46 protein-coding genes (2 of these 46 cut by a window edge) are annotated in these 57671 nt (G+C 64.9%); 16 read left to right on the forward strand and 30 right to left on the reverse strand.

Going from position 1 to position 57671, the window contains the following annotated elements; all coding sequences use genetic code 11:
• From FIU83_RS08700 to FIU83_RS08800, 21 genes are all read right to left on the reverse strand, one after another.
• On the reverse strand, positions 1-543 hold the start of the coding sequence (locus FIU83_RS08700; RefSeq protein WP_152483689.1) for a glycosyltransferase. The gene continues 1743 nt to the left of window position 1, outside the view; the window shows 543 of its 2286 coding nt (coding positions 1-543); it begins with the start codon at positions 541-543; its stop codon lies off the left edge, out of view.
• A gap of 137 nt (positions 544-680) precedes the next feature.
• Positions 681-2990, reverse strand: coding sequence for a glycosyltransferase family 2 protein (locus tag FIU83_RS08705; RefSeq protein WP_152483690.1), 2310 nt, complete (start codon positions 2988-2990; stop codon positions 681-683).
• Positions 2987-6082, reverse strand: a complete 3096-nt coding sequence (locus FIU83_RS08710) for a glycosyltransferase (RefSeq protein ID WP_253939412.1) — start codon at positions 6080-6082, stop codon at positions 2987-2989. The genes FIU83_RS08705 and FIU83_RS08710 overlap by 4 nt, the downstream gene beginning before the upstream one ends.
• A 114-nt stretch (positions 6083-6196) precedes the next feature.
• The gene (glmM, locus tag FIU83_RS08715) at positions 6197-7573 is read right to left on the reverse strand and encodes a phosphoglucosamine mutase (protein ID WP_152483691.1); all 1377 of its coding nucleotides are present in this window, start codon (positions 7571-7573) and stop codon (positions 6197-6199) included.
• A 4-nt stretch (positions 7574-7577) separates the two neighbouring features.
• On the reverse strand, positions 7578-9479 hold the full coding sequence (glmS, locus tag FIU83_RS08720) for a glutamine--fructose-6-phosphate transaminase (isomerizing) (RefSeq protein ID WP_152483692.1): 1902 nt from the start codon (positions 9477-9479) through the stop codon (positions 7578-7580).
• 404 nt (positions 9480-9883) lie between these two features.
• A complete protein-coding gene (locus tag FIU83_RS08725) occupies positions 9884-11809 on the reverse strand; it encodes a heparinase II/III family protein (protein ID WP_152483693.1) in 1926 nt (641 codons plus the stop codon).
• Positions 11806-13779 (reverse strand): glycosyltransferase, encoded by a 1974-nt coding sequence (locus FIU83_RS08730; protein WP_216645018.1) that lies wholly within the window; start codon positions 13777-13779, stop codon positions 11806-11808. Before FIU83_RS08730 ends, FIU83_RS08725 begins: the two co-directional genes overlap by 4 nt.
• A 6-nt stretch (positions 13780-13785) precedes the next feature.
• On the reverse strand, positions 13786-18429 hold the full coding sequence (locus FIU83_RS08735; protein WP_152483694.1) for a glycosyltransferase: 4644 nt from the start codon (positions 18427-18429) through the stop codon (positions 13786-13788).
• Between the two features lie 107 nt (positions 18430-18536).
• The gene (wecC, locus tag FIU83_RS08740; RefSeq protein ID WP_152483695.1) at positions 18537-19817 is read right to left on the reverse strand and encodes a UDP-N-acetyl-D-mannosamine dehydrogenase; all 1281 of its coding nucleotides are present in this window, start codon (positions 19815-19817) and stop codon (positions 18537-18539) included.
• A gap of 108 nt (positions 19818-19925) precedes the next feature.
• Positions 19926-21056, reverse strand: coding sequence for a non-hydrolyzing UDP-N-acetylglucosamine 2-epimerase (gene wecB / locus FIU83_RS08745; RefSeq protein WP_216645019.1), 1131 nt, complete (start codon positions 21054-21056; stop codon positions 19926-19928).
• Positions 21057-21144: 88 nt separating this feature from the next.
• Positions 21145-21630 carry a hypothetical protein gene (locus FIU83_RS08750; protein WP_152483697.1) on the reverse strand — a complete coding sequence of 162 codons (486 nt, stop codon included), beginning with the start codon at positions 21628-21630 and terminating at the stop codon, positions 21145-21147.
• Complete coding sequence (locus tag FIU83_RS08755; protein WP_152483698.1) at positions 21620-23413, reverse strand: class I SAM-dependent methyltransferase; 1794 nt, start codon at positions 23411-23413, stop codon at positions 21620-21622. Before FIU83_RS08755 ends, FIU83_RS08750 begins: the two co-directional genes overlap by 11 nt.
• Positions 23414-23430: 17 nt before the next feature.
• Entirely contained in the window at positions 23431-23991 is a 561-nt protein-coding gene (gene rfbC, locus FIU83_RS08760) for a dTDP-4-dehydrorhamnose 3,5-epimerase (protein ID WP_152483699.1), read from the reverse strand.
• On the reverse strand, positions 23988-24878 hold the full coding sequence (gene rfbA, locus FIU83_RS08765) for a glucose-1-phosphate thymidylyltransferase RfbA (protein WP_152483700.1): 891 nt from the start codon (positions 24876-24878) through the stop codon (positions 23988-23990). The genes rfbC and rfbA overlap by 4 nt, the downstream gene beginning before the upstream one ends.
• A 61-nt stretch (positions 24879-24939) precedes the next feature.
• The gene (gene rfbD / locus FIU83_RS08770) at positions 24940-25833 is read right to left on the reverse strand and encodes a dTDP-4-dehydrorhamnose reductase (RefSeq protein ID WP_152483701.1); all 894 of its coding nucleotides are present in this window, start codon (positions 25831-25833) and stop codon (positions 24940-24942) included.
• Positions 25830-26960, reverse strand: coding sequence for a dTDP-glucose 4,6-dehydratase (gene rfbB, locus FIU83_RS08775; protein ID WP_152483702.1), 1131 nt, complete (start codon positions 26958-26960; stop codon positions 25830-25832). Before rfbB ends, rfbD begins: the two co-directional genes overlap by 4 nt.
• A gap of 1 nt (position 26961) precedes the next feature.
• A complete protein-coding gene (locus FIU83_RS08780; RefSeq protein WP_152483703.1) occupies positions 26962-28044 on the reverse strand; it encodes a chain-length determining protein in 1083 nt (360 codons plus the stop codon).
• Between the two features lie 79 nt (positions 28045-28123).
• Positions 28124-28786, reverse strand: coding sequence for an ABC transporter ATP-binding protein (locus tag FIU83_RS08785; protein WP_152483704.1), 663 nt, complete (start codon positions 28784-28786; stop codon positions 28124-28126).
• Positions 28787-28804: 18 nt separating this feature from the next.
• Positions 28805-29614: an ABC transporter permease gene (locus FIU83_RS08790; protein WP_152483705.1), complete on the reverse strand. Its 810-nt coding sequence runs from the start codon at positions 29612-29614 to the stop codon at positions 28805-28807.
• Positions 29614-31338, reverse strand: a complete 1725-nt coding sequence (locus FIU83_RS08795; RefSeq protein ID WP_152483706.1) for a polysaccharide biosynthesis/export family protein — start codon at positions 31336-31338, stop codon at positions 29614-29616. The genes FIU83_RS08790 and FIU83_RS08795 overlap by 1 nt, the downstream gene beginning before the upstream one ends.
• A gap of 2 nt (positions 31339-31340) precedes the next feature.
• Positions 31341-31619: a DVU3141 family protein gene (locus tag FIU83_RS08800; protein WP_253939414.1), complete on the reverse strand. Its 279-nt coding sequence runs from the start codon at positions 31617-31619 to the stop codon at positions 31341-31343.
• An 810-nt stretch (positions 31620-32429) separates the two neighbouring features.
• Between FIU83_RS08800 and FIU83_RS08805 the strand changes: the two genes are divergently transcribed.
• The 3 genes from FIU83_RS08805 (at position 32430) to FIU83_RS08815 (ending at position 34724) form a co-directional block, all read left to right on the forward strand.
• Positions 32430-33779, forward strand: coding sequence for a type II toxin-antitoxin system HipA family toxin (locus tag FIU83_RS08805; protein WP_152483708.1), 1350 nt, complete (start codon positions 32430-32432; stop codon positions 33777-33779).
• Positions 33776-34105 carry a helix-turn-helix transcriptional regulator gene (locus FIU83_RS08810; protein WP_152483709.1) on the forward strand — a complete coding sequence of 110 codons (330 nt, stop codon included), beginning with the start codon at positions 33776-33778 and terminating at the stop codon, positions 34103-34105. The genes FIU83_RS08805 and FIU83_RS08810 overlap by 4 nt, the downstream gene beginning before the upstream one ends.
• 211 nt (positions 34106-34316) lie before the next feature.
• On the forward strand, positions 34317-34724 hold the full coding sequence (locus tag FIU83_RS08815; RefSeq protein ID WP_152483710.1) for a DCC1-like thiol-disulfide oxidoreductase family protein: 408 nt from the start codon (positions 34317-34319) through the stop codon (positions 34722-34724).
• 25 nt (positions 34725-34749) lie between these two features.
• Here FIU83_RS08815 and FIU83_RS08820 read toward each other — a convergent pair whose 3' ends face one another.
• Positions 34750-35415, reverse strand: coding sequence for an SDR family oxidoreductase (locus tag FIU83_RS08820; protein ID WP_152483711.1), 666 nt, complete (start codon positions 35413-35415; stop codon positions 34750-34752).
• Between the two features lie 222 nt (positions 35416-35637).
• Between FIU83_RS08820 and ftsH the strand changes: the two genes are divergently transcribed.
• Entirely contained in the window at positions 35638-37461 is a 1824-nt protein-coding gene (gene ftsH / locus FIU83_RS08825; protein ID WP_152483712.1) for an ATP-dependent zinc metalloprotease FtsH, read from the forward strand.
• Positions 37462-37679: 218 nt separating this feature from the next.
• Complete coding sequence (gene nhaD, locus FIU83_RS08830) at positions 37680-39164, forward strand: sodium:proton antiporter NhaD (protein WP_172976059.1); 1485 nt, start codon at positions 37680-37682, stop codon at positions 39162-39164.
• 48 nt (positions 39165-39212) lie between these two features.
• Here nhaD and FIU83_RS08835 read toward each other — a convergent pair whose 3' ends face one another.
• The 3 genes from FIU83_RS08835 to FIU83_RS08845 all read right to left on the reverse strand — a co-directional run bounded on the left by FIU83_RS08835 (position 39213) and on the right by FIU83_RS08845 (position 44041).
• Entirely contained in the window at positions 39213-39443 is a 231-nt protein-coding gene (locus FIU83_RS08835) for a hypothetical protein (RefSeq protein ID WP_152483713.1), read from the reverse strand.
• A 165-nt stretch (positions 39444-39608) separates the two neighbouring features.
• Complete coding sequence (locus tag FIU83_RS08840) at positions 39609-42743, reverse strand: efflux RND transporter permease subunit (protein ID WP_152483714.1); 3135 nt, start codon at positions 42741-42743, stop codon at positions 39609-39611.
• Positions 42740-44041 carry an efflux RND transporter periplasmic adaptor subunit gene (locus FIU83_RS08845; RefSeq protein ID WP_152483715.1) on the reverse strand — a complete coding sequence of 434 codons (1302 nt, stop codon included), beginning with the start codon at positions 44039-44041 and terminating at the stop codon, positions 42740-42742. The genes FIU83_RS08840 and FIU83_RS08845 overlap by 4 nt, the downstream gene beginning before the upstream one ends.
• 173 nt (positions 44042-44214) lie before the next feature.
• Between FIU83_RS08845 and FIU83_RS08850 the strand changes: the two genes are divergently transcribed.
• Positions 44215-45486 carry an ATP-binding protein gene (locus tag FIU83_RS08850; RefSeq protein WP_152483716.1) on the forward strand — a complete coding sequence of 424 codons (1272 nt, stop codon included), beginning with the start codon at positions 44215-44217 and terminating at the stop codon, positions 45484-45486.
• A gap of 34 nt (positions 45487-45520) precedes the next feature.
• Positions 45521-46060, forward strand: a complete 540-nt coding sequence (locus FIU83_RS08855; protein WP_152483717.1) for a response regulator transcription factor — start codon at positions 45521-45523, stop codon at positions 46058-46060.
• A gap of 153 nt (positions 46061-46213) precedes the next feature.
• Here the strand turns inward: FIU83_RS08855 and FIU83_RS08860 are convergent, their stop codons facing one another.
• Positions 46214-46984 carry a 3-hydroxybutyrate dehydrogenase gene (locus FIU83_RS08860; protein ID WP_152483718.1) on the reverse strand — a complete coding sequence of 257 codons (771 nt, stop codon included), beginning with the start codon at positions 46982-46984 and terminating at the stop codon, positions 46214-46216.
• A 149-nt stretch (positions 46985-47133) separates the two neighbouring features.
• The gene (gene hybE, locus FIU83_RS08865; protein ID WP_172976060.1) at positions 47134-47670 is read right to left on the reverse strand and encodes a [NiFe]-hydrogenase assembly chaperone HybE; all 537 of its coding nucleotides are present in this window, start codon (positions 47668-47670) and stop codon (positions 47134-47136) included.
• A gap of 104 nt (positions 47671-47774) precedes the next feature.
• On the opposite strand from hybE, the gene FIU83_RS08870 reads away from it, so the two are divergent.
• From FIU83_RS08870 to FIU83_RS08880, 3 genes are all read left to right on the forward strand, one after another.
• Positions 47775-48593, forward strand: a complete 819-nt coding sequence (locus FIU83_RS08870; protein WP_152483720.1) for an inositol monophosphatase family protein — start codon at positions 47775-47777, stop codon at positions 48591-48593.
• A 156-nt stretch (positions 48594-48749) separates the two neighbouring features.
• A complete protein-coding gene (locus FIU83_RS08875) occupies positions 48750-49019 on the forward strand; it encodes a GrxA family glutaredoxin (protein WP_152483721.1) in 270 nt (89 codons plus the stop codon).
• A 189-nt stretch (positions 49020-49208) separates the two neighbouring features.
• Positions 49209-49976 carry a DUF1338 family protein gene (locus FIU83_RS08880; RefSeq protein WP_152483722.1) on the forward strand — a complete coding sequence of 256 codons (768 nt, stop codon included), beginning with the start codon at positions 49209-49211 and terminating at the stop codon, positions 49974-49976.
• Positions 49977-50170: 194 nt separating this feature from the next.
• Here FIU83_RS08880 and FIU83_RS08885 read toward each other — a convergent pair whose 3' ends face one another.
• Together FIU83_RS08885 and FIU83_RS08890 are read right to left on the reverse strand one after the other, a co-directional pair.
• Positions 50171-50833, reverse strand: a complete 663-nt coding sequence (locus FIU83_RS08885; RefSeq protein ID WP_152483723.1) for a CoA transferase subunit B — start codon at positions 50831-50833, stop codon at positions 50171-50173.
• A 71-nt stretch (positions 50834-50904) separates the two neighbouring features.
• Positions 50905-51606: a CoA transferase subunit A gene (locus FIU83_RS08890; protein WP_152483724.1), complete on the reverse strand. Its 702-nt coding sequence runs from the start codon at positions 51604-51606 to the stop codon at positions 50905-50907.
• A gap of 171 nt (positions 51607-51777) precedes the next feature.
• Between FIU83_RS08890 and FIU83_RS08895 the strand changes: the two genes are divergently transcribed.
• The 6 genes from FIU83_RS08895 to FIU83_RS08920 all read left to right on the forward strand — a co-directional run bounded on the left by FIU83_RS08895 (position 51778) and on the right by FIU83_RS08920 (position 56999).
• Positions 51778-52683: a LysR family transcriptional regulator gene (locus tag FIU83_RS08895; protein WP_152483725.1), complete on the forward strand. Its 906-nt coding sequence runs from the start codon at positions 51778-51780 to the stop codon at positions 52681-52683.
• Positions 52684-52755: 72 nt separating this feature from the next.
• Positions 52756-53628: an acyltransferase gene (locus FIU83_RS08900; protein WP_152483726.1), complete on the forward strand. Its 873-nt coding sequence runs from the start codon at positions 52756-52758 to the stop codon at positions 53626-53628.
• On the forward strand, positions 53574-54491 hold the full coding sequence (locus FIU83_RS08905) for a M23 family metallopeptidase (RefSeq protein WP_152483727.1): 918 nt from the start codon (positions 53574-53576) through the stop codon (positions 54489-54491). Before FIU83_RS08900 ends, FIU83_RS08905 begins: the two co-directional genes overlap by 55 nt.
• A 128-nt stretch (positions 54492-54619) precedes the next feature.
• A complete protein-coding gene (locus FIU83_RS08910; RefSeq protein ID WP_152483728.1) occupies positions 54620-55780 on the forward strand; it encodes a glycosyltransferase family 1 protein in 1161 nt (386 codons plus the stop codon).
• Positions 55752-56294, forward strand: coding sequence for a phosphatase PAP2 family protein (locus FIU83_RS08915; RefSeq protein ID WP_152483729.1), 543 nt, complete (start codon positions 55752-55754; stop codon positions 56292-56294). Before FIU83_RS08910 ends, FIU83_RS08915 begins: the two co-directional genes overlap by 29 nt.
• Positions 56295-56363: 69 nt before the next feature.
• Complete coding sequence (locus tag FIU83_RS08920) at positions 56364-56999, forward strand: alpha-ketoglutarate-dependent dioxygenase AlkB (protein ID WP_152485308.1); 636 nt, start codon at positions 56364-56366, stop codon at positions 56997-56999.
• 140 nt (positions 57000-57139) lie between these two features.
• Here the strand turns inward: FIU83_RS08920 and gcvT are convergent, their stop codons facing one another.
• Positions 57140-57671: the final stretch of a glycine cleavage system aminomethyltransferase GcvT gene (gcvT, locus tag FIU83_RS08925; protein ID WP_152483730.1), read on the reverse strand. 578 nt of this gene lie beyond the right edge of the window; only the last 532 of its 1110 coding nucleotides appear in the window; its start codon lies beyond the right edge, outside the window; it ends in the stop codon at positions 57140-57142.

The following is a 57671-nucleotide window of genomic DNA, read 5'->3' on the forward strand; positions in this document are numbered from 1 at the left end:
GTCGTCCATCGCCTGGGCACACCAGCCACGCCTCGCCTCCCGCGCCCGAGCGGCCAACTCGCGGCGTGCCTCGCGCTTCGAGAGCCCCCGATAACGCTGGTGTGCCGTCACCAGGCGCTGCAGCAGGCGGTCCCGAGCAAACCAGGGCGTCAGCCACACGCAGCGCAGGTGGGTCAGCCGGATGCGCCCCCGGGCATTCATCGGGCAGAAGGTGATGCGTCGCGTGCCGACAGGCACGCGCACCAACCGCTTGGTGATCTTGCCCGCCCGCAGCGGCATCTCGACCGTGGTGACCCCGTGGCGGGTCTCGAACGACAGGCTCGCCGCCACGCCGGTTACCGAACGTTCCCCGGCCAGCTCGATCATGTTCCAGCCGGGCAGCGGCCGCGGTCCCTTCCAGACAAACGCCGCCTCGCTGCCCGTGACCAGCCATTCGCCGTCTTCGCAAGGCTCGAGCTGCTGATCTGGCACCAGCGAAATCGGGTGACGGCGGTGCAACTGCCAGGGTGAAGCGGAAAGGCTCAGACTGGATTTCTGGGACATGAAGACTCGATACGGGCATGCATTCAAGAGGCAATCGATGGCTCGACGTCGAGCCATCGATCGAGTGAAAGGTGCGGCAGTCTAGCAGCTCTTGGGCGTCTCCCAGTGAGAAGATTCACGGCAAAACCCGACCCTGTTCAGGCCTTACGGCGGGCCGCCAGACGCTCCGACGCCAGGCACTGCCAGCGTGCCAGACCCCAGGCCTCCAGATCCGACTCGGCCGCCTCGATGGCACGTTCTTCCACGCGCGCGAATTCTTGCTCATCGAGTCTTGCGACCTTGTCGCAAATCATTCTCGAGAGCGACTGGTCGAGGGCCGGCACTTGAACCAGGAAGCGGGCGTTGGTCTGCACTACCAGATAGTCGGGTCGGGTCGCCGCCACCACCTCGGGGTCGAGGTTGCCTGCGCTGTGAATGAAGATCACTCGCCGGAACAAGCGGCTCAGGAAGTGGAACATCGAATTGGTCGAGGAGGAGCCGAAAACCAGGCAGGTCCCCTCCATGAGCGCCTCAGGATAAGCGATCACCAGCAGCCGGCCGAAGTTGGGCAGGCCGTTGTCGTAGACTCGGTGCCGAACGAAGCTGAACGATTTCAGCATCGCCACCTCGCAGGTCTGGCGGGGCGAAAGCTTGTTGCCCAGGTCGCCGCCCATGGCACGGGTGGCATAGCGATCGTCGGCGAAGGTCTTCACGACCGCATCCCGAGCAAGCCCCAGCGAGACCGCCAGCTCTACGGTGGCGGTCATCGCGCCCCGCTGTGTCCAGTGGGTGTCGGTGCGGATGAAGGCGTCGTCGCCCAGCGCCTCAAGGGCCGACACCGGATGCACGATGCCCAGCGCCTCCGGCAGCGCCAGCAGCTGATCGACCGGCTGGCCGGCCTCCTGCTTCACGGGATGATAGCGCGCGCCCATCACCGTCTCCTTGGCCGGCGCCACCAGCATTGTCCAGGGGCTACCGACCTCGGCGGCCAATCGCGCCAACCCACTCAGGTAGGTCTGCCAGCCGGCCAGTCCGCGCTCGGTGAGTCTCACGCGCCCCCGGTACTGATCGACGCTGGCGTTGGTGTCGTTGTCCAGGAACAGCCAGCCCGCCCGACCCTCCACTACCTTCAAGGGGCCCGCGTCGTCGGCCTCCACCGGCCGGCACCTCACGTCCTGCAGCGGCCAGCGCCGATCGTCCAGCACCAGCTCAAGATGGAAGTGCGCAAGCCGCGCCGGCACCGTGAAGCGAAAGCCGCAGCTGCGCTGCGGGTGCACCTCGGGGGCCTCGCCGAGCACCGCCTCGATCACGTCCGGCCGCTCGATCTCCAGGGGGTGGCACAGCTCGTGTTCGGGCAGCCAGCGTGCTACCACCCGCACCCGCGGCGCCGCCTCGGCCAGCTCATCGGGCAGCAGCACCCAGCCCTGCACCACGCGCCCGGAAGGCAGGCACCAGGGCGCGCGCTGCTCCGAGGGATAGTCGAGAGCCCAGCGGAACGGGGGAGCGTCCTGGGTCGAGCCCATCGTGTCGCGCACCCGACGCCCCAGGCGTCGCACGAGCTCCAAGGGCCACTCGATGGCCGCCTCGCCCCATACCTGTCCCGACTCGGCGGCCGGTGGGGCCGCCATGGCCTCCTTGAGGCGCGGGGCCAGCGAGGCCGCCCGCTCGCAGCGCTCCTCGTTGCGATCATGGCGCTCGAAGTACGAACGCCCCTTGACGTAGCCCGACTGGGCGGCGCTGCCCCGCTTGGATTTGCCGGCCAGGAACTCCTCCACCGACTTGACGAGATAGTGATTGACCCGCGCGCCCTCCCACACCACCTCCTCGCTCAGGCCGGGCCGCTCGCGCCCCTCGCGATCGGTGCGCAACCGCAGGGGCTCGCCTCGGGCATCGACGTGTCGCCCGCGGCTGAGCCGCACGTGGTGCGGGTTGTCGAAGCCGGACACACATTGCGGGCGCACCAGGCTCTTGTAGTGGCGATTGGGGCCGAAGGCCTGAGAGCCACGGCGTGTGAAGCGCTCGACGACCAGCCCCGGCTCGCGAAACACCTCGCCGGCAGAGCCGAAGCAGGCCCAGTTCAGCACCACGGCGCCGACGCTTTCGTCGGCGAAGCGCCGCTCGAGCCAGGGCAGCAGCGACGGCACGCGCTGCGTGTCCGCCGATGCCGGCGTGGCCTCATCCATGGGCAGCAGGAACTCGTCGGCATCGATGAACGCCAGCACCTCGATCTGCGGCGGGCAGGCCGAAAGCAGGCGCTCGTAGGCCGCCAGCTGGGGCGGTGTCTTCCCTACCGTGGGGACATCGAGCAGGGTGACATCGCCGCGCGCGGCGAGCAGCTCACGGGTGCCGTCGCTGCTGCCGTTATCGGCGATCAGAAAATGACAGGCCCCCACCAGTCGATGATAGGCCAGCCATTCGGGCAGGCTGTCTGCCTCGTTCTTGACGATCGCGGCCACGGCAAGCTTCACGCCGGTCTCCTTTCTGTGATTGCAGGATCTGAAAAATCCGGCAGCGCCGCATAGGCCTCATACAGGGCCGCCGCCATGGCGGCCTCACCGAAGCGCTCTTGCGCTCGACAGCGCCCCGCCTCGCCCATTCGTTCCCGCCGGGAGTCGTCCCGCGCCAGCTCGGCCACGCGCCGTGCGGCGCCCTCGGTATCACCCAGCGCGACCAGGTGCCCGGTGATGCCTTCCTCCACCAGTTCCGGCAGCGCGCCCCAGGCATAGCCGACCACCGGCCGCGCCGCGGCCATCGCCTCCAGCGCGGTGCGTCCGAAGGACTCCTGGAAGCGCGACAGGCTGACCACGATATCCAGCTCGGCCAGCGCCTCGGCCGGCGCAACGACATAGCCGCCGTAGACCAGGCATTCTGGCGCCAGGCCCCGGGCCTGTCGTGCCAGCAGCGACTCCAGGGCGGTCGTTCGCGGCCCGTAGAGGACCACCTTCAACTCGGGTGCCAGCCGGGCCAGGTGGTGTGCCATGGCCTCGAGGTCCTCGAGCCCCTTCTTTGGCAGATTGCTGCTCAGCATGCCCACCGCGAGCGACGGCGCCTCCCGCGTCGGAAGCGCGAGCAGTGGCCCCATCTCGACCGTGTTGGGCACCACCCGCACCGGCGGCGCCGGAGTCGTCGACGCATCGTGCCGCGGCGCCTCGCAGGCGACGGCGGTGGCTCGGGAGTTGGCGATCACCAGGTCCGCCCCCTCCCGCACCCGCCGCAGCAGGGTGTCGGCATCGGCATCAAGGGTTCGGCAGAGCGCGGCATCGTGGGCGGGCAGCTCGCGCACATGGACCACGGCGGGCACCCCCGCCTGCCGAGCCGCGACCAGCGGTTCCTCCAGCACCAGGGTGTTGGCGTGCACCCCCTCGATCCCGAAGCGCCGGATCAGTCCGCGGAAGTGGCGCAGGGTGGCGGGCTCGAGCGACCGCCCCCGCTGCCACCAGCCATAGGGCAGCACCGCCACCGCCCGAGCGTGGGCGCGCAGCGCCTCCACGTAGGGCCCGTTGACGGCCGAAGGCAGGCAGACGACCACGTTCCAACCCAGCCGGCGCATCGCCTTGAGCACGTCGAGCAGGCTGCGCTCGGCACCGTACAGGGCGCGGCCGGCCTGATGCCCACACAGCAGCACGCTTCGCGCGCCCGACTGGTAATCGGCAGCACCGGGCAGGATCGGCCAGGGGGCACGCCCCTCGCGCCGACCGCGGGTCAGGAAGTGGTGCAGCGGCTCCTGGTCCTGCTCGACGACGTCGGGATAGGCGTAGCGATAGCCGGACGCGCTGAAGCGGGGGCCGGGATCGCGCCCCTCGGCGCTGCCGGCCTGCCAGTAGTGGACCAGCGGCTCGATGATTGCCTCCTGGAGGTCGAGATGAGTACGCAGGTACCAGCCGGCATCGAAGAGGCCCGAGGCCTGCAGCGCGTCCAGCGGATGCGCAGAACGCACCGGGAGCGCCTGGCGGCAGATGGCCGCCGGGGCGGCGAAGGGCCGCCAAGGAGCACGATGGGGCAAACGCAAGTCCGCCGGAACCTCGGCCTCCGCGTGCCAGCGCCGGGCCGCGTCCATGTAGGCCTGGCGCACCCCGACGAACTGGGTGACCAGGTGGGTCGCCCCGCGCTGGCTGAGCGAGCCGCCGTCCGCCCGGCCGAAGGCCAGCGGCACCCCGGGCAGGGTATCGACCACCGACGCCTCGCCGAAGGCCGCGATCAGCCGCTCGTGGTACTCGCTGTCGGCATTGACGGCGACCTCGTCCCAGCCGCCGAGCACGTCGACCGCCGACCGGCGCACCATCAGCGAGGAGATATTGCGATAGACCCAGCCTTCCTCCTCCACCCGCCAGCGATGAAAGCGCAGCCCCGGGGTGGCCCGCACCCAGTGCGACAGGCTGGCCACGGCCGCGGGCGCGGCCTCGAGAATCGCGACCTGCCGGGCGAGCTTCTCGGGATGCGACCAGTCGTCACTGTCGTGGGTGGTGATCAACGCCCCGCTCGCCGCCATGAGCCCCGTATTGCGGGCCGCATAGGCGCCACCGTTGACGGCGTGGCGCAACAGGCGCAGCCGCACGTGGTCGGGACACTCCGCCTCGAGCGCCTGCAGCACCCGCCAGGTGTCGTCGCGGCTGGCATCGTCCACTACCAGCAGCTCCAGCGAGCGCCAGGTCTGGGCGAACAAGCTGCGCAGCGCCGTGGCGACGCTGCCGGCCGCGTTGTAGACCGGTACGATCACGCTGACCAGGGGGGGAGAGTGAGGGGTGAGTCGTGAGGGGGGAGGAGTCAGGGGCGAGCACTGGGGCGTATCGGGCGCCAGGTTATCGAGAGTCAGTGGCTGACCAGGCACCCGACGCGAGACCGTCGCGAGCCCCTCTGCCTGCCAGATCCGATTGATCCAGCTTAGTCGCTTGGCCTCGTCGTCCAGGGCGTTGGCGTGGGCCAGGCAAGTATCCGCGCGCGTCGGAAAGCGACGGTCCATCTCGGCCAGCACCCGGGGCAGGCGCGTGGCCCTCTCGCTGTTCGCGTTCGGGCCGGCTCCTGCGGCGAGCGAAGGCGAACACAGCGCCTCCACTGCCAGCAGCGCCGGCCCGATGTGCGCAGGGTGGGCAATCAGCCCCCCCTCGGGCAGCAAGCAGGCCCGCACCCGCGACCACTCGCCCTGCCAGGCCCACCAGCGCGCCAGGGCCCAGGCCGCGTGCTGGCGCTCCTCATCGTTCGCGGTGTCGTCCCCTCGCAGCGCCTCGAGCCTCGGCACCATCACCGCATGCGCACCGCGCCACAGATGGTGCTCCCAGGCCAACGCCCGGTTGCGCCGGGGCAGCCGGCCTTCGTGCCGGCCATGGCGCAGGAAGTGCACCAGCGGATTCAGCCCGGCCTCGGCCACGTCAGGGTAGTGGGCAAGGTACCACGCCCCGTCGAAGCCGGGGCCGGGGGCCAGTCCGGCGGCCGCCCCGCGGGTGAGGTAGTGCGTCACCGGATCGCAGGAGGCGTCCTGGCACTCTTGAAGGGCCGGCTGGCGCCGGTACCAGTCGGCATCGAACCAGTCGCTTTCCCGAAGCAACCGGCACTGATCGGACAAGGCACCTGGCGCTCGCTCCCGTGCCGGCAGACGCGTGACCACCCCACGCCACCACCGCTTGATCGGTGACCTACGCATTGTCATCGCAGCACACCATCCGCTTGATACGGGCGGTCATGCCTCATCCACGAAGACCTCGGCCAGCGCTTCCGCCTCGATGACCGCAGCAATCCGGCTCGCATTCTCCTCGGCCAGCCCGGCCTCCACCGCTTCCACCATGACGCGAATCAGCGGCTCGGTGCCCGACTTGCGCAGCAGCACACGGCCGTTCTCGCCAAGCGCCGCTTCCGCGGCGGTGACGGCGGCCCGAACGGGCTCGGCGGCAAGCAGCCGATCGGCCTGGCCGCGCTGCAAACGCACATTGATCAGCGTCTGAGGCAGCTTCTCCATCCCCTGTTTGATGAGGTGAAGGGACTGGCCTTTCTCCCGCATCACCTTCAGCACCTGCAACGAGGCGACGATGGCATCACCCGTGGCCGCCTGGTCCAGCAGCAGGATGTGCCCCGACCCTTCCCCGCCTATCCGCCAGCCGGTTTCGCGAAGCTGCTCCATGACATGGCGATCCCCCACCTTGGCGCGACACAACGGAATGCCATGCTGCTTCAGCGCCAGTTCCAGGCCGAGGTTGGCCATCTGGGTACCGACCACGCCGCCGGTGTAGCCTGACGCCTTGGCAGCAACCGCCAGGAGAAAGAGAATCTCGTCACCGTCGACGACCGCCCCGGTATGGTCCACCAGCATGACCCGATCCGCATCGCCATCCAACGCGATACCGAGATCCGCCTGCTCTGCCTCGACCGAGGCCACCAGGCTGGCCATGGCGGTCGCCCCGCAGCCATCGTTGATGTTCGTGCCGCTGGGCCGGTCGTTGATGCTTACCACCTCGGCACCCAGTTCGGCATACACCGCGCGCGCCACCTTATAGGCGGCACCGTTGGCGCTGTCGACCACCACTTTCAAGCCCGACAGGCTAAGCGAACCGGGCAGCGCCGCCTTGCAATACTCGATATAGCGGCCGCTGGCATCATCGATGCGCCGCGCCTTGCCCAGCAGGTGGGAAGGCTCATACGTCATGCCGCCGTCCAGCGCCTGCTCCAGCAGGCGCTCGATCTCCTGCTCCTGGGCGTCGCTGAGCTTGCTGCCATCTTTCGAGAAAAACTTGATGCCGTTGTCGTCATAGGGGTTGTGTGATGCGCTGATCACCACCCCCGCATCGGCACGAAAGGTGGCCGTCAAGTAGGCGACGGCGGGCGTGGGCAGCGGCCCGACCAGCGCCACGTTGATACCGGCGGCCGACAACCCCGATTCCAGCGCGGATTCCAGCATGTAACCGCTGGCTCGGGTGTCCTTCCCGATCAGCACCTCGCGGGCGCCCGAGGCCCCCAGCACCTTGCCGGCGGCCCACCCCAGTTTCATGGCGAATTCCGCCGTCATGGGGTGTTCCCCCACGCGCCCTCGAATGCCGTCGGTACCGAAATACTTGCGTGTCATCGTCTTACTCCACGGTTACGCTCTTGGCCAGGTTGCGCGGCTTGTCGACATCGGTGCCCTTCACCAGGGCCACGTGATAGGCCAGCAGCTGCTGGGCGACCACGTGCAGGATCGGCGAGAGCAGCCCCCCGACCTCGACGCCCTCCCGCTCGGGCAGGCGCAGGATATGCACGCCCTCGCTCTCTGCCATGTGGGAGCAACCGTCGGCGAACACGTAGAGCTCGCCGCCCCGGGCGCTGACCTCCTGCATGTTGGCCTTGAGCTTGTCGAGCAGCTCGTCGTTGGGCGCCACCACGACCACCGGCATCTCGCCGTCGACCAGTGCCAGGGGGCCGTGCTTGAGCTCCCCGGCCGGATAGGCCTCGGCGTGGATGTAGGAGATCTCCTTGAGCTTGAGGGCGCCCTCCAGGGCGATGGGGAAGTGATGACCGCGGCCCAGGAAAAGCGCATGGCGCTTGTCGGCGAAGCGCTGGGCCCAGTCGCGAATCTGCGGCTCCAGCTCCAGCACCTGCTCCACCGCCGTCGGCAGGTGGCGAAGCTCGGAGAGATAGGCCTGCTCGCACGCCTCATCGAACCTGGCACTATATCCCTGACGCTTGGCCAGCAGCAGGGTCAGCAGGAACAGCGCCGAGAGCTGGGTGGTGAAGGCCTTGGTGGAGGCCACGCCGATCTCCGGGCCGGCCCGGGTGATGAAGCGCAGCGCGGTCTCGCGCACGATGGTCGACTCCGGCACGTTGCAGATCGCCAGGGTATGACGATGGCCCAGCGCCTTGGCGTGCTGCAGGGCGGCCAGAGTGTCGGCGGTCTCGCCGGACTGGGAGATCACCACCACCAGCTGATCGGGATTGGCCACCGAGGTGCGGTAGCGGTACTCGCTGGCCAGCTCGACGTTGCAGGGCACGCCGGCCACGGCCTCGATCCAGTAGCGGGCCGTCATCCCGGCGTAGCTGGAGGTGCCGCAGGCCAGGATCAGCACCGCGTTGACCCGCTCGAGGATGCCTTCCGCATCGGCACCGAGGATACCGGGCGACAGGCGGCTCGCCCCCCCGATCATCTCCAGGGTATTGCCCAGGGCCTGGGGCTGCTCGAAGATCTCCTTCTGCATGAAGTGGCGATAGTCGCCCAGCTCCACGGCGCCGGCATCGAGCTGGGAGATCACCTCCTCACGGGTCACCGGACGCCCTTCTCCATCGACCAGCTCGATGGCCTCGGCGGTCAGGCGTCCCACGTCGCCATTCTCGAGGTAGATCATGCGCCGCGTGACCGAGAGCAGCGCCGAGGCATCCGAGGCCGCATAGTGGCCCTCTTCGCCCACGCCCAGCATCAGCGGCGAGCCCTCGCGGGCGACCACCAGACACGGCTCCTGGTCGCTGCCGGGTTCCGCCTCGCGAATCACCGCCAGCGCATAGGCCCCGACCAGGTGCGTCACCGCCAGGCGCACCGCCGCGAACAGGTCCGGCGCCGGCGCCTGGGCGAAGGCGTTGCCTCCCGCCAGGCAGGCCTGCACCAGGTGCGCGATGGTCTCGGTGTCGGTATCCGAGGTGAAGACGTAGCCGAGCGCTTCCAGCTCGCGACGCAGCGGCTCATGGTTCTCGATGATGCCGTTGTGCACCACCGCGAGCCCCTCGGACACGTGCGGGTGCGCATTGCGCTCCGCCGGTACCCCGTGGGTGGCCCAGCGCGTGTGGGCGATACCCACCCGGCCGCTCAGGCCCAGCTCCGCCACGCGGGACTCGAGCTCCGACACCCGGCCCTTGGCGCGGGCACGCTGCAGGCCGCCCTCCCCCTCAGGAGCCAGCAGTGCCAGGCCGGCAGAGTCGTAGCCGCGGTATTCCAGTGTCTTGAGGCCTTCCAACAGGAAGGAGGTACATTCCATTGCGCCAATGGCGCCGACGATTCCGCACATTACCAACCCCTATTCCTTTAATGAGATAGAAATGACGAAGCCCCTCTTAGCACCGCCAACCAATGTATATTTTCAAAACAAAAAAAGAAAAATTGAGAAAAGATTAACTAACGCTGAGATCTCCCCAATAAACTTAACGATTTAAATAAAATCAATGCAAATTAAAGCTGCACACGACCACCACCGCTGAAAACCGCGGACCCTTTACCATACCAATCAGTTCCATGAGCCTTTATTAAACATTATTCACTCGCCACTAACCCAGAAAAAGGCACGACATCTGGCACGCTGGACACAGTCACAAACTCAGCTGAGAAAAGACAGAAACCATCCAAAGCCTTCTACCCCTACAGCAAAAGGCCTTTCTCGAAAAACTTGAAAAAGATGATCAGAAAGACCAATTTTTAACAAAACCCTATCAGCGGTCTTATTATTTCTGATGACTTCCTTAAGCCAGGGGCTCTTTTATCCCTCACAAATCCGCGAACCTTAATATCTTCGCTTAGATCCTCAGCATCCATGGTAATAGCAAAGACCCTAGAATCTTGATACCACTCAACTATCTTTCTCTCTCCGCCAACATAAACGTAAAACGCATACTCAGAAAATAATTCATCAAACTCTGGCGAAGCATCAAGAAAAACCCTTAACCTTCTACCTACTAAAGAAGAAGATATACTTAGAAAATCGTTTAGGTGCTTAAAACTTCCAGAGCTCCTCTCTCCATCTGCAAAATCGACGTTAGTGTCAACACTCAGAGTACCACAGGGGTACATTAAAAGCAGCTGGTCGACATAAGTTTTTTCTTGATATTTTTTGCTAACAAAAGACTTTTCTTCGCTCTTAGTAATTATAATGCTATTTATTGGGCAGGGAGAAAACCTCATCGTGGCAATAACAGAAAGATCACTCTCCAAGTGAATATTAAACTCGCCATCATTGACTTTATTAAAAAAAACATCACTACCTATTATGAACCTAACCTCAGTTTCAGACCTTCCTCTATTTACCACTTTATCTGTAATGCTGAACCCTACCCCAGGATTAAGTGCTACAGTCCTAATATGATGAAAAGGTCCTGGCTTATCTTCAGTCCCGGAGAAAATAAAACCATCCGAGTTCAATTGCAAACTATCCAGGCGGACGCTGCCTAATGGGATGTGATTTGGCTTCAAGGGTAAATCATGCATACCCACCGTATTATGTGAAACATCGGAGATAACCCAGACCTTGTCTTCATTATAGTTAAATGTGAACTTTCCAGGATCCGAAAAAAGCTCTACCGCATCATAGAAGCATACAAACGATAGTCCATCTGAATGGCGGTGTGTGTTTTTCTTTGGACCGCCTCGAAAGACAAAGGAAAAAGCTTTATGTGTATCGCAATCAGGATGGCTTCGTACAATCTGATAACCAGACTCTCCCAAGTCATTAAAGACGTAAAAACGACCTCCAAACTCAACCTGTTGATCGGCTCTCAAATCCTCAGCACGTAAAAGAGCTCCATCTCCTTCTGTATCACCTATTCGATAGAACTCTTTAGAAGGCGCTGTCAACCATTTGCTAACCTCACTCCCTTTCTCCTTTATTTCTGCCACTTCATCTTTTACATCAGGCAAGATATCGAGATCTACTCTATCCAAGATATCAAGGTTGTACTGATGGTAGAACGGTGAATTCTCAGTATTCACAGAATTTGAGTCAAATGATGTTTTTAAAAGCTCTCTAAATTTTCGATAGCAGAAATCCAAGTTCTCGGAAGAACATGTAGAATACTCAAGGATGCGTAAGGCGATTATCTCATAAAGAGCATGATTCCCGTCTGTAATGTTATCTTCATTCGAGAGCCAGGAAACATGACTCTTAACCAAAAGCTCAATCAACTCAATGCACTTATTATCAATCTTAAAGCCATAAGAATTAATAAGGTAGTTAAGGAACGCCAAGTGGAAAGCTCTAAAAGCGACCCCCATATCATACCAAGCAAACTTGGCATCATAGATTTTATGATTTTCGTGCCAATCCATCATTATTTTAATATTAAAGTGCAACACTTGAAGCGCCGTTTCTTCGGTAGGGTTTTTAATGTAGAAAGCCCAAGAAGCAGACATAAACCTCCAAGCATGAAGGTTAAAACAAGCATTATCATCAGAATGGTGCCATCTTATTGGCGGCATAAGGCTGATATTATCCATCCCATTCCTCGGAGCCCAACCATCTTTTATTATTTTTTCAAAATCACCACCAATAACGTAAGGGAAAAGTTTCTTGCAGCGTCCACTGATTGCTTTGTTGTCTGAAACAAAGTTACAGCTATCGTCCTTCGTCATAACTGAGAAACCTCGGACCTTACAATAGACGCAAATTCATTTGTCATATAATTGCCTTCCAAAAAATCTCTGCCAAATTTTGACATTTTTTTAAATGCATCTTCGTCATTACTTAGCTCAAAAACCTTATTCTCAACATCATGCAAACTATTTTTTATTATCTCCTCAGGGAATATATACTCACAACCGGCCCACCTCTTTATTAAGCTAACTCCACCAGAAGCAAACCCATCTGCGACAGCCAAATGAAAGCTTTCAAACCCAGGCAACTCTACAACCGACTCACTCAACGATAAAATAAAGCCAACTCGATTCTCGGCCAGAGATTTCTTCAAATCACAATGCCCCTTAAACTCAACAGCATCAACAAGATTATTCTCTTTTATATAACTTTCGCATTGATCGAAGTAGTCCATTTCTTCTTTATTTCTGGCTAGCCAGGCCAGCTCTTTTGGTTTTTTGCTATACACAAAAAGCTTGTACCTTGAGTCTTTTAGCCTGAGATTTTTTAATATTTCTAATGCAGCATGAAAGTTTTTCTTTGACGGTAAAATGCCAATCATTCCAAGTGTATAAAGACGATCTGGGTGCCAATCTCTATCATATTTCTTGGCATCAATATAGTTCGGGACAAGCCTAGCCTTAGACCTAGGAATATTGGGGAATCTCTCAAGCAACCTTTCAAAAAATAGTGCCGAAACAGAAAAGACCAAATCTACATTCGAAAAATCTATAGCTTCAGCATAAGCTGTTGAAAGTTCTTGACGATGCATTCTTACAACCAATTTTTGGTAGCTTTTTTTATTTTTTGAGTACCAAACACTATTTCCGAGCATCCATTCACACCAGATAACTTCAGCCCAGCCCAGTAGCTTCAGACTTTCCTCTTCATCATGAACATCATGGCCATTCCATTTATCATATTTGACACTAAAATATTTACAAAGCTCAGCTTCGGCTGGTTGTATAAACTTGAAGTCATGCCCAGCAATTAGTAATCGTGGTCGGCATAGCTTTGTAAACTCTGCATAGCTGCCTGAGATCACCTCGTTAACAATTTGTTTGAATCGAAAGCTAAGGTTGTAGTGCTCTATCTCATGAGAAAAAAGCCTCAGTGTCTTTTTGAACTCTAAAAAGGCATCCTTATCGATATCGTACTTGTTATTATGGATTAGAGACTTTATAGCTGCTTGCAATCCAATATTAAGGCGAATTTTAGAATAGTCAACTCCCAAGCTTAACAGCTTGTTTTGCGCATACTTCCAGACATACAAATGGTCCAGAAGCTCCTTTTTTCCATATGCCTGCGTAGTCGACAAAGAAATAGCGGGCATCTTGTTATAAACAAATGTAGGGTGGGGAAGATACTCTATATTTTTTGCTTTAACTAAAACATCTACCAAGAAAACAGTATCCTCTCCCATCTTGATTTTTTCTGGCCATTTTATTTCATTTTCTAATAACAATTTTTTCTTAATTAACTGGGTAATAGTTGTACTTTGCTTGGAAACTATAGCTTCAACGCGCTCTTTAATAGACAGCTGGGGGTTCCAGCCAGCTATTTTATTCATCACTGTTCTTTTTTTTCCATTATCTGCAATCAAGTCGCCTCGAACTATGCAAGCATGGGTTTTTTTCGCGTGATCATAATAGTTTTCTAACGTATTGGGTAGAATTTCGTCGTCACAGTCAAGATAGAATACATACTCACCGTCAGCTAACTTAACCCCTTCATTTCTTGGCTTAGATGGCGACCCACTGTTTTCTTGTAGCTGTGTCACAGACCAGTTCTTCTCTTTCTCACACTCATTCCTCAGCATTTCGTAGGTACCATCGGTGGACTTATCATCCACAAATATCACTTCGTAGTTATCTCTTGGGAAGTCAACCGAGCGTAAAGATGCTAGACAGCGCCCTATTTTCGAGTAAGCATTAAAGCATGGAACAATTATCGACACAGCAATCATCATTAACCCTCAAACTTGGAATGCTTTGGCTGAACCATTATTGATTTCTTTCATAGTGGCAAGGAAGGCAGTTGCTTGGCCTAGAAAAACATCGTTGTTACTCACTCTGCCCTGTGAGTAGGCACTCCCTTGTTGAGGTGTTAGCGGCATGTTGATTGCGTATGCCAAATGAGGCGTCGCTTTTTTGACCCATGTGCTAGATGGAAGTTTCTCAGCAGTCCCATAGACAAAGTGGTTTGTCTCGATGGGCTGGTATTTTCCCGACAATGCATAATGATTAATATGGTGCATTGAGGTAACAGTGATGCCAACTCTATTGTATTTCTTATAAAACTCTGTCACCTGCAACGGGTCTACACCCTCTGCAACTAGTAATAACAGCTGACTATCAGCATTACTGGCAAAATGATTTTGGTAATGATCAATCGCTCTACTTGAATCCTCATCAGTGGCTACTCTACATACAAACGTCAAGCTCTTATTGTCTTGTAGCCATGGAGCGTCTATATTGGTCAGGATTTCTTGCCAACGATTTGTATACGTATGCTTCTCAAGCACTAACTGGAGGCTTCGCTCTTTAAGCTCTGCTATCTCTTGACTCGAGAGTGATTTTAGCCTTTCGGGGTCTCTATCTGCAAAAACCACCAGGTCCCCGAACATCTTGTCTACACCCTTAGAGTAGTTGCTAATCACTAAGGTGTTAGAAGACATTAGCTCAAAGACTCTTCTGGCAAACATTGTTGCCGAGTGCGTCACAGTATTGAAATTCAGCCCAAATTGACTTGACCGGTAAACATCAGGCATCTGTTGATGTGGCAGGCCTGGGCGGATAAATTCCCTGTACTTTTCAGGCCACTCGTGGAGTGGGTCACCTGAGCCGTGATACCGGTCATATACCTCTATTTCATATCCACTCTCGAGTAACGCATCCATGATGCTCTCCATCACGGCAGAACGTTCTTCATGGTTCGCATACCAACTACCTGCAAACACCACTTTGTTGGTGCGGGGCTTTGTTTCTATGGGATTAAAGAATCGCGGGTTTGTTGCAAATGGCAGTGCGAATACATTTTTTACTCCATGTTCTTGTTTGTAGAGCTCGCAACATTCCTCAGCCGTGGTGAAAACATAGTCGAATTCTTTGGCAGTCGCAATAAAGTCATGCACGCGGTCAGTGAAGTGTGTGGGATCTTCTTTATTCCAAAAAACGGTTGGAATCCCCTCCTGCCGACAATGGTCAAGGATGCTGAGAAGGACTGTTCTGTTTTCATTCTTCCAATTACTGCTGGTATAGATCTTACCCTGCCACGGCCTTCTTTTAGAATCTACTCCTGACCAAGCCGATTCACAGAAAAAGATATCGGGTTTATGCTCTGCAAATAGCTGCTTCCAATTTGACGGTTCAATGACAATCGCTTCGAACTCATCTTTAAAGCTGTTGTAACTAAATTCATCGGCAATGAAGGCCACTTTATACTGAGATGCAAGCTTTCTTGGCAGCTGCTTTTTAGGCGGTATCGTTACCGCTGGTGGATTTTCTTCAAAATAGTGAGTTTTTTCATTGACTCTTTCGGCACAGATTTTCCAGGTTCTGTTGCCAATCACCCATTGGCGAGCATGCTTGCCCATCTGCTCTCGGCCAGACGCATCAGTTAACAGGCTCGCAAGCTTGCCTGCCAGACTATCAATATTTCCCTTCTCGTAAACAAGACCTGTTTTGCCATCCTGCACCATCTCTGCAAGCGCACCGACAGATGATAGTACCAGCGCTTTTTCCATCGCCATCGCTTCCAATGGCTTCAAGGGGGAAACCAGCTCCGTAACGGGGAGCGGCTTCCTTGTGAAAGGCGCAATATCGATTAAGGAGTAATAGTCACTCACTTTATCGTGGGGGATTCTCCCCGGCATGATCAGCCAGTCTTTGAATCCGTAACTCGCTGCTATAGACTCTATCTCAGAAGCGCAAGGCCCTTTTCCAGCACGACTTGAAGGTTCAGACCCAACCAGCAAAGCTCTAAATACCACCCCTTCACGGTAAAGCTTACCGCAGGCATGCATTAAATCGTCTAGGCCTTCGTAGACGTTGAACGTACCTATGTAGCCAATCACCGGCACATTGTCGGGGATATTGAGCTGGCTTAGCAGCACCTTGTTCTTTGGGTTATTTTTCGGATCAAATATTTCTGGATCACATGAATTAGGTAGCAAGGATATTTGCTCGCTTGGTAAGCCTCTATCCACTAGCGCTTGCTGCATCGACTTTGTCAACGTGAATACGTGATCTGAATGCCGTGCTAACAATGTCTCCAGATACTGTGTTAAATGATAGCTGGAGGTCTGTACGACTGAAGGATCACGCGACTCGTGCGTCACTTCCCAGAAGCCGCGCATTTCATATATAAAAGGAATGCCTAATCGTCGAGCAGCCAAAAAGGCCGGTATTGCATTTTTAAAATCAGAGGCTGCCATGACACAGGAAGGTTTGATCTCTAGGAGCTTTTTTTCCAGCTCATGAGCTGCTTTGGCGATGTAGTTATGTGTTCCCTTCCACCCTTTTGGCTCACGCAGGCGCTGGTATTCAACACCCTCAATTGTTTCTTTTCCTGGTAAGGCTTGGTCCTTATACTCCTTAATAAAGCTCCATGGGAAGCCCGGTCGGCTGATACATACTACATTCGAACCTGTAGCACCTATTGCTTTCGCAAGGCCATGTGCTCGTGTTGCGTACCCCTCCGACTGATAGGGCAAGCTATGATTTAATATGTAGCAAAGCTTACCCTTGCTCTTTTTGACAGCACTTTTAATTGCGGGCTTCTCTATCTCGCCAATTATTTTGGAAAAATCTATGCGCAAAAAGTGCTGAATAGAGGGACGCTTTGTTATCGTGATTGAGTTTTTTAAGCCAACTTCAGCAACATGCCATTTACTGAACGTAACCTCTACTTCAGACACACCCTTTGGCTTGATGAACGAAAATGCAGACTTGGATTCAGCCTTGGCCTTTTCAGGCTTGAAGTAAAAATACCAACAGCCTAGATATTCAGACCAGCTTAAATTATTAAGGCCTGGATTTTCTATGGTTTTTCCTTTTGCATCCAGGAAGTTAACTTTTGCAATGCCTGCATTTTTCGCTATTAGCGCTTTTTCGTTCACTCGGCAGAACAGTTCAACATCTAGATCTTCCGCATCGTCAATCCAAGAGCCGATAGTCACTGTGAAGGACTTTTCTTTTAACCACAGCAAGTCGTTTTTGCCTGCAGCGCTATCAACCAAAAGCGTTGTTTTTATGCTATTTTCAACCGGAACATAAGTATCACTAGGCTTTATTTTGCTGGCATTCTCTTTGACTAAAGATGAATTGTTTTTTAGCGCACTTGGTTGAGACACCTTCTTCACCGCAGCACGTCCCTCCCCCTTCAGCGCCCGTACCATCGGTTTGGTACGCACCGAAAACAGCAGCTCGGTACTGGGCTGAGGAGCAGGCAGCTTTAGTGCCCCCTGAAGGACTGCCGTCAAGCGTGTAGCGTTCTCTGTCTGGAACGTGACTACGCCGTCATGCTTCTGGGCCACTTCAGCCAGCGGTGCCACGCCGGAGCCCACCAGCCGCTTCCCATAGGCCAGCGCTTCGGCTGCCTTCATCGGCGGGACAAGCTCGCACACCGGCAGCTTCTTGCGCGGAATCACCACGGTATCGATCAGCGCATAGTAGCTTGCCACCTCGTCATGAGGTACGCGCCCCACCTGAATCAGCCAGGGATGATCGGCATCCTCACCCGGCCGGCTCACGACGCTCGTGATCGGCTGATCATCGCCGACGATCACCAGCTTGAGCCTTTCTCCCTGAGCCACCAGCTCGGCGCAGGCATCGATCAGCGTATCCAGTCCCTCATAGGGTGCGATGCTGCCGACATAGCCCACTACCCTGTCTTCCTCGCCGATTCCCAGGCGCTTTCTCAGCATCGGATCGGCCGGCTTGATCTCGGGCAGCGCGCTCATGCCGTTGGGCACGATCTCGACCCGGTCCACGTCGACGCCGCGTCGGCCCAGCTCTTCCTGCATCGGCAAATTGAGCGTGAAGACCCTCTGCGCCTGGCGGGCCACGAACGCATCCCGCTTGGCCTCCCGCTTGCCGGCAGCTGAACCGGCGTACCCCGGTTCGCGAGCATCACGCGACAGTTCCCAGAAACCGCGTACCTCGTTGTAGAACGGCAGGCCCAGGCGCTTTGCCGCGAGCCACGCGGGTAACCCGACGGTGTAGTTGCTGGCGGCGAGCACGATCGCCGGTCGATAGACCCGGAACAGCTCCACGAAGCGCGCCACGCTGGCCTCCAGGTGGGCCCTCTCGTCGGAGGGAGCCGTGCCCTGCGGCCAGGCACTATGGAGGTAGCGCACGCCTTTCACGACGGTTTCCGGCGCCACGTTCGCGCCCCCGCCGTTCAGCTCCCATGGCCGCCCTGGTCGCACGAAACAGAGCGTCTCGAATCCATGCTGGTTCAGCGCCTGGGCAATGCCCTGGGTGCGTGTCGCATAGCCATTGCTGGCGTAGCTCTGGCCATGGCTGACCATATAGGCCACTCGGCCAGGGATGGGAGAGATCAGCGGCGTGGCAGGCTGGTCGGCAAGCCGAGTGGCAAGGTGGAGAAGATCGTCCATGGGTTATCGATCCGTGTCTTTCATGAGGGTGAAGGCCGTGAGTGCCTTGAACGCGAGAGGCGCCTGATCGGGCGCCTCTCGCGGTGACTCTCGATGCTGGGAAGGGCTCAGCCGAGCAGGCCGACTGCATCGACGACGGCCGGCTTGGCCCGCACCGCGTCGCTCTTCTGCACGAAGGGCTTGTGCTTGACCAGCACGCAGATCACGTCGGCCTGGCCCAGGGCTTCATCCAGGCTGACGAGAGACACGTTGTCGGCGTTCAGGCGCTCGGGCAGGCTCTCGATATTGGGCTCGACCACCTGGACCCGGCAGCCCAGCTCGACGATCTTCTCGGTCACGCCGAGCGCGGGACTCTCGCGCAGATCGTCGATGTCAGGCTTGAAGGCCACACCGAGGCAGGCAACGGTGAGATCGCTGCGCCTCGCGCCGGGATGGGTGCGATGCAGCCCCTCGAGCGCCTCGTTGACCCGCGACAGCACCCAGTCGGGCTTGGCGTCGTTTACCTCACGGGCGGTGCGGATCAGCCGGGCCTGCTCCGGGCACGCATCGACGATGAACCAGGGGTCCACGGCAATGCAGTGTCCGCCCACGCCGGCCCCCGGCGAGAGAATATTGACGCGCGGATGGCGGTTGGCCAGCGCGATCAATTCCCAGACGTTGATCTCCAGCTCGTGGGCGATGGTCGAGAGCTCGTTGGCGAAGGCGATGTTCACGTCGCGGAAGCTGTTCTCGGTGAGCTTGGCCATCTCGGCGGTACGCGCGGTGGTCGGTACGCACTCCCCCTCCACCACGATGCCGTAGAGCGCGCAGGCGGCCTCGGCACACTTCGGCGTCATCCCGCCGATCACCCGGTCGTTCTCCACCAGCTCGCGGACCACGTGACCCGGCAGGACCCGCTCGGGGCAGTGCGCAATGCGAATGTCGGAGGCCTCGCCGTGGGTCTGGGGGAAGGTCAGGTCCGGGCGGGCCGCGGCCAGCCACTCCGCCATCTGCTCGGTGGCGCCGACCGGGCTGGTCGACTCCAGCACCACCAGGTTGCCGGGCACCAGCACCTTGGCCAGCGCCTCGCTGGCGGCCTTGATGAAACGCAGGTCGGCCTTGTGGTTCTGGCCGTTGTCATCGGTATGGAAGGGGGTGGGCACCGCCACCATGAAGGCATCGGCCGGCTCCGGCGCGGTGGTCGCCCGCAGGTAGCCCTCGTGCACGGCGGCGTGTACCACCATGTCGAGCTCCGGCTCGATGATGTGGATCTCGCCGCGGTTGATGGTATCAACGGCGTGCTGGTCGATATCCACGCCGATCACCTTCTTCCGCCGGGAGGCGAAGACGGCGGCGGTGGGCAGGCCGATATAGCCAAGACCAATCATCGAGATCGTGTTGAATTCCATGAATCAGCATCCTTGTGCGTAAAGCTCTGACTAACAAAAATTAAAAACGCCCGATGGGTCATCGGGCGTTGGCGGCCAGGCAGGCTGGCCGGGCATGGCAGGCGGGGCTTAAGCGGTCTCGCTCTGGCGGGCCATCAGCGCGTCCAGGATGCGCTCGCAGGCCTTGCCATCGCCGTAGGGGTTGTGCGCGAAGCTCATGGCACGATAGGCGTCGGCGTCGGTGAGTAGCCGGGTCAGCTCGGTGGTGATCACGTCCACGCTGGTGCCCACCAGCTTGACGGTGCCGGCGGAGACGGCTTCGGGGCGCTCGGTGGTGTTGCGCATCACCAGCACGGGCTTGCCGAGCGACGGTGCCTCCTCCTGGATGCCGCCGGAGTCGGTCAGGATGAGGTGGGCTCGGTTCATCAGGTAGACGAAGGGCAGGTAGTCCTGGGGCTCGATCAGCAGCACGTTGTCGATGTCGGCCAGCAGGCGATTGACCGGCTCTCGCACGTTGGGGTTGAGGTGCACCGGGTAGACGATCTGCACGTCCGGATGGGCCTTGGCCGTCTCGGCCAGGGCCCGACAGATCCGCTCGAAGCCATCGCCGAAGCTCTCGCGGCGATGCCCGGTCACCAGCACCAGGCGCTTGTCATCGTCGAGGAAGTCAAAGCGCTCGCGGAGTTCATCGGCCATCGGACCAGTCTCCAGCTTGCGCACCACCTCGAGCAGGGCGTCGACCACGGTGTTGCCGGTCACGTGCACGCTGGCGGGGGCTACGTTCTCGCGCAGCAGGTTCTGTCGGGAGGTATCGGTGGGGGCGAAATGCTTGGTGGCCAGCGCCCCGGTCAGCTTGCGGTTGGCCTCTTCCGGCCACGGCGAATAGAGGTTGCCGGTGCGCAGCCCCGCCTCCACATGGCCCACCGGAATCTGCTGATAATAGGCGGCCAGGCTGGCGGCGAAGGTGGTCGCCGTGTCGCCGTGCACCAGCACCATGTCAGGCTGGAACTCGTCCAGCACCCCCTTGAGCCCCTGCAGGATCCCGCAGGTGATGTCGTTGAGATCCTGCCCCGGCTTCATCAGGTTCAGGTCGTAGTCCGGCGTCAGCTCGAACAGCGAGAGCACCTGATCGAGCATCTCGCGGTGCTGGGCCGTCACGCAGACACGCGCCTCGAAGCGCTCGTCGTCGGCGAGTTGCAGTGCCAGGGGCGCCATCTTGATGGCCTCGGGGCGGGTACCGAACACGGTCAGGACTTTCATGGGCATCCTTGCAGTGATGGATCAGAAAGAGGAAAGGAAGACTCCCCGAGCGGGCGGGGATGTAAAGATGGCAAGCAGCGCGCTGGATTCACCGGGTGGCGCCGGTCGCCCCCTGTTGCAGCTCCAGCTCCTGGCAGCGGCGGAAGTAGTGCTCCAGCAGCTTCTGGGTGTGCTCGAGCTGGAGCGCCTGGCGCTGCGCGGCCTCCTCAGGGAGCGCGCCCGCCGCGGGCTGCGGCTGGCTCGGGGCCGGAGGGACCGTAGGCACCGAACGATCGGATGCCGCCCGATGATCTGCACGGGGCACGGCAGGCGGACGGCGATTCTCCTTCTCCCCGTGCTGCAGGTAGTGAATCAGCGGGTTGACGCCGCTCACGGCCACGTCGCGGTTCTGTTGCTGATAGCCGCGGGTGTGAAACGCCGCCGAAGGGTTGCGCCCCACTCGCCAGCCGTAGCGGGCGAAGTGGCTCGCCGGGCACATGTCGAGGCTCGCCACGTCGGGATAGGCCGCGAGATACCACTCTGCATCGAACCACGAGGAGTGCTTGATCAGCTCAATCTGTTGTTCAAGATCCATGTTTTTCACCTTGCCACGCCTCCGGCGTGGGTAAACGGTCCTCATTGCTACCGAAACGCAGGTAGTGCACCAGGGGGTTGAGATTAGCCTGGGCCACATCCGGGTATTCGAGCAGGTACCACTGGCTATCGAAGGCCGGGCCCGGCGAGCGCCCCTCCTGGCCGCCGAACTTCACGAAGTGCTCGAGACCGTTCATGCCGCTCTGCTCGACGTCCGGGTAACGGTTCACATACCAGCCCTCATCAAAGAAACCGGACTGCTTGACGAGGCGCAGATCCTCCTTGCTAGCACGCCGACTGCCCCGTGCCTTTGAGGGCCTGCCCAGTGTGGTGAAGGCATCTACCAGGCGTTTCGGCTTCTCGTTAAGCTCGGCCAGGCGCCGTTCCTTCTCTTCCAGCATCCTCGTCAGCTCGGCCAGCTCGTCGAACCGGTCCTGCTGCTGGCGATGCAGGGTCGCGTTCTCCCCCTGCAGGGCTACCTTCGCCCGCTCGGCGGCATCGAGACGATCTTGCTGTTGAGCCTGTTGCTCGGCGGTCTTCTGTCTGGCGGCTTCGAGCGACTCCAGCTGCTGCGCTTGTTGTTCCAGTTCCCGTGCTTGATCTTCGAGCTGTTTCTTTAACACCTGATGACGCTGTTGCAGTGCTGTGTGGTCCCGGGCATGACGTTCGCCCTCTTCCTGCGCCTGACGCCTGGCGGCTTCGAGCTCCTCAATGCGCGCCTGGGCAGTTGCCTGTGCTTGCTCAGCCGCCTGCAACAGCTCGGTCAGCTTGGCGGTCTCGTCAAAGCGAGTGGCCCGCTCTTCCTCGAGCCGTCGATGGCTAGCGCGCAGTGTCTCTTGTTCCTGGTCGCGTACCTGCAGGGTCGCCTCGAGGTGCGCCTTGTCCTGCTCAAGCGACGCGATCCGCCGCTCGGCGTCATGGCGGGCGCTGTCGGCCTGGCACCGCACCCTCTCGGCCTCTTTTCGTGCCAACTCGGCGGCCCGGCGCGCGCTCTCGGCTTGGCGCCTGGCCGTGCTGATCGCCTCGGCGTCATCCCGATCACCGGCCTGGGCTGCCGGGCGGCCGCTCGGGGGTGTGGCGCAGCAGGCCAGGCCCAGCCGCTGGAACACCTGCTGCACCAGACGCATGCCGGGCTGGCCCGGCTGGAAGCCCAGCAATCGCTCCAGGCTTTCGTACTGCTGTGCGCCCACTGCGACGATGGCCAGGCCCTGGGACTGCTCGAAGAGAAAGTGCGCTCTGCCCTCGCGTACCTGGCGATAGAGGGCCTCGCCGGGCTGGCCCGGGCCAGCCTGGCTGATCAGCACCACGCCGCGGGCCGACAGCCGAGCCTGCCAATGCGCCCACTCCTTTGCGATCGGCTTCGCCACGCCGGGTGCCACGTGCAGAAGGTCGACGCTGCCCTCCTCCAGCTGCTCCAGCGCATCGGCTTGCGAAGCCTGCCGAACCCGAGCGAGCTCCTGGTACTGGGCATCGGTATGCTCGACCAGGGCAGCATCGGGCGGGCCGGCGGTAAAGCCCAGGCACTCGGCGTAGGGGTTGAGTCGCTCCAGGGCCTGGCAGAAGGCGAACCAGGAGGTGCCCTCCTGAGTGCCCAGCTCCACGACCCGCTGGGGGCGCTGAGCCTCGATCAGCCAGAACGCCACCGGCAGATGGACACTCCAGACCGGATCCTTGGCGAACTTGGGCCGCCAGAACATCGATTGCAGCGAGAGCTGCGGGATCAGGGTCTGAGAAGGCATCTGGCCGCTGCCGGCCGACGATGGGGTTTGAAGTGATTGCGTCATGATCCGCCCTGTCGAGCTCAAGATGAAGAAAGCAGGTCGAGATAGCGACCAGCAGTGGCGTCCTTGGCCGAAAGCCTGGGGATATCGCCCCAGTGCCAGGCGTGGCGTTGCCAGTCGATCGCCAAGGTGGGGTCGTCCCAGCGGATCGCCCGCTCATGCTGGGGTGCGTAGTAGTCGGTAGTCTTGTAGAGCACGTCGGCGCTGTCGCTGAGCACAAGAAAGCCGTGGGCGAAGCCCGGTGGCACCCAGAGCTGGCGATGGTGGGCTGCGTCGAGGCGAACGCTGTCCCAATGACCGAAGGTTGGAGAGTCCTCGCGGATGTCCACCGCCACATCGAGGATCTCGCCCTGAATGACGCGCACCAGCTTCCCCTGAGGCTGTTCGACCTGATAGTGCAGGCCCCGCAGCACGCCCTGGGCGGAGCGAGAGTGGTTGTCCTGAACGAAGGTGGCCGTCACGCCGGTCACCTCTTCGAAGACGCGCTGGTTGAAGCTCTCCATGAAGAACCCGCGCGCATCGCCATGTACGTCGGGTTCGATAATCAACAGATCGGGAATGCCTGTCGGAATGACCTTCATAATGTATTTCCAAAGTGGCCATCAGCCAGCCGTTGCAGATAGTGGCCGTAGCCAGTCTTGGTCAGCGCCTGACCACGCGCCGCCAATGCCTCGGTGGTAATCCACTTCTGTCGCCAGGCGATCTCCTCGAGGCAGGCGATCTTGAGGCCCTGGCGATGCTCAATGGTCTGCACGTATTGGGCGGCCTCTAGCAGGCTGTCGTGGGTGCCGGTATCGAGCCAGGCAAAGCCCCGCCCCAGGCACTCGACTCGCAGATCGCCGCGTTGCAGATAGGCGTTGTTGATGCTGGTGATCTCGAGCTCGCCGCGGGCGCTGGGTGTCACGGCCTTGGCGATTTCCACCACGTCGTTGTCGTAGAAGTAGAGTCCGGTCACGGCGTAGGACGATTTCGGCGTCTGCGGCTTTTCCTCGATGGAGAGAGCGCGGCCATGGTCATCGAACTCCACCACGCCAAAGCGTTCCGGATCCTGGACGTAGTAGCCAAAGATGGTGGCGCCCTGGCGCATTGACGCGGCGTCGCGTAGCTGGCCAGAAAAGTGCTGGCCGTGGAAAATGTTGTCGCCGAGCACCAGGCATACCGGGTCATCGCCGATGAAGTGCTCACCGATCAGGAAGGCCTGGGCCAGGCCGTCGGGGCTTGGCTGCTCGGCATACTCGAGTCGAATGCCAAAGGCCTCGCCGTCGCCCAACAGGCGGCGGAACAGGGGCAGGTCCTGCGGCGTGGAGATGATCAAGATCTCACGAATGCCGGCGAGCATCAGTACCGAGATCGGGTAGTAGATCATCGGCTTGTCATAGATGGGCAGCAGCTGTTTGGAGATCCCGTGGGTCAAGGGAAACAGACGACTGCCGGAGCCGCCGGCGAGGATGATGCCTTTTCGGGCCATGGTCATATCCATTTGACGTAGAACGTTCGGTGCTGCGTCCTGCTGCGGTCTCGGGCGTACGCTATCGGCGATGCGCCAGGTGCTCGGTCAGGGTCAGCGCCAGCTGCTCCTGCCATGTAGGGAGTCGGATGCCCAGGGCGCTTTCCAGCTTGCACAGCGCGAGCCGCGAGTTGAGCGGCCGCTGCGCCGGCGTGGGGTACTCCGAGGTGGAAATCGCTCGCACGCCACCGGGGGCGATGGTCAGTGCCTCGGCCTGGCGCTGGGCCTGCCGGAAGATCTCGCGGGCGAACTCCCGCCAGCTCGTCTCTCCCCGGGTGGCCAGGTGGTAAATTCCCGATGGCAGATCGCGCTCGAGCGCTCGGGTCGTGACCTGTGCAATCAGCCGAGCCGGGGTGGGTGCGCCGACCTGATCGTCGACGACCTTGAGCGTGTCGCGCTCGCGCCCCAGGCGCAGCATGGTCGTCATGAAATTGCGACCTCGTGCGCCGTAGACCCAACTCGTACGCAGGATCAGGTGCCGTCCACCGCTATCGAGCAAGGCGCGATCTCCATCGCGCTTGGTGCGCCCATAGACGCTGAGCGGCTCGGTATCGCTGGTCTCTCGCCATGGTGCCTCGCCTTCACCGGAATAGACGTAGTCGCTGGAGTAGTGCACGAGGCGCCGTTGACGCTGAGCGCACCAGGCAGCGAGCCGAGACGGAAGCTCGCTATTGAGACGCTCAGCCAGCGAATGCTCCGTTTCTGCCTGGTCGACAGCGGTGTAGGCGGCAGCGTTGACGATCAGGTCTGGGTCATGCCGGTCCAGGTAGACGCCCACAGCAATGTCATTGGTAAGGTCGAGCTCCTGGCGAGACGGCGCCAGCACCGTGCCCAATAGACACAACTGGCGCTGCAGTTCGAAGCCCACCTGGCCGCTGCCGCCGGTGACCAGGATGGTCGGCAAGCTCTGGCTCATGTGCCGATCCCGAGCCGCTCACCCTGGTAGCTGCCATCCTGAACGTGTTGCCACCATTCGCGATTCGCCAGATACCAGTCGACGGTCTTGGCCAGGCCACTCTCGAAAGTCTCGGCAGGCATCCAGCCCAACTCCCGTGCGATCTTGCTCGCATCGATGGCGTAGCGCCGATCGTGGCCGGGGCGATCCTTCACAAGGGTAATGAGCTCGCGGTAGTGGTTAAGCACCTTGCCATCGGCCTTTCGCGCCGCAAACGGCGCTCCCACATTGGCGCTGACGGCTTCGCTGGTAGTTACCCGCCGCTGCAGCAGGTCGCAGATCGACTCCACCACTTCGAGATTGGTCTTCTCGTTGTGGCCACCAATGTTATAGGTCTCACCTACCCGCCCTTCTGTTGCCACCTTGATCAGCGCCCGAGCGTGGTCTTCCACATGGAGCCAGTCGCGCACCTGCTGACCGTCGCCGTAAACAGGCAGCGGCTTGCCGGCCAGGGCGTTGAGGATCATCAGCGGGACCAGCTTCTCAGGGAACTGATAGGGCCCATAGTTGTTGGAGCAGTTGGTGATGAGCGTGGGCAGGCCGAAGGTGCGCTGCCAGGCGCGCACCAGGTGGTCCGAGCCGGCCTTGCTGGCGGAATATGGCGAGCTCGGCGCATACGGCGTGCGCTCGCTGAAAGAGGCATCGCCAGGTTCCAGGTCGCCATACACCTCATCGGTAGAGACGTGGTGGAAGCGAAACGTCGCGGCCTTGGCCGAGCCGCTCTCATGAAGCGCCGTCCAGTAAGCTCGTGCCGTCTCGAGCAGCACCGAGGTTCCAACCAGGTTGGTCTGAACAAAGGCGGCGGGGCCATCGATGGAACGGTCCACGTGGCTCTCGGCGGCCAGGTGCATCACGACATCGGGGCGATGCTGATCGAACGCCTGCTGCATGGCCTTCGCATCACAGATATCGGCCTGCAGAAAGCAATAGCGCTCATCATTGTCCGCCCCGGCCAGGGACTCCAGGTTACCGGCATAGGTAAGTTTGTCGACATTGACGACGCGGTGGTCGGTGTTCTCGAGCAGCTCGCGCACCAGGGCGGAGCCGATGAAGCCGGCGCCGCCGGTGATCAGGAAGGTCTTGCCCATATCAGTCCCTGTGATCCCTGATGATCATGATCAGCATGCTCAGGATGAAGGCCAGGAAGATCGTGACGATGGCGAAGACCGTGATGTTATAGAGCCGATCGGGACGCGTGGGGTACTCGGGGAATAGCGGGCTCTGCAGCACGCTGACCTGCTTGAGCTTGCGGGCCGCCTCGATGCGAGTGTTTTCCAATGCCGCCAGGGCGCTGGAGTAGGTCTGCTGGGCAAACTTCGCCTTGAGCTCGAGGGTCTGGTACTCCGAGGAGATGCGGTTGAGAGAGTCCCCAGTGGCTTGGGCCAGACGATCGCGCTCCTTGTCGATCTGTTCACGCAGCGCTGCGATCTCGCTCTCCACCCGTACCACCTCGGCCGAGCGTGCGCTGGAGAAGCTGCCCAGGGCGCTACGCCGTGCCTGCAGCCGCGCGAGTTCGCCCTCCAGGGTGCTGACCACCTGATTGAGGCTCTCCACCGTATGGGTCGGCGAGACCAGCCCTTGCTCGTTCTGGAAGGCCAGCAGGTCGCTGCGCGCCTCGTCCAGTCGGTCGCTCAGCCGCTCGACCTGTACCTCGAGGAACTCGACCTGCTCCTCGGCGAGGCGCTGACCCATGGCGTTCATGTGCCGCTCGCCCTCTCGCAACAGCAACGAGGCGAAGTCGTGGGCAAACCCCGGCGTGTAGGCCTGCACCTCGATGTTGAGCACGCCGGCGTACTCGTCCATCTCGACGGTGATGCGATCCCGGTAGTATTCGTGAAGCTCCTCGATGGGCGCCTCGCGATCGCCGAGCCGGGCGAAGACGTCCCCGTGCTCGCTGAAGTGCTGGCGGAAGTCGAGCTCCTCCTGAACCCGCTTGAGCATGTCGACCGAGAGCAGGTGCTCCCTCAGCAGCAGCAGGTCGCTGTCACCGGAACCGCCGGTGAGGATCGACGAGAAGCTGATGTCCGGCTGAGCGATCTGCGGACTCTCCAGCACCACGGTCGCGCGAGACACATAGCGATCTTCGGCCCAGACGGACCAGTAGAGAGCAACGAAAAGAATGGCCGTCAGGGCGATCGCCCACTGCGGCTGGGTCTTGATGAAGTGTTTCATAGCGATTGGAGTACCGGAGTGTCGGGCATGAAGGCGGAGCTGGCGGCGCTAAGCAGTGCAAGAACAGGAGCACGACAGGTCAGCCAGAGGTTTCCTGGTGGTAGGCGGCAATGGCATCGTTGATATCGTCGTACCAGGTCGCCTGCCCCCGACGCAGATAGACGCCAGACTGACAGAGATCTTTCAGGATCCCCTCGCTGTGGGAGACCATGATCAGGCTGGCCTTGCCGACCTTGTCCTTGAAGGCCTGGGTGGCCTTGGCCTTGAAGGCGCGGTCGCCTACCGAGGTGGCCTCATCGGAGAGGTAGACATCGAAGTCGAAAGCTAGCGAAAGCCCGAAATTGAGCCGCGAGCGCATGCCGGAAGAGTAGGTCTTGATCGGTTCGTCGAACGCCTTGCCGATCTCGGCGAACTCCTCCACGGCGTCGATGATGCGCTGCACGTTGAACCCCCCGCCGTGAATGCGGGCTACGAACTTGACGTTCTGACGGCCGGTCATCGAACTCTGAAAACCGCTGGAGAGACCGATGGGCCAGGAGACCCGGCAGTTGCGCCGTATCTCACCCCGCCCGGGGCTGTCCATGCCGGCAATCAGGCGCAGCAGGGTCGACTTTCCCGCGCCGTTGCGCCCCAGCAAGCCGACGCTGACGCCCTTTGGAAAGCTAAGGTTGACGTCCTTGAGCACCCAGTCGCTACCGTGGTGATTGTGATAGCGCTTGTAGAGGCCGTCGATTTCGATCATGTCGCCCTTCCTTTTCCCTCATTTCGCTTTCAGCCGCTGGGCGAAGCGCACGTGCAGCAGCAGTCCCAGGGCGATCAGCGCCAGGGTGACCAGCCAGAAGTAGATCAGGCTGGTGCCGTGGACGACCTTGTACCCCTCGAAGAAGCCCAGACGCAGAATCTCCAGCCCGTGGGCGATGGGGTTGAGCATCAGGTACTCGAGCAGGCCGTGGGGCAGATGGTTGAGCGGCAGGATCACGCCGGAGATGATCAGCAGCGGCAGGCTGAGCATGTTCACGATCTTGCCGACCTCGGGCACCAGCGAGCCCAGCACCGAGACGACGAGCCCCAGGCCGAGCCCCAGGCACCAGAGCGAGATCCACATCAGCATGGCGCGGATGGCATTGTCCGGGGCGATATCAAGCCCGAGTAGCAGCCCGCCGGCGATGAACAGCAGGAAGATGAAGGTGCGCAGCATGCCTTCCAGAAAGCAGCGCACCAGCACCGGGTCGACCGGCTGCACCTGCCGGTATGCGAACAGTGCCCGGCTGGCGTCCACCGCGCCGAGTCCGCGCATCATGCCCTCGCGAATCAGGAAGAAACCCATCATCCCGACGATCATCCAGGGGATGAAGTCGGCACCGACGATCAGCCGGTCACCACTGATAACGCTACGAATGGCCACCATGATCAGCACGAAGGCCGCGGGCTCGGCGACCATCCAGAACCAGCCCAGGCGATCGGCCATGGTGCGCGAGATGGCTTCACGCATGAACATGGCGTACCAGACGCTGCGGGTGACCTGCCAAGGGGAGCGACCGCTGGCCTGGGTGGGATCCGTATCCGCCATCACAGATCCACGGCAACCTTGGTGGCCACGGCGATCTGGTAGAGGATCTGCGTCAGGCTGGTCGCGAGCTGCAGGTTCTTGGTCGGCACCTCGGGCATCACCAGGATCTCGTCGCCGGGGCGCAGCGTGACGTCATCGGCGTCGCGCACGGCACCGTTCTGGCGCACCACCAGCACGTGGTCGTCGTCGCCGCGGCTGGTGAGGCCGCCGGCGCCCTCGATGTAGTCCCAGGTGCTCATGCCGGGCCGAAAGACCACCGCCTGGGGCACCACCACCTCGCCGCTGATCAGCACGGAATCGGTAATCTCGGGAATGGTGATCACGTCGCCATCCTGCAGGCGGATATCGCTGATCTGGCCGCGGTGCGCCACCACCAGCCGGCCGCTGGGCTCCATCTGGCGCGCGCGCTCGGTGAACTTCTGGATCAGCTCCGCTTCGCGCACGCGGATCTGCGCCTCCTCGTTGGTGGAGGAGGAGGCGCCCAGGTAGGTGGTCTCCAGGCGACGCAGGCTCTCTTCCAGGGCGGCCTGCTGCTGGGCGGCCACGCTCTCGCGCTTGATCGAGATGCTGCGCTCGGCGGTCATCGTCTCGGGCACGGCCACGGCGTCGAGCAGCTCACCGAGGCGCGCGTCCCGCGGCAGCGCATAGCGGGAGGGGCCGTAGTAGCTGCCCTCCAGCTGCACCACGATGGTCTCGTCGCGCTGGTCGGCGCTGAACAGCACTTCGTCGCCGCTGCGCACGGTGCGCCCGCCGAAGCGCGACAAAGGCACGTACTCGGCGACGGGGCCCGAGGCGCGATCGCCACGCAGCAGCACATGGGAGACGCCGCTCTTCAAGCGCGCCAGATCGACCACCTCGGCGCCGGTCAGCTGGTGGCCGCGCAGCTCGTAGCGATAGTCGCGCTCCACCTCGCCCACGACCGCGATGGCCGGGCCACGCTCCTCGACGACGATGGTGTCGCCGTCGCGGAACTGCGGCCGCGCCAGCTCGCCGCGCAGCAGGAAGTCATAGAGGTCCACCTCGGCCAGGGTGCGACCGTCGCGCATCACGCGAATCTGCCGGTAGCTGCCCAGGGCGTTGTCGATGCCGCCCGCCTGATCGAGGAAATAGAGCACCGAATCCGAAGGCGTGCCGGCATAGCGGCCCGGATTCTCGACATAGCCGGTGACGAACACCCCGACCGGCTGCACGCCCTGCAGGTTGGTGTAGACCTGGACGTTATCGGGATAGACCGACTGGATGGCCTGTCGCACGCGGCCGTCAAGCTGCTGGCTGTTCATTCCCTGAACGGCCAGCGGCCCGATGGAGGGAATGAAGATATTGCCCTGGGCATCGACGGGCAACACGCGGTCGAGCTCGACGGCGCCCCAGGCGCGAAGGGTAACCTGATCACCGGGCTTGATCTGGTAGCCGGGCGTCAGCCCGTCTGCCATGGTGCCGCGAAAGCCGCCCTCGAAGAGGTTGGCGCCGAACGGTGGCAGGGCGTCCATCTCGGCCTCGGCCGGCTGAACGCCCTCGTGGCCATTCACTGGGCCATAGTTGGCGTTGTTCCAGTTCGCACGGGGCGAGGCGTCGACCTCGTCGGGAATGGATTCGGCGCGCTGCTGCTCCGGCAGGATTTCGCTGGAGGTGCCAACGCTCTGGGCCATGGCCACGGAGGGAAGGCTCATGAGCCCGGCCAGCAGGGCGGCATGCGACCAACGGGAATGACGGCGTACGGTCATGGTTATCGGCCTCCTGCCGGCTGGGTCACCAGACGACGACTCGTCCAGCCGTCGGGAGTTTCGCAGGCCACGGCATAGCGCATCTCGCCACGGCGGCCGCCCTCGATGATCAGGCGCCGGCAGGTGCGTCCGCTCGCGGCGTGATAGGGCGCGCCGCCGGTAACCGTCACGTCGCTCCCCCAGGGACTATTGGCCAGGGTGATCACGGCATCCGGAGAGGACTGCGCCAGGAAACCGCTGAGGTTGGCATCGAGCGCCCGGCCCTGCTGCTGCCCCGCCACGACCGAGCCGCCCTCTTGCGGCGCGGGCGATAGCGAGGCACAGCCGCTCAAGACGAGGCTAAGGGCAAAAAAGAGCGTGCGCCCGCCAACAGACAATCGTCTGCCAGCCGGCCGACGGCGAGACAAGGGCGTCGAAATGGCGTGCATGAAGGTTCTCTTGGGTAAAATTTTCTCAGGGTGTCTCACCGTTTGGCGCCGGTGAGAACCAACGTAATGCAAGTGGCACAAGAGGAGCCTCGGGACCATGGTGGCAGCCCGGGCCTATCGGCATAAGGCTTTGGCGAATTAAGCATGAAACATGGTCGTGATGAACGGCTTAATCCACGCCCGGGCAGGAGCGTATCAGGCGCCACCCAACCAGACACGCTACCGCCCCGGGATTGAAAACGGGCCTCGTCCCTTGCCCTGTCACGTTGACAATTTCAAGAGAACCGGATCCTTGGTTCTCAAAATTTCATAATTTGAAGCGGCCATATTCTATGGTGTGAGACCGGCCCAGCCAAGTTTACTTTCTAATCAATGACTCATCGATCCTTGTCAACCCCGTGGCGTTGTCAATTTCGTTAGCGATCGGGCGTGAATCAGGCATCGCTAGAAGCCACGGCCGAGCAGCGACGATGGCCACCCTCTTCGCTGCACCTCGTGGATCCGAAAGAGCCGAAGCCGAACAACACCATGATGATATGTGCAAAATGTTGCGTACAAATGATGGCCCGGATTGATTTTGTGTATTATCCTGCTCATTAAATACCAGACACCCTCCATGTGCGCAGTAAATTGCACAAACGTGTCACCTTGCGAAGGCGCCTCATGCAGCTGACCGTTCAGATCCACCATCGCGGCCAATGGCACGACGCCGCCCTGCTGGAGATCCCGGCCCCGGAGCGCGGCACGGCCGGTCCCGCCCGGCTGGGCTACCTGCAGGAACATGCCCTGGCCTGGATGTCACACGATGACGAGCACGCCTGCAGCCTGACCCTGCCGGTCGAGCTGATGATGCGCCACCACGGCGAGCGCTGGTTCGGCTTCCTGGAGGACATCATGCCGGCCGGGGCGAGCCGGCGTTACTGGATCGACCACCTCGGCATCCAGGACCTCACCCCCGGCGAACAGGACAGCGAACTGCTGCGCCGGGGCACCATCGCCCCGGTCGGCAACCTGCGCATCCGCGAGGCCGTGCCGCCGCGCCCGCCGGGCGGCACGCTGGAGACGCTGCGCTTCCCGCTGGACGATGTCATCGAGCGACATACCGACTTCCTGGAATATGCCCAGCAGATGGGCGCCGCCAGCGGCGGGGCCACCGGCGCCGGCGGCGAGGCCCCCAAGCTGCTGGTAAGGCGCTCGCCGGACGACCGGATCTGGATCGATACCTGGCAGGACGACCCGACGACCCTCGACCCGAACTTCCTGGTCAAGTTTCCCCGGGGCCAGCGCGGAGCCGACGACTGCGACATCCTGCGCGCCGAGTACCACTACTATCGGGAGCTTGCCGATCTTGGCATCGACAGCGTGTCGCTCGACGGCCTGGCGCTGATCGAGGGCGACCGCTACCCCTCGCTGTGGCTGCCGCGCTTCGACGTCGAGGCGCGCCACGGCCGGCTCTGCCGCTTCGGCCTGGAGTCCGTCTATGCCCTGCTCGGCGCCGCCCCGGGCACGCACCTGCGCCATGGGGCGGTCGTCGAGCGGCTGGTCACCCTGCTCGAGGCGCAGTATCGGGTCCGGGAACTGGGCGAGCCCTTCAACCGGGAGGCCTTCGTGATCGAGTGGGTGAAGCGCGACCTGCTCAACGTCGCCTTCGGCAACTCGGACAACCACGGGCGCAACGCGGCCCTGCTCAAGCGTCCGGAGGGCATCTGGCACGCCCCGGTCTACGACTTCGCCCCCATGAAGGCCGACCCCGAGGGCGTGACCCGCACGACCCAGTGGGGCGCGCCCCTCGAGCAGGGCGGCGAGTTCGACTGGCCCGCCATCGCCCGCTCGCTCGATGCCCTGGTCGCGCCGGATCGGCTGATGGCGGAGCTGGAGACCCTCGGCGACCGCCTGAAGGGCCTGGACGAGCGCCTGGCCGCACGGGGCGTGCCCGAACGGATCCTCACCCGGCCGGCGGTGGGGCTTCGCCATCTCGATCAACGGCTCAGGCGCTGGGGACTGATCTCATGAAACGCGACGCCATGACGCCGGAGGCCCGCGAGGCCGCCCTGCTGGAGCAGCTGCGCCGCCTGCTGCGCGGCGAGCTCAGCGAGGGCCAGGTGCTGCGCCACCTTCGTCGGGAGGTGCTGGGCATGTCCCAGGGCGACTACGCGGCCTTGGTGGGCATCAGCCGGCGCACCCTCTCCGACATCGAGCGCGACGCCGGCAACGCCTCCATGGCCAGCATGGACCGGGTCTTTCGCCCCCTGGGGCTGCGTGTCGGCCTGCTGCCGCGCCAGCCCGCCCTGCTGGCACGGCTGCTCGAGGACGACGACGCCCGAGGGCCGCGAGGCTAGCGGGGGCTGCGCTCGACGATCTGCAGGGTGCGCGCGTCAAGGCCGAGGGCCGCGAGTGGCTTCGCTATCACGACGCGCTCGAGCCAGGCATGGCCAGACGCGGCCGCGGGCGTCATCCTGTGACGAAGACCCACATCCGGCAACGAGGAGGGAGGATGTCGACACGCGAGGGGGCGTTCCGCCTGGAGATCGCCGGCCTGGAGGCGCTGCCATGAGCTCGCAGCGGCCATCGCGCCCCACCCTAACCCTGGTCTATGACGGCCAGTGCCCGCTGTGCCGACAGTTCGTGCGCCTGCAGCGGCTGCGCCGCGACGTCGGCGAGCTGACGCTCATCGATGCCCGCCAGGAGAGTGACGCCCGGCGCGAGCTTTCCGAGCAGGGCATCGTCCTGGACGAGGGGATGGCGCTGCGCATCGGCGAACACTGGGTGCACGGCAGCGAGGCCCTGCATCGCCTGGCACTGATGAGCACCGGCAGCGGCCGCTTCAACCGATGGATGGCGAGGCTCTTCGCCTCGCCGCGGCGCACCGCCCGCCTCTACCCCTGGCTGCGCCGCGGCCGCGCAGTACTTCTGCGCCTGCTGGGGCGCGGCCCCATCGACAACCTGCATCGCCGCTGAGCCGGCGGCGTCACCGTAATCGCCCTTACCAGGGGAGCGTCTCGCCGTTGCTGTGCCAGAAGCCGCCGCTGGTCTCGAGCGTCAGCGCCGCGATCCGCGCCGCGATGCCCTCGGCGGCCTCCTCCGGGCTGATCAGGCCGCCGAAGTTGACCATGCGCGTCTGCACGTAGCCCGGGTGGAGCTGGGCCACGGCGATGCCGCGCGGCGCCAGGTCCACCGCCAGCGACTTGCCGAAGGCGTTCAGCGCGGCCTTGGAGGCCCGGTAGCCATAGCGCCCGCCGGAGTCGTTGTCGGCGATCGAGCCCATGCGGCTGGTGATATTGGCGATCTTGGCGCCCTCGCCGAGCCTCGGCAGCAGGGCCTCGGTGAGGCGCAGCGGGGCGTAGGCGTTGACCTCCATCTGCGCGCGGATGGCGTCGAAGTCGAGCTCGCCCAGCACCTCATCGTGAAGCATGCCGGCGTTGTTGATCAGCAGGTCCAGCGACGGCTCCCCGAGCGCCTCGACGAGTCGCGCGACGTCCGCCTCGCGGGTCACGTCGATGCCATCGATGACTCGCTCGGCCACCTCGGCGAGCTCGCTGGAGCCGGCGCGGCAGACGCCGATCACCCGCCAGCCGGCATGGTGATAGTGGCGCGCCAGCGCCAGGCCGACGCCGCGATTGGCGCCCGTGATCAGTACGGTGGACGTCATGTGCTCTCCCTCATGGGTCATGTAGTCGATGGGTCACATATTCGGTGCGTGGCCATCCCGGCAGGAGGAGCCGGGCGTGTCGCGCTGCTCCTGTCTAGGTGTGGGACGCCCCCACGAATTCAAGGGGCGGCGACGTCGAGGCACGACGGCAAGAGACGCGGTCTGGCCTACACTGGTGGCCAATGGCCGCCCGGCGGCGCGGCCTCGTTGCGAGGAGTCGGCATGGAACCCCATCATCGCTTCAACGTGATCTACGTGCTGATCGCCGTGATGTTCTTCCTCACCTTCCAGAACGTCTATCGCAACTGGCAGACCACCGACCCCATTCCCTACTCGGAATTCACCCGGCTGCTCGAGGCGGGCCGCATCGCCGAGGTGAAGATCGCCGACGACCGCCTCACCGGCACCTTCGCCTCGCCCCAGCCCGACGGCCGCACCGCCTTCACCACCAACCGGGTCGACCCCGACCTGGCCGAGCGGCTGGCGCAGTACGACGTCACCTTCGACGGCCGCCCGACGAGCCCCTTCCTGACCGTGCTGCTGTCGTGGTTCTTTCCGCTGGTGCTGCTCTTCGTCATCTGGTCCTTCCTGATCCGCCGCATGACCGGCGGTGGCGGGGTCGGCGGCATGATGTCGATCGGCAAGTCCAAGGCCAAGGTCTACGTGGAGACCTCGACCAGGGTGACCTTCGAGGACGTCGCCGGGGTGGATGAGGCGAAGCTCGAACTGCAGGAGGTGGTGGCCTTCCTGCGCGACCCCGAGCGCTACGGCCGGCTCGGCGCGCATATCCCCAAGGGGATCCTGCTGGTCGGGCCACCCGGCACCGGCAAGACGCTGCTGGCCCGGGCCGTGGCCGGCGAGGCCGGCGTGCCCTTCTTCTCGATCTCCGGCTCGGAGTTCGTCGAGATGTTCGTCGGAGTGGGGGCCGCCCGGGTGCGCGACCTCTTCGAGCAGGCCGCCAAGGCCAAGCCCTGCATCATCTTCATCGACGAGCTGGATGCCCTGGGCCGCGCGCGCATTCCGGGCGCCATGGGCGGCCAGGACGAGAAGGAGCAGACGCTCAACCAGCTGCTCGCGGAGCTCGACGGCTTCGACCCTTCCACCGGCATCGTGCTGCTGGCCGCCACCAACCGACCGGAGATCCTCGATCCCGCCCTGCTTCGCGCGGGCCGCTTCGACCGCCAGGTGCTGGTGGACCGCCCCGAGCGCCAGGGGCGGCGCGAGATCCTGCGCGTGCATGTTGCCAAGATCCACGCCCTGGACCCGGACGTCGACCTCGACCATGTCGCCTCGCTGACGCCGGGCTTCACCGGCGCCGATCTCGCCAACCTGGTCAACGAGGCGGCGCTGCTGGCCACCCGTCGCAACAGCGAGACGGTGGCCATGGCGGACTTCACCAGCGCCATCGAGCGCCTGGTCGCCGGCCTCGAGAAGAAGAGCCGCCTGCTCAATGCCCACGAGCGGGCGGTGGTCGCCCATCACGAGATGGGCCATGCCCTGGTCGCCGCCTCCCTGCCGGGCATGGATCCGGTGCACAAGGTCTCGATCATCCCCCGCGGCGTGGGCGCCTTGGGCTATACCCTCCAGCGCCCCACCGAGGATCGCTTCCTGCAGAGCGAGAGCGACCTCAAGTACCGCATGGCGGTGCTGATGGGTGGCCGCGCCGCCGAGGCGCTGATCTTCGCGGAGGTCTCCACCGGCGCCGCCGACGACCTCGCCAAGGCCAGCGAGATCGCCCGGGACATGGCGAGTCGCTTCGGCATGGCCGACGAGACCGGCCAGGTGGTCTACCAGCAGGAGCGCCAGGCCTTCCTGGGCAAGCAGCACACCCTCGGCCAGCCCCGCGACTACGCCGAGGCGACCGCCCGGGAAATCGACCTGGCCGTGCGCCAGCTGGTCGACGAGGCCTATGCCCTCGCTCACACGACGCTGACCGAGCGGCGCGGCGATCTTGAGGCCGGCGCCGCCCTGCTGCTCGAGCGTGAGACCCTCACCGCCACGGAGTTCCCGCCGATGGCATCGTCGCCCTCCGCCGCGTCATCTTGACGCGGCTCGGGCCTCCTGAAAGGCCAATCCCCCCTTAAGACATCCCTAAGACAGCGCCGCGATACTGCGCCCCCGTGCGCCGCCCCGGCGACGAGCACGGCGATGCCCGGCCGTCCTCGGCGCACCGGACGTGGTGCCGGTTGCGGGCTGACTATTCGCACCCTATCATTTGCGCGCCAACCTCATCGCTCACCCTCCTCCCGGGAACCTCCACTCCGATGTCGATGCTACCCCGACCGCACCACAGGCCCCGGCACCCCGCCCGGCTGCCTGGTCTTCTCGTGCTCGTGACCCTGGGCCTGCTGGGCGCCCCGCTGGCCCAGGCCGCTGCCGGCCCCCTCGCGCTCACCCACTCGCTCGCAGGCTTCACCGCCGTGACGCTCTTCCTGCTTGCCTACGCGCTGGTCATGGCCGAGGAGCAGCTGCACATGCGCAAGTCCAAGCCGGTGCTGATCGCCGCCGGCCTGATCTGGACGCTGATCGGCTGGGTATATGTGCAGGCGGGCCTGCCCGACGCCGCCGAAGAGGCGTTCCGGGAGACGCTGCTGGAGTACAGCGAACTGCTGCTCTTCCTGCTGGTGGCGATGACCTACATCAACGCCATGGAGGAGCGTCGCGTCTTCGACGCCCTGCGCGCCTGGATGGTGCGACGCGGCTTCAGCTACCGCTCGCTGTTCTGGATCACCGGCGTACTGGCCTTCGCCATCTCGGCCATCGCCAACAACCTGACCACGGCGATGCTGATGTGCGCCGTGGTGCTCAAGGTCGCCGAGGGCGACAAGCGCTTCATCGGCCTGTGCTGCGTCAACATCGTCATCGCCTCCAACGCCGGCGGCACCTTCAGCCCCTTCGGCGACATCACCACCCTGATGGTCTGGCAGGCCGGCATGGTGGCGTTCGACCAGTTCTTCGTCCTGCTCGTGCCGGCGCTGGTCAACTACCTGCTGCCGGCGCTGATCATGAGCCTGTTCATCAAGAACCGGAAGCCCGACCCCCTGGAAGAGAACGTCTGGCTCAAGCGCGGCGCACGGCGCATCATCGCCCTGTTCCTGTTCACCGTGGCCAACGCCGTGGCCTGCCACACCCTGCTCCACCTGCCGCCGGTGCTCGGCATGATGACCGGCCTTGGCCTGCTGCAGTTCTTCGGCTACTACCTGCGGCGCAGCCTGCCGCGCTCGCTGGAGCGCAAGCGCACCCGCTACACCCAGCGTGGCGACTGGAAGAAGCTCGAGCAGCTCGGCAGCGTGGTGCCCTTCGACGTCTTCACGCGAATCGCCCGCTCCGAGTGGGACACCCTGCTGTTCTTCTACGGTGTGGTGATGTGCGTCGGCGGCCTGGGCTTCATGGGCTATCTTGCACTGCTCTCCGAGACGCTCTATACCGGCTGGGATCCGCTGTGGGCCAATATCGTGCTGGGCGTGGTCTCGGCGGTGGTCGACAACATCCCGGTGATGTTCGCCGTGCTCTCCATGGAGCCTGACATGTCGCTCGGCAACTGGCTGCTGATCACCCTGACGGCCGGCGTCGGCGGCAGCCTGCTCTCGGTGGGCTCCGCCGCCGGGGTCGCGCTGATGGGCCAGGCCCGGGGCAACTACACCTTCGCCACCCACCTGCGCTGGCTGCCGGTCATCGCCCTGGGCTACGCGGCCAGCATCGCGGTGCACGTCTGGCTGAACGCCGAGGGCTTCCGGCTGCTCGGCTGAGCCGCAGGCGCGCCCCCGGTGTTCGGGCCGGCGGCCTGGGGCGCACGCTCAGGGCCGGAGCGGTGCCGCCATGCTCATGGCGGGATCGGCGAGGTCGAGGAGGTCATCGAGGATCACGGTGCCCTCGACCCCCTGCACGTCGCTCAGGCGTTCGACGCCGACGACCCGGCCGCGGATCCGCTCCGCCTCGAGGGTCTCGCCCACCCGGGGCATCTGATCCGCTTCCAGGCAGTGCAGCAGGTAGCTGCCCGGGGTATAGCTGACGACGAGCAGTTGCATGGCCGGCCCCTCTCTCGGTGAGACATCGCCTGAGTGTTGACCATGGCGCGGGGCCTGTCACTGACGAAACGCTGTGCGACAACGACCCCGTGCCAAGCCGTTGATCCTGCTGGCCTGCCGTGACACCGTCGTGCCCCATCCCGCTGACCGCGGCGCGCGCCGCGGTCAGCTGTTGGTGGGCGCTTCCTGCGCGCGCGCCTCGACACGGCCGAAACGCTCGCGCAGCCGCTCGAGATAGCTCAGCAGCACCGGAATCACGGCCAGCACCAGCAGCGTCGAGAAGGCGAGGCCGAAGGCGATGGAGACGGCCATGGGGATCAGGAACTGCGCCTGCAGCGAGGTCTCGAAGAGCAGCGGCAGGAGCCCGCCAATGGTGGTCAGCGAGGTGAGCAGCACGGCGCGCACCCGCTGCACCACCGCCTCGTTGAGGGCGGCGTCGATGGCGAGCCCCTTGTGGCGCTGGTGGCGGTAGAAGGCCACCAGGATGATGGCGTTGTTGACCACGATCCCCGACAGCCCGAAGAGCCCGAACAGCGACAGCATGGTCAGGTCGAGCCCCAGCGCCCAGTGGCCCAGCAGCGCCCCGACCAGTGCCAGCGGGATGATCGCCATGACGATCAGCGGCAGGCTCCAGGAGGCGAAGACCCAGGCCAGCACCACGTACATCAGCCCCAGGCCGATCAGCAGGCCGGTGCGCATGTCGGCGAAGGTCTCGCGCTGGTCGGCGGCGCGCCCCTCGAAGCTGTAGCGCAGCCGGTGGGTGCTGGCGAGCGTCGGCAACACCTCCTCGGAGACGGCGTCGAGCACCCGCTCGGCGTTGGTGATCTCGCCGTCGAGCTCGGCGGTGACCTCCACCGCCAGGCGGCCGTCGGCGTGGCGCAGCGCCTCGAAGCCCTGGCGGTGGTCGAGCACCATGACCTGGTCCAGGGGCACGAAGCGCCCCTCCGGGGTGCGCACCGTCAGCCGGGACAGGGTCGAGAGGCGCTCGCGCTGCTCCCGGGGCAGCAGCACCCGCACCTCGACCTCGTCGGCGCCATCCTGGTAGATCTGCACCAGGCGGCCGTCGAAGGCCGCCCGGAGCTGTCGGCCGAGCTCGAGGGTCGTCAGCCCCAGGGCCTCGCCGTGGGCGCTCACCCGGTAGATCAGCTGCTCGCGCCCCCAGGGCATGTCGTCCTCGGTATCCAGCACGCCGGGCAGCTCGCGCAGCGAGCGCCCGAGGGATTCCGCCGCGGCCTTGAGGTCGTCGGCCGATTCGCCGGTCAGGCGAATGTTGACGTCCTTGCCGGGCGGGCCCGCCGCCCGCTCAGTGATGGTCAGGTTCTCAAGGCCGGCGGGCTCGGCCAGGCGCGATCGCCAGGCGCGGATGAACTCGGCGTTGCGCACGTCGCGATCGTCCGAGGGGGTGAGCTCGATCATCATCGAGCCGACGTTGTCGCCGCTGCGCCCCGGCTGGCCGCCGGAGATCGTGGCCCCGTGGCGCGTCACCGCCTGCTGGACGAGCCCGCCGCCGAGCGCCGCCTCGGCCTCGTCCAGGGCGGTCTGCATCTCGGTCAGCAGCGCGTCCACGGTGTCGCGATCGGTGCCGGCCACGAAGCTGGCGTTGGCGTAGAGGATGTTGGGTTCCGGCGTGGGAAAGAAGTTGAACTCGAGGCGTCCCCCGGTCAGCAGACCGAGGGTGAAGAGCACCACGGCGATCGCCGAGGCGAGCGTGGCGCCCCGGTGGCGCAGGGTGAGCGCCGAGAAGCGCCGGAAGGGCCCCTCGCGAAAGCGCTCGAAGGCGCCCTCGAAGCGCTCCCGGGGCCGCGACAGCAGATGACGCCGTGACGACCGGCTCGGCACGAAGGCATTGCGCAGGTGGGCCGGCAGCACCACGAAGCACTCCAGCAGCGAGGCGATGAGCACGCAGATCATCACCACGGGGATATCGCCGAGGATGTTGCCGATCACCCCGCCCACCAGCAGCAGCGGCATGAAGGCCGCCACCGTGGTCAACGACGAGGCGATGACCGGCCACAGCATGCGCTTGGCGGCCCCCTCGGAGGCGTGGCGCGCGGCCTCGCCGCCGCGGAAGTGGGCATCGGCGTCCTCGCCGACCACGATGGCGTCGTCGACGATCACCCCCAGCGCCATGATCAGCGCGAACAGCGAGATCATGTTGATCGACCCGCCGATCACCCAGAACACCGCCATGGCGGCCAGGAAGGCGGTAGGGATGCCGATCGCGACCCACAGCGCCACCCGGGCGGGCAGGAAGAAGTAGAGCAGCAGCAGCACCAGCGCCAGCCCCCCCAGGCCGTTGCTGATCAGCAGCCCGATGCGCTCGGCGATCAGCTGCCAGGTCTCGTCGTGCACCTCGAGCGCCACCGAAGGCGGCAGCTGGGGGCGGGTCTCGTCGAGCCAGCGATTGAGCACCTCGGCGGCGGCCAGGGAGTTGCCGTTCTCGCTTCGCTGCAGCATCAGCTCCACCGCCGGGTGGCCGTCGCGGCTCAGGGTCACCGAGGGCTCGCGGGCCTCCTGGCGGATGGTGGCGATGTCGCCGAGGCGCAGCTGGACCCGCTCGCCGCTGAGCACCGGCAGGTCGGCGAAGGCCAGGGCGTCGCGACGCTGCTCCACCGCCCGCAGTTCCCGGGTGCTGTCCTGCTGCCCGAGCAGCCCCGCCGGCAGGTCCCGGGACATCGCCTCGATGCGCTCGGCGATCTCGCCGAGGCTGAGCTGCAGCCCCTGCAGGCGCTCGGCCGGGACCTCGATGCTGATCTGCTGGTCGGGCAGGCCGCTGATCTCCACCCGGTCGATGCCGGCCTGCAGCAGCTGGTCCTCGAAGCGGTTGGCGAGGTGGCGAAGCTCCCGGGGCGTGACCTCGCCGTGCACCAGCAGCCGGGCCACCGGTTCGTAGCGCGCCGCCCGGGCGACCTGGGGCTCCTCCGCCTCGGCGGGCAGGTTGGTGAACTCGTCGACCTGCTGGCGGACATCGTCCAGCGCCAGGATGGGATCGGTGCCCTCATGGAACTCCAGGGTGATGTTCGAGACGCCCTGGGCCGAGGTGGAGGTCATCCGCTTCAGGCCGTCGATGCTGCGCAGGCGCTGCTCGAAGGGGATGGTGATGCCCTGCTCGATGTCCTCCGCCGAGGCGCCGCTCCAGACCGTGCGCACGCTGACCACGTCCAGGGCGAAGGTGGGAAAGAACTGGATGTTCATCCGCGAGATGCCGAGCGCCCCGCCGAGCAGCATCATCAGCATCACCAGGTTGGCGGCGACCCGGTGGTGGACGAAGAAGCCGATCAGGCCGCGGCGCCGACTCACGAGGCCGCCTCCGGGTCACCTTGCCCCTCGCCCTCGTCTTTCTCGTCTTTCTCGTCTTTCTCGTCGTCCCGCTCGGCGCCGGCCTGGCGCTCGCTCTCGACCAGCAGGCCCTGCATGGCGTTGGGCAGGTGGGTGACGATCACCCGGTCGCCGTCGACCAGCGCCTCGCCGCTGACCAGCGCCCAGCGCTCGCCGTCTCGTAGCACCTCGCCATGGAGGGTCACGGCCAGGCGCTGCATGCGATTCGCCTCGCTCATCCGGTAGAGGGCGTCGTTGCCGTAGAGGGCGCTGTAGGGCACCGCCAGGCTCTGCGGCACCGCGGGACGCGCCAGCGACACGGCGACGTGGCTGCCGGGCCGCAGCCGCTCGCCGCCCGCCTCGAGGCGGAAGATCGCCTCGGTCCCGGCGGGGTCGCCCTCGCCGGCGAGCCCCTCCAGCACGAAACGGGCACCCTGCCCGTCGCTCGCCACCAGGCGTTGCTCCCGGGCCAGCGCCGCCAGGAGCTCCTCCTGATGACGCCCGGGAATGTGCGCGCGAAGCTCCAGGCCGCGCTCCGGATAGACGCTGAGCAGCTCGCTGCGCGCCGCGACCTGATCCCCCGGGGCGACCCGCAGGCGCGTGACGATGCCATCGAAGGGCGCCTCGACCCGGCTGCGCTCGGCATCGCGTCGCGCCGCGGCCAGGGTGGCCCGGGCCCGCTCCAGGCCGGCCTCGAGCCCGCGCAGGCGCGCCGGGTGCTCGGCGATCGCCCTCTCCCGGGCCGCGAGGGTCACCCGGGCCCGGGCCAGCTCGTTGCGCGCCGCGTCCAGGTCCGACGCGGCGGCCAGGTTGCGGGTCCGGAGCGACCGGGTGCGCTCCAGCTGACGTCGGGCATTGGCGACGAGCTCGCGTTCCCGGGCCACGGCTTCGAGATCACTCGCGTGGCGCACCCGTTCGTTCTCGACCTGGGCCTCACGATCGGCCACCTCGGCCTCGGCCTGCCGCAGGGGCGGCATCACGTCGGCATCGTCCAGGGCCACCAGCCGCTCGCCCTCGGCCACCCGCTGCCCCTCTCGCACCGGCCGCTCGGCGATCCGCCCGGCCAGGGGCGCGGTCACGGTCAGCAGGTCGGGGGCCGTGATCTCGCCATAGAGCGGCAGGACGGGCGCCTGGGGGCTCAGCGTCGCGGCGAGGGTCTCCACCCGCCAGCGGCGCTCCTCGGGGGTCACGCTGGGGGTCTCGGGCCGGGTCGCGCGCAGCCACAGGAAGGCCGCCACGCCGAGGGCCAGGATCAACAGGGGGAGCAGGCGTCTGAGCATCGGGCTGGGTTCCACCGGGAATATCAATAGCCCACAATATACAGTCATCGATCGGGGATTGTCGGCGCCAGCGGGCCATGGCGACACTAGACCGCAGCCCGTCCCCGCGGCCACGCGCCCCGCCCGGCCCCGGATCGGGTATCATCGATCCCCTCTCGCTTCGCGGAGTCGCCATGCCAGCCGCCCTTCCCCTGCCGCTCTCCACCCCCAACCGCAACCTGGTGCGGCTGACCATCGTGCGCGGTATCACCTGGACCGGCTTTCTCGCCGCCATCATCTTCGGCATCGAACTACTGGGCTTCTCGCTGCAAGTGCCCGCGGTGATCGCGGTGATCGTCACCATGGGCATGATCAATATCGCCACCTGGTGGCGGCTGGGGCGCCCCCGGGCGGTGACCCACCAGGAGTACCTCGGCCACCTGATGATCGACGTCACGGGGCTGACGCTGCTCTTCTACTTCACCGGCGGCGCCCACAACCCTTTCATCAACTACTACCTGGTGCCGGTGACCATCGCCGCGGCTACCCTGCCCTGGCGCCACGCCTGGCTGATCGCCGCGGTCTCCATGGCCGCCTACAGCGCCCTGATGGTGGTCTACCAGCCGCTGCCACAGCTCGCCCAGGGCGATGGCACCGCCACGTTCGGCCTGCACAAGCTGGGCATGTGGCTGAACTTCGGCCTCTCGGCGGGGCTCGTGACCTTCTTCATCTTCAAGATGGCCCACGCCCTGCGCCGCCGGGACCAGGCGCTGTCGCGCACCCGCGAGGCGGCGCTGCGCAACGAGCAGGTGCTGGCGGTGGCCACCCAGGCCGCGGGCACCGCCCACGAGCTCGGCACGCCGCTCTCCACCATGGCGGTGCTGCTCGCCGAGATGCGCGAGGATGCCCGGGACGACCCGGCGCTGAGCCGTGACCTGGAGCTGCTGCGCCAGCAAGTCGACACCTGCAAGTCGCGCCTGCGCCACCTGGTGCAGAGCGCCGATCGCCGACGCATGGCCGAGCCCGAGGTCTGCGATGCCCAGGCGTGGCTCGCCGGGGTGGTGCAGCGCTGGCTGGTGCTGCGTCCCGACGTCAGCCACCGCCTGGAGGTCGCCGAGCGGCGCGACCCGCCCCGGCTGGCGGTGGACGCCACCCTCGACCAGGCGCTGACCAACCTGCTCAACAACGCCGCCGACGCCAACCCCGACGACATCGTCATCCGCCTGGAGTGGAACGGCGAGGAAGTGATCATCGACATCCGCGACCACGGCCCGGGCGTGGCGATGTCCATCGCCGACCAGCTGGGCGAGACCTTCATCTCCACCAAGAGCAAGGGGCTCGGCATCGGCCTGTTCCTGACCCACGCCACCATCAACCGCTTCGGCGGCGGCGTGAGCCTGTACAACCACCCCGAGGGCGGCACCCTCACCGAGGTGATCCTGCCGCGCAGCCAGACGACGACCTGACGGCTCCGGGACTCCCCGACCCTGCGAGGACGACATGCAAGAGACCGCCGAACGCCTGCTGATCATCGACGACGACGAGATGTTCTGCCACGTGCTCGACCGGGCGCTGACGCGCCGCGGCTTCGAGGTGATGGTGGCCCACGACGCCGCCCAGGCGCTCTCCCTGGCGCGGCGCCACCAGCCCCAGCTGGCCACCCTGGACCTCAAGCTGGAGAACGAGTCGGGCCTGAAGCTACTGCCGGAGCTGCTGGAGCTGGTGCCGACCTGCCGGGTGATCGTGCTGACCGGCTACTCGAGCATCGCCACCGCGGTGGAGGCGATCAAGCTGGGTGCGGTGAACTACCTCTGCAAGCCGGCCGATGCCGACGAGGTGCTGGCCGCCCTCTCCCGGGAGGAGGGCGACCCGGAGCGGGAGGTGGCCGAGCACCCGCCGTCGATCAACCGCATCACCTGGGAGCACATACAGAAGGTGCTCCAGGAACACGACGGCAATATCTCCGCCACCGCGCGGGCGCTGGGCATGCACCGCCGCACCCTGCAGCGCAAGCTGCAGAAGCGCCCGGTCAGGCGCTAAGGCCGCCAAGCGGCCAAGCGGCCAAGCGGCCAAGCGGCCAAGCGGCCCGCCATGGTTTGGTGTTCCCGTACAAAAGCCAACCCCGAAAGCCTCGGCCTTCGGGGTTGGCTTGTCGCTCGGCGCTTGGTGCTTGGTGCTCCCGGCGCAGCCGGGCTATTGAGCCGTCCAGCCCAGGTCGATGTTCCAGCTCGCCCCGGTGACGGCGCCGGCCTGGTCGGAGGCCAGATAGCCGACCAGGGACGCGACCTCCGAGGGCTCGATCAGCCGCTTCACGGCGGCGTTCTTGAGCATGACGTTCTCGATCACCGCCTGCTCCTCCATGCCGTGCATCTTCGCCTGGTCGGCGATCTGGTTATCGACCAGCGGCGTCTTCACGTAGGCGGGGCAGATGGCGTTGGCGGTGATGCCCTGGCCGCCGCCCTCCAGCGCCGCGGTCTTGGTCAGGCCGATCATGCCGTGCTTGGCGCTGATGTAGGCGGCCTTGCCCGGCGAGGCCACCTGGGCGTGCACCGAGGCGATGTTGACGACACGGCCCCAGCCGCTCTCGCGCATGCTCGGCCACACCGCCTGGGTGAGCAGGAAGGGGGCGGTGAGCATCAGGTCGATGATCTGGCGCCACTTCGCCTCGGGGAAGCTCTCGATGGGCGAGACGTGCTGGATCCCCGCGTTGTTGACCAGGATATCCACGCGTCCGAAGCGCTTGATGGCCTCCGCTGCCGCCGCCCGGCAGGCCTCGCCGTCGGTCAGGTCGGCCTGGAAGAAGGCCGCGCCGGCGCGCTCGGCGACCTCCTTGCCGGCCGGATTGAAATCCACGGCCAGCACCTGGAGACCCTGCTCGCAGAAGTGGCGGACCACGGCCTCGCCGATGCCGCTGCTGGTGCCGGTGACCAGGGCGACGCGGGGGGTGGAAGCGTTGGCGGTCATGCGTGACTCCTCTTGTGGGATCGTCCAGGGGGGCTCGGAGAGTGCCCGACCCGCCCCGGGCCCGTGGATAGGGTGTTGTGGTTATCGTCGCGCGCATGGGGGTGGCGCTGCCCCACCAGCATAAGGCGAATGACGCAGTGCGTCATCCCTCAGGAGGCGGGCTCGACGGGGGTCATGACCCGCTCCATCAGCTGCTGCGCGAGCCGGCTCGCGGCCTGGCGGGAATCGAGGTCGGAGAGGTCCGAAAGCAGCCCGCAGCGCCAGCAGCCCGACGGTGCCTCCGGGCCGCCATCATCGTGTTCGGCGCGGGGCCCCTCGCTTTCCTCGACCAGCGGCTCCCAGGCGAAAGGGTAGCGCCCCGAGGGCAGCACGAGGGTCAGCTGAGGCGCGTCGGGCGATGCGGCCTCGTCGTCGGGGACAAGCACCAGCGACAGGGAAACAGGGGTGACCAGGGCGCCGAGCAGGCCGGGGCGCCCATCGGGGAGCGCATGGGGCTGGAAGCAGAGCGCATCCGCGGCGAGGCGCGGATTGAAGTGGGGCTCGGCCTTGGCGGCCTTGAGGTGGCGGCGGGTCCAGGCCTCGGCCAGGTGGGCCAGCCGCGCATACTGGACGGCACTCAATGCCTGCATGGTGTCCTCCGGTTCGGCGAGGCCGCCAGTATAGTCGCCATGGCAGGCGTCCCGCATCGGGCCTCGTCCCTCGAACCGACGCCCCGGCCGGTCGGCAGCGGCCCGGCGAGCTGCTAGCATGAAGCCGTTCGCCCCCCCACACGAGCCGCCGAGGAGCCGCCATGACCCCCGCCCAGCGACTGGAGATCGCCGTCGATATCGCCCGCGAGGCCGGCCAGATGATCGTCGCGGCCCGCGAGGGTCAGGCCTACGGCCATCGCTACAAGCACGGCCACGAGCTGGTCACCGACGCCGACGTCGAGGTGGACACGCGCATCGGCGAGCGGCTCCAGGCGCACTTCGCCGATGAGGCGCGCCTCAGCGAGGAGCTGGCCCCCGACCGCGAGGTGCTCTCCCGACCCCAGGCGCTGTGGGTGGTGGACCCCATCGACGGCACGGTCAACTTCGCCCACGGCCTGCGTCACGTGGCGGTCTCCATCGCCTGGTCGAGTGCGGGTCGGCCGCGCCTCGGGGTCGTGCACGCCCCCTTCCTGGGCGAGACCTTCACCGCCCTGGAGGGCCAGGGCGCCTGGTGCAACGGGGAGCCGATCCGCGCCGGCCGTGCCCACGACCTCTCCCGCTGCCTAGTCGGCACCGGCTTTCCCTACCGTCGCGACAGCCGCCCGCCGCTGATGCGCCGCCTCACCGCGGTGCTCGGTCACTGCCAGGACATCCGGCGCAACGGCTCGGCCGCCCTCGACCTGTGCGACGTCGCCTGCGGCCGCCTGGATGCCTACTACGAGAGCGTCTCGCCCTGGGACTGCGCCGCGGGCCTGCTGATCGCCCGGGAGGCCGGCGCCCGCACCGGGCATCTCTACCCCGTCCCGCCGGGCATCCCGGAGGGGCTCTACGGCGAGAACCTGCTGGTCACCGCGCCCGGGGTCCACGACGCCCTGGGCGACCTGCTGCGCCGCGCCGACGCCGGCGAGATCGCGCTCTAGCCGCGTCGCGGGCCGCCTGCGGCGAGCCTCGATAGCGGCTCGCCATCGCCTGCCAAGGCGACGACTATTGGCGTCGGGCCGCGCGCTCCTTCACAATGTGCCCCTTCCTTACCCATCATCCATTGCCACGCACCTCGCCGTGCCAGGAGCCACTTCATGTTCGTCGTCATCTTCGGCCGTCCCGCCTGCCCCTTCTGCGTCCGCGCCAAGTCGCTGGCCGAGCGGCTCGAGAGCGCCGGCGCCATCGAGGGCCACCGCTACGTCGACATCCAGGTCGAGGGCATCACCAAGGCCGACCTGGAGAAGACCATCGGTCAGCCGGTGCACACCGTGCCCCAGATCTTCGTCGACCAGACCCCCATCGGCGGCTTCACCGAGTTCGACCAGTACGTGCGCGACAACGCCCTGCTGGCGGCCAGCGTCTGACCCCCGCCCGCCGGTCGTCCTCGACGCCGCCACCCTCCCGGGGTGGCGGCGTTTGCGTTACGGGGCCCGCCGCCGGCCTGCGTCTTTCCCGCGTTGAATCGGCGCCGGGCCGCGCTGCCTATACTGCGGGCTCAAACGACACAAGAATCGGATCACGCGCGCGGGGCATCACGACGGGGGAACGGCACGATGCAACGGGAAGAGTTCGTCCAGCAGCTGTGGCTGGACTACGTCCATCACCATCCTGATGTCGGCGGCCTGCGGCTCTGGCCGGTGGAGACGCCGGCGGAGTACCTGGCGATCCTGACCCTCAACCACGGCCCCTGGGCCATGGAGGCGCTGATTCCCACCCTGGTGCGCTTCGGCTATCGCCCCCAGCAGCGCTACGGCATGGCCGACCGAGGCCTGCTCGCCACCCTGCTCAGCGCCCCGGACGACGGTGGCTGGATCCTGCTCGCCGAGCTGCAGCTGGGCACCCTGTCCCGGGCGCCCAGGGAGCGCCTGAAGACGCTGGTGGCCGACGCCGACCCGCGGGAAGCGCGCAGCCAGGCGCTCTTCTGCCACGGGCGCCCCTGGCCGATGCCCGACTGGGACACCTACCAGGCCCTGCACCAGGCACACCCCCTGGCCGGCTGGCTCACGGTGATGGGGCCGCGCGTTCACCACGTCGGCTTCGACTGCCAGCGGCTGGGCCAGGATATCCAGGCCCTCGACGGCCGGCTGCGCCAGGCCGGTCTCGCCGTCTGCGACGATCGCCTCCGCGGCCTTTTCCCCGTCTCGCCGCTGCTCGACTACCGCTTCTACGCCACCCGCTCCCAGCGTCTGGCCTTCGCCGAGGGCGATGAGCACCGCATCGGCCTCGGAGGCCTGGCGCTGGTCCAGAAGCAGGTCAGCGCCAATCAGGAGCGTGCCGCCGAGCTGCTGCTGCCGCACCACACCCGTTGCGAACTCACCTGAGCCGGTTCATCCACAGAATCTGTGGATAACGCTGTGCATCACCCCGGGGAAAGCCGCGGCGCCCCGGATGAACGGGGCCGCGGCCCACCCTGATCAGTTTTTCGGCAGCGCGCGGGGCGCCCAACGACGACGGCCCGGACGCAGGGTCCGGGCCGTCGAAGGTTGTGCGCCCTCATCCGAGGCGCCGCGGCGGATCACTCGTCGAAAGTCATCTCCGGCACGTGCTCCGGCACCACCAGCTTGCCGGCGGTCAGCTCCTTGATCTCCTCGACGGAGACGCCCGGGGCGCGCTCCTTGAGGTGGAAGGCGCCGTCTTTGATCTCGAGGTAGGCGAGATCGGTGAGCACGCGGTTGATGCAGCCCGCGCCGGTCAGCGGCAGGTTGCACGACTCCAAGAGCTTGGACTCGCCATGCTTGGAGGCATGGGTCATGGTGCAGATGATGTTCTCGGCGCCTGCCACCAGGTCCATGGCGCCGCCCATGCCCTTGATCAGCTTGCCCGGGATCATCCAGGAGGCGATGTTGCCGTTCTGGTCGACCTCGAAGGCGCCGAGCACCGTCAGGTCGACGTGGCCGCCGCGGATCATCGCGAAGGACTCGGCGGAGGAGAAGATCGCCGCGCCCGGCCGGGCGGTGACGGTCTGCTTGCCGGCGTTGATCATGTCGGGATCGACCTCCTCCTCGGTGGGGAAGCGCCCCATGCCGAGCAGGCCGTTCTCGGACTGCAGCATCACGTCGATGCCGTCGGGGATATAGTTGGCCACCAGGGTCGGGATGCCGATGCCCAGGTTGACGTAGAAACCGTCTTCGAGCTCGCGCGCCACGCGCTGTGCCATCTGTTCGCGGGTGAGTGCCATCGTGTTGCCTCTTGTAGGTCGGGGGAAGCGGAAAAGCGCCGGCCATCGCCGGTGGTCACGTGCGGGGCGCCTCAGCCCTCGCGCACGGTACGCTTCTCGATGCGCTTCTCGAAGGTGCCCTGGATGATGCGGTCGACGTAGATGCCCGGGGTGTGGATCTGGTCCGGCTTGAGCTCGCCCGGTTCGACGATCTCCTCGACCTCGACCACGGTGATCTTGCCCGCGGTGGCGGCCATCGGGTTGAAGTTCTGGGCGGTGTCGCGGTAGACGACGTTGCCGTAGCGGTCGGCCTTCCAGCCCTTGATGATGGCGAAGTCGCCGACCACCGACTCCTCGAGGATGTAGTGGCGGCCGTTGAACTCGCGCACCTCCTTGCCCTCGCCGATCGGCGTGCCGTAGCCGGTGGCGGTGTAGAAGGCGGGAATGCCGGCGCCGCCGGCGCGCATCTTCTCGGCCAGGGTGCCCTGGGGGGTCAGCACCACCTCGATCTCCTCGTTGAGCATCTGCTGCTCGAACAGGGCGTTCTCGCCGACGTAGGAGGCATGGATCTTGCGGATCTGCTTGTCCTCCAGCAGCAGCCCCAGGCCGAAGCCGTCCACGCCGCAGTTGTTGGACCACACCGTCAGGTCCTTCACGCCGCGGCGCTTGATCTCCGCGATCAGGTTCTCGGGGATGCCGCAGAGGCCGAAACCGCCGGCGATCACGGTCATGCCGCTCTCGATGCCGTCCATTGCCTCTTCGTAGGAAGTCACACGCTTGTCGAATCCGGCCATCGTGGCGCCTCGCGTTGTTGTAGAGAGTGGTGGGATGGGGACAACGGTGAACTCCGGGAGTCCCGTTGGCAGAGTGTCAGGCCAGTGTTGCGCCTGCCAATATATTTGTTAAGTTTGTTTTATTTATCGATTGATATGATTGCCTCATAAATTGGACCTTGGTAGCACGCCATGACCGTCAAGCAACTGCGCGCCTTCCTCGCCGTGGCGCGAACGCTGAGCTTCACCCAGGCCTGCGAGCACATGCACCTCTCCCAGCCGGCGCTGAGCCTGGCGATCAAGGGACTCGAGGAGAGCCTGGGCGGCCGCCTGCTGGTCCGCAGTACCCGCAGCGTGCGCCTCACCCCCGAGGGCGAGTCGCTGGTCCCGCTGGCCAAGCGGCTGATCGCCGAGTGGGACAACACCGAGGAGCTGCTGCGCCAGCGCTTCACCCTGCAGCTCGGGCGCCTGGCGGTGGCCACCATGCCGTCGTTCGCCAGCAACCTGCTGCCGCCGGCGCTGCGGGTCTTTCGCCAGCGCCACCCCAAGGTCAACGTCACGGTCCACGACGTGATCAACGAGCAGGTGATCGAGATGGTGCGCGCCCGCCAGGTCGAGCTGGGGCTGGTGTTCGAACCCGAGGCCACCGGCAGCCTCTCCTTCGCGCCGCTCTTTCGCGACCGTTTCGTCGCCGTGGTGCCGGCCGACTCCCGGCTGGCCGACCGGCCGAGCCTCGACTGGGCCACCCTGATGACCCGTAACTTCATCGCGCTGCAGCGCCCCTCCATGGTGCGCCGGCTGCTTGAGCAGGCCCTGGAGGGACGTGACCTGGTGCTGCCGGCGACCTTCGAGTGCCACCAGCTCGCCACGGTGGGCCGCATGGTTTCAAGCGGCCTGGGCGTCAGCGCCGTGCCGTCGCTGTGCATCGAGCAGATGCAGGAACTCGGCGCCATCTGCGTGCCGCTGGAGGATCCGGTCATCGAGCGCGACGTCGGCGTGCTGACCTGGAACCGCCACGAGCTCTCCATCGCCGCCCTGGCCCTGCAGCGAGTGCTGGCGGAGACCATCCGCCCCCCGACGCTCATCGCGCACCGCTGAGGGCTTCAGCTGGGCAGCGTGCGGCCGATCCATTAGCATGAACGCCTCGTACACCCCGCCAAGGAGACCGGCATGTCGACCCTCAGAGGGTTCGTGAGCCTCCTGCTGCTGAGCCTGACCACCCTCACCTGGGGGATCCCGCTGATCCTGCTGACCCTGGTCAAGCTGGTGACGCCCGGGCGTCGCTGGCGACGACGGGTGCTGACGGCCCTCAACTGGGTCGCCCTCAACTGGATGGGCAGCAACCTGTGGTGGATGCGCCGCTGGCTGCGCCCGCCGCTGGAACTCGAGCTGCCCGACGGCCTCTCCCGGGACCGCTGGTGGCTGGTGCTCTCCAACCACCGCAGCTGGACGGACATCTTCCTGCTCTTCTTCGCCTTCCACCGGCGCATCCCGATGCCGCACTTCTTCGTCAAGCGGCAGCTGATCTGGATCCCCATCGTCGGGCTGGCCTTCTGGGCCATGGAGTTTCCCATGCTGCGCCGCCTGACCCGGGAGCAGCGCGAGCGCCACCCCCACCTGGCGCGACGCGACCGCGAGGCCACGGAACGGATGTGCCGCCACGCCCGGGAGCGGCCGATCGCCATCTACAACTTCGTCGAGGGCACCCGCTTCACCCCCGCCAAGCATGCGGCCCAGGGGGCTCCCTATCGGCACCTGCTGAGGCCCCGCGCCGGAGGCATCGCCCAGGTGGTGGGCCTGCTCGGCGACCGGCTCGGCGGCATCCTCGACGTCACCCTGCACTACGACAACCCCGCGCCGAGCTTCTGGGGCTTCCTCTGCGGCCGCGAGGCGCGGGTGGTCCTCGAGGCGCGGCGGCTGGAGGTGCCCGCCTGGATGCTCGAGGGCGACTATCACGACAACATGGACTACAAGGAACGCTTCCAGTCATGGCTGAACGCCCTGTGGCAGGACAAGGATCGCCGTCTCGACGCCCACCGCTGATCTGGCTGCTGATCGTCCTGACGGTGCTGGCCGGCTGTGCCAGCCAGCACCGTCAGGTCGGCACCGGCCGCGGCATCGCCGGCGAGTGGATCACCGTCCAGCGCGGCGACACCCTCGGCGAGATCGCGCGCCGGGCCGAGGTGCCCCTGGTGCGCCTGAAGCGCTTCAATCCCGGCGTGGACGCCCGGCGCCTGTCGGTGGGCCAGCGCCTGATGGTCCCCTCCCGCCAGGAGCGGGCGCCCTCCGGCGGCCCCTATCGCTACCAGGTCCGCCCAGGCGACACCTTCAGCGCCATCGCCCGGCGCTTCGGCACGACGCCGGGGCGCATCCGCGCGGGCAACCCCGGGGTCGAGCCCACCACGCTCAGGGTCGGTCAGCTGATCCAGGTGCCCCTCAGCGGGGGAGCGACCCGCACCGCCGCGAGCTCCAGCGGTCAGCGCTCGGCCGCTCGACCGACCCCCAGGCAGCTGCCGGACCCCGGCGACCTCCCCGCCTCGGCGCGGCGCTGGCCCTGGCCGCTCGACGACTATCGGGTGGCCCGCCCCTTCGGCACCGATCAGCGCGGCGCCCTGCAGCCGATGCTGCTGGCCACCGCGCCGGGCAGCCGCGCCAAGGCGGTGGCCGATGGCGAGGTGCGCTTCGCCGACAGCATGCGCCAACTCGGCCAGGTGGTGATCGTGCACCATGCCGACAACCTGCAGAGCGTCTATGCCCTCTGCGAGCGGCCTCTGGTGAGTAGCGGCCAGACGGTCACGCGCGGCACCCCGGTCTGCGAGGTCGGCCGCCACGACGGCGGGCCACGCCTGCTCCTCGACATGCGCCACGGCGGCAAGCCGGTGAACCCCACGCGAGTGCTGCGCTGACCGCGGACGGGCGGCGCTCGCCGCCGGCGTCACGGCATCGTCAAGATGGCGTCGCCGGGCTGTCATGAAGGGCGCCCATCCTTGGCGGTGTCAGGCCCGGTCGGGCCCGCCACCGCACGAGGAGCGCCATGCGCATCTGCCTGGTCAGCGATACCTGGTCCCCCGATATCAACGGCGTCGCCCACACCCTCGGCCGGCTGACCGCCGAGCTGCATCGACGCGGGGTGGCGCTGCAGCTGGTGCGCCCGCGCCCCGCCGGGCCGGTCATCCCGCGTCCGGAGGGCATCGAGTCGGAACTGCGTGTTCGCGGCCTGGCCCTGCCCGGATATCGCGAAGTGCGCATCGGCCTGACGACCGGGCGCGCCCTCCAGCGGCTGTGGCGCCACCAGCGTCCCCAGGCGATCTACCTCGCCACCCAGGGCCCGCTGGGCTGGGCGGCGCTGCGTATCGCACGCCGGCTGGGCATCCCGGTGATCAGCGGCTGGCACACCAACTTCGACCACTACTGTCGCGACTATGGCCTGCCCTGGCTGGCGCCGCTGGTCCGCCGCCGCCTGCGACACTTCCATAACCGCACCGCGGCGACCCTGGTGCCGACCCATGCCCAGGCCCGCGACCTGGGGGCCCAGGGCTTCGCCAACGTGCGCGTGATGGCGCGCGGCATCGACGGCGAGGCCTTTTCCCCGCGCCATCGCGACCCGGCGCTGCGTGCCGCCTGGGGCAGCGATGCCCACCGCCCGGTGGCCCTCTACGTGGGACGCCTGGCGCCGGAGAAGAACCTGGCCCTGCTGCGCGACACCTTCCTCGCCATGCTCGAGGCGCGTCCCGACCTCAGCCTGGTGGTGGTCGGCGACGGCCCCGGACGGGCGTCCCTGGAGCGTGCCCTGCCCCAGGCTCACTTCACCGGCTTCATCGACCGGGAACGCCTGATCCGCCACTACGCCAGCGCCGACCTCTTCGTCTTCCCCTCGCTCTCCGAGACCTGGGGCAACGTGGTGCTCGAGGCGATGGCCAGCGGCCTGGCCGTGGTGGCGTTCCGCCACGCCGCCGGCGCCGAGCTGATCGACCACGACCACAACGGCCTCTGCCTGGCACCCGATGATCCGGCCGGCTTCCAGGCGGCGGCGGTCACCCTCTGCCAGCAGCCGGCCCGCTATGCCCAACTGGGTCGGGCGGCCCGCCAGCGCGCCCTGGCGTATCGCTGGTCGGCAATCGCCGACACCTTCCTCTCCACCCTCACCCAGCCACTGGAGGTCGACGATGAAGCCGCTCCCCCCTGCCATGTTTGATCGCCTGGATCTCATCGAGTGGCAGCTCTGCCGCCGCCTGGTCGGCTGCAACGTTCATCGCCCCTGGCTGATGCTGCTGCGCCTGGCCAGCCGCCTGGGCGACTGGCCGCTGTGGGTCGGGCTGATCCTCGCCCAGCCGCTGATCGACCCCGTCCACGGCACGCAGCGGCTGCTCGCATACACCGCCACCGCCCTGGTGGCCATCGCCGTCTATCGGGTGCTCAAGACGCGCCTGTGCCGCGAGCGCCCCTTCATCACCTTCACCGGCATCATCCGCTGCGGGGAACCCGCCCGGGATCGCTACAGCTTCCCCAGCGGCCACACCATGCACGCGGTGCTCTTCTGCCTGCTGACCGCGGTGCATGCCGCCTGGCTGCTGCCGTGGCTCTTGCCCATCGCGCTGCTGATCGCCATCTCCCGGGTCGGCCTGGGGCTGCACTACCTGAGCGACGTGGTCGCCGGCGCCCTGCTCGGCACCGGCTTCGCCTGGCTCAGCCTGGCGCTCTTCGGCTGATGCCCGACGCGGCCGGCGCGACCGCGTCCGCTGGCCGAACAGCCGACGGGATGGCATCCTGAGGCGATGATGCCGCTGCCGTTCCCTACCGGCGAGCCCCTGCTCGCGACGCCTCCGCTGATGCGCTTCGCCCGCCTGCTGGGCGAGCCCGTCGCCACCGAGCTGCTGACACGGCTCGATCGAGAGCTCGACTGGCAGCGGCCGACCCTGCGCCTCTACGGGCGCGAGCACCCGATCCCCCGCCGCCAGGTCTGGATGGGCAGCCCCGAGGCACGCTATCGCTACTCGGGGCGCGACTTCACCCCCGACGCCTGGCATCCCGTCGTCGCGACGATCCGCGATGCAGTGGTCGAGCGGCTGGCCGCCGCCGGCCAGCCGGCGCGCTTCAACAGCGTACTGCTCAACCGCTATGCCGGTGGCGAGGAGCGCATGGGCTGGCACAGCGACGACGAGCCCGAGCTCGGCGACGACCCGCTGATCGCGGCCGTCAGCCTCGGCGCCGAGCGCCCGCTGCGCTTTCGCTGGAAGCACCGGGAGGCCCCGGCCTTCAATGCCTGGCTGCCCCACGACAGCCTGCTCGTGATGGGCTCCGGGGTGCAGCGACGCCTTCAGCACGCGCTGCTGCCGCGGCGCCTCGAGGGGCTGCGCATCAGCCTCACCTTCCGCTGGGTGCATCCGCCCACCCATGGCGGCCGCGCCGGCTGAGCTGCGCTGTCGACGCCATACGCCCCACCGGCCACCCTCTATCCCCCAGTGCCAATGCCCCATGCAAAACGGCCACCCCGTTCGGGATGGCCGTCATGCGATGCCGAGGAAAGATAACGGTATAAATCGCCGATGCCCCGTCAGCCGCGGAAGTAGCCCGGGGTGACGAAGGGCATCTTGCTGACCGTCATCGGCAGGCGCTTGCCGCGCACCTCGGCATAGACGGTGGCGCCGATCTCGGCCGCCTCGATGGCCACGTAGCCCATGGCCACCGGCCGACCGACGCTGGGGCCGAAGCCGCCGGAGGTCACGCGGCCCAGGTGGGCGCCCTCCGCGTCGAAGAGCTCGGTACCCTCGCGCACCGGGGCGCGGCCCTCGCCGAGCAGCCCCACGCGCTTGCGACGGTGATCCTTCTCGGCCACCTGGTGCAGGATCAGGTCGGCGCCGGGGAAGCCGCCGGCTCGCTCGCCGCCGCGGCGGCGCGGCTTGCCGATTGCCCAGATCAGGCCGCCCTCGACCGGCGTGGTCTCGGTGTCGATATCGTGGCCGTAGAGACAGAGCCCGGCCTCGAGACGCAGGGAGTCCCGCGCGCCCAGGCCGATCGCCTCGACCTCCTGCTCGGCCAGCAGTCGCCGCGCCAGGGCCTCGGTCTGGTCGGCGGCCACCGAGATC

The sequence above is a fragment of the Halomonas sp. THAF5a genome (assembly GCF_009363755.1).
In the GTDB taxonomy this organism is placed as follows: Bacteria; Pseudomonadota; Gammaproteobacteria; order Pseudomonadales; family Halomonadaceae; genus Halomonas.

Coding starts and splice junctions, on each gene's coding strand:
- glmM (WP_152483691.1), bottom strand. CDS start 7,573: ATGACACGCAAGTATTTCGGTACCGACGGCATTCGAGGGCGCGTGGGG.
- glmS (WP_152483692.1), bottom strand. CDS start 9,479: ATGTGCGGAATCGTCGGCGCCATTGGCGCAATGGAATGTACCTCCTTC.
- FIU83_RS08725 (WP_152483693.1), bottom strand. CDS start 11,809: ATGACGAAGGACGATAGCTGTAACTTTGTTTCAGACAACAAAGCAATC.
- FIU83_RS08730 (WP_216645018.1), bottom strand. CDS start 13,779: ATGATGATTGCTGTGTCGATAATTGTTCCATGCTTTAATGCTTACTCG.
- FIU83_RS08735 (WP_152483694.1), bottom strand. CDS start 18,429: ATGGACGATCTTCTCCACCTTGCCACTCGGCTTGCCGACCAGCCTGCC.
- wecC (WP_152483695.1), bottom strand. CDS start 19,817: ATGGAATTCAACACGATCTCGATGATTGGTCTTGGCTATATCGGCCTG.
- wecB (WP_216645019.1), bottom strand. CDS start 21,056: ATGAAAGTCCTGACCGTGTTCGGTACCCGCCCCGAGGCCATCAAGATG.
- FIU83_RS08750 (WP_152483697.1), bottom strand. CDS start 21,630: ATGGATCTTGAACAACAGATTGAGCTGATCAAGCACTCCTCGTGGTTC.
- FIU83_RS08755 (WP_152483698.1), bottom strand. CDS start 23,413: ATGACGCAATCACTTCAAACCCCATCGTCGGCCGGCAGCGGCCAGATG.
- rfbC (WP_152483699.1), bottom strand. CDS start 23,991: ATGAAGGTCATTCCGACAGGCATTCCCGATCTGTTGATTATCGAACCC.
- rfbA (WP_152483700.1), bottom strand. CDS start 24,878: ATGGCCCGAAAAGGCATCATCCTCGCCGGCGGCTCCGGCAGTCGTCTG.
- rfbD (WP_152483701.1), bottom strand. CDS start 25,833: ATGAGCCAGAGCTTGCCGACCATCCTGGTCACCGGCGGCAGCGGCCAG.
- rfbB (WP_152483702.1), bottom strand. CDS start 26,960: ATGGGCAAGACCTTCCTGATCACCGGCGGCGCCGGCTTCATCGGCTCC.
- FIU83_RS08780 (WP_152483703.1), bottom strand. CDS start 28,044: ATGAAACACTTCATCAAGACCCAGCCGCAGTGGGCGATCGCCCTGACG.
- FIU83_RS08785 (WP_152483704.1), bottom strand. CDS start 28,786: ATGATCGAAATCGACGGCCTCTACAAGCGCTATCACAATCACCACGGT.
- FIU83_RS08790 (WP_152483705.1), bottom strand. CDS start 29,614: ATGGCGGATACGGATCCCACCCAGGCCAGCGGTCGCTCCCCTTGGCAG.
- FIU83_RS08795 (WP_152483706.1), bottom strand. CDS start 31,338: ATGACCGTACGCCGTCATTCCCGTTGGTCGCATGCCGCCCTGCTGGCC.
- FIU83_RS08805 (WP_152483708.1), top strand. CDS start 32,430: ATGCAGCTGACCGTTCAGATCCACCATCGCGGCCAATGGCACGACGCC.
- FIU83_RS08810 (WP_152483709.1), top strand. CDS start 33,776: ATGAAACGCGACGCCATGACGCCGGAGGCCCGCGAGGCCGCCCTGCTG.
- FIU83_RS08815 (WP_152483710.1), top strand. CDS start 34,317: ATGAGCTCGCAGCGGCCATCGCGCCCCACCCTAACCCTGGTCTATGAC.
- FIU83_RS08820 (WP_152483711.1), bottom strand. CDS start 35,415: ATGACGTCCACCGTACTGATCACGGGCGCCAATCGCGGCGTCGGCCTG.
- ftsH (WP_152483712.1), top strand. CDS start 35,638: ATGGAACCCCATCATCGCTTCAACGTGATCTACGTGCTGATCGCCGTG.
- nhaD (WP_172976059.1), top strand. CDS start 37,680: ATGTCGATGCTACCCCGACCGCACCACAGGCCCCGGCACCCCGCCCGG.
- FIU83_RS08835 (WP_152483713.1), bottom strand. CDS start 39,443: ATGCAACTGCTCGTCGTCAGCTATACCCCGGGCAGCTACCTGCTGCAC.
- FIU83_RS08845 (WP_152483715.1), bottom strand. CDS start 44,041: ATGCTCAGACGCCTGCTCCCCCTGTTGATCCTGGCCCTCGGCGTGGCG.
- FIU83_RS08850 (WP_152483716.1), top strand. CDS start 44,215: ATGCCAGCCGCCCTTCCCCTGCCGCTCTCCACCCCCAACCGCAACCTG.
- FIU83_RS08855 (WP_152483717.1), top strand. CDS start 45,521: ATGCAAGAGACCGCCGAACGCCTGCTGATCATCGACGACGACGAGATG.
- FIU83_RS08860 (WP_152483718.1), bottom strand. CDS start 46,984: ATGACCGCCAACGCTTCCACCCCCCGCGTCGCCCTGGTCACCGGCACC.
- hybE (WP_172976060.1), bottom strand. CDS start 47,670: ATGCGGGACGCCTGCCATGGCGACTATACTGGCGGCCTCGCCGAACCG.
- FIU83_RS08870 (WP_152483720.1), top strand. CDS start 47,775: ATGACCCCCGCCCAGCGACTGGAGATCGCCGTCGATATCGCCCGCGAG.
- FIU83_RS08875 (WP_152483721.1), top strand. CDS start 48,750: ATGTTCGTCGTCATCTTCGGCCGTCCCGCCTGCCCCTTCTGCGTCCGC.
- FIU83_RS08880 (WP_152483722.1), top strand. CDS start 49,209: ATGCAACGGGAAGAGTTCGTCCAGCAGCTGTGGCTGGACTACGTCCAT.
- FIU83_RS08885 (WP_152483723.1), bottom strand. CDS start 50,833: ATGGCACTCACCCGCGAACAGATGGCACAGCGCGTGGCGCGCGAGCTC.
- FIU83_RS08890 (WP_152483724.1), bottom strand. CDS start 51,606: ATGGCCGGATTCGACAAGCGTGTGACTTCCTACGAAGAGGCAATGGAC.
- FIU83_RS08895 (WP_152483725.1), top strand. CDS start 51,778: ATGACCGTCAAGCAACTGCGCGCCTTCCTCGCCGTGGCGCGAACGCTG.
- FIU83_RS08900 (WP_152483726.1), top strand. CDS start 52,756: ATGTCGACCCTCAGAGGGTTCGTGAGCCTCCTGCTGCTGAGCCTGACC.
- FIU83_RS08905 (WP_152483727.1), top strand. CDS start 53,574: ATGGCTGAACGCCCTGTGGCAGGACAAGGATCGCCGTCTCGACGCCCA.
- FIU83_RS08910 (WP_152483728.1), top strand. CDS start 54,620: ATGCGCATCTGCCTGGTCAGCGATACCTGGTCCCCCGATATCAACGGC.
- FIU83_RS08915 (WP_152483729.1), top strand. CDS start 55,752: ATGAAGCCGCTCCCCCCTGCCATGTTTGATCGCCTGGATCTCATCGAG.
- FIU83_RS08920 (WP_152485308.1), top strand. CDS start 56,364: ATGCCGCTGCCGTTCCCTACCGGCGAGCCCCTGCTCGCGACGCCTCCG.